Raw genomic sequence first — 42,170 nt, forward strand, 5'->3', positions numbered from 1 at the left:
TGTAACGCCTGCCAATCGATTAGGCAATAAAATAAGTTAAAAATTAGACAAGTTAAAAAATGAGGAGTGTTAAATGAGCTTTATTTATAAGATTATCTTGGGTCTTATCGTTGGTGTTATCGCCCGTGCTATCAAGCCAGGTGCCGACGCAATGGGTTGGATTCTTACTATTGTACTGGGTATCATTGGTGCATTAGTAGGCGGCTTCTTAGCAGGTATGCTAGGTATGAATGCCAATGGTGGTTTTACCGGTTTAATCTTTTCAGTCATTGGTGCCATTATTGTGCTATTCGTTTATGAGCTAGCCACTGGTAAACGCCGTATTGGTTAATACTGTATTAGTTAACTATGCAATCAATTTAGAATATCAATTAAAAGAAGGCATTTAATTTAAATGCCTTTTTTATTGGCTAAAATTTTCTGAACGCATAGTATCTAACGCTTGGCATTTTGGCTTTAAATTTTTCAGTTTGAATTTTTTTGCCGTCATTGTCTCACTAAGTTTAGAATCTCAGCTTAGAATAATGCTATATTGTTGACTTGGTTTCTAGTACCAAATATCTACTAGACACTGATAAGATACTAAGGTAAACACTTTCATGGAACAACTTGTCAATTTTCAAACGCAAAATGGCGTTTTAGAAATCCAGTTTAATCGTGCTGATAAAAAAAATGCCCTAACCAATGCCATGTACCAAGCCGTACAAACCGCGATGGAACAGGCAAAAAGTGACGATAATATTCAAGTGATTTTATTTACATCAACGGGGGATTTTTTTACCGCAGGTAATGATCTTGTCGATTTTTTAAACAAAGCTGAAAACGACGATGCTGAGCTTAATGCGTTAGATTTTGTGCAGTTTTTGGGCGATTATCCTAAACCCATCGTGGCAGCGGTGACAGGCTCAGGCGTTGGCATTGGCTTGACGCTACTACTTCATTGTGATTTGGTGTATATCGTAGAAAACGCTAAATTATTAGCCCCGTTTGTGGATTTATCTTTGGTGCCAGAAGCAGGTTCGACCCTTTTACTGACGCAAAAAATTGGTTATCAGCGTGCCTTCGAGGTGTTTGTGATGGGTGAAAAAATCACAGGCATACAGGCAGTTGAATTGGGCTTAGCCAACCAAGCTTTTGCTACTAGCGATGAGGTATTAAGCACGGCGCGCCAAAAAGCAGAAATACTTGCCAAAAAATCGGTGCCATCGGTACGACAAACCAAAGACTTGATGCGTAATGCCACAGAAATCCTAGCGCGTATCCAACAAGAAAATATTCACTTTAGTAACCGTCTACAGACGGATGAAGTCAAAGCGATACTGCGCAAATTTGTTCATAAATAGTAAGGCAAAAAAGAACAATAATGCAAAAAAGCCTTTTAATTAGTAAATTAAAAGGCTTTTATTTGAGTCAATTTATTAGCCAATTTATTAGATAGGCATTATTTGGCTACCACAAACTGTTCAATTTGCGCACGCACCAAATTTGCATCATTATCAAGCACAGTCACATACTGCGCCAAGCTTTCGATATTATCGGTATGCTTGGGGCGGGGAATGTCAAGTTGACCGACAGCTTCGGTGATGGTCTCGGCAAATTTGGCTGGCAAGGCGGTTTCGGCGCAGACAATGACTTCACCTTCTTTGCGTACTTCACGTGCCACTTTTATTCCATCAGCGGTATGCGGGTCAATGAGCTGGTTGTCTTCGGCATACACTTGTTTGATTGTGGCGATACGGTCGGCATGGGTTGATTTTCCCGATGCAAAACCATATTTGCCATTGATGTTTGCCATCAAATCCGACATATCAAAGCCTTTCCCTGCGTTGACATCCTGCCAAAGCGTATTAATTTTTTCGCCATTTTTCTCAGCGAGCAAGTACACAAAACGCTCAAAATTCGACGCTTTTGAAATATCCATCGATGGGCTTGAGGTCACATAAGTCTTGTCGGCGGTACGCGGGCTATATTTGCCAGTAGTAAAAAAGTCGTGCAGAACGTCGTTTTCGTTGGTGGCAACGATTAAACGCTCGATGGGTAATCCCATTTCACGGGCAATATGTCCCGCGCAGATATTACCAAAGTTACCCGATGGCACGCAGAAACTGACCTTTTCGCTATTGTCGGTGGTGCTGGCAAAGTAACCTTTAAAATAGTAGACGATTTGCGCGAGGATACGACCCCAGTTAATAGAGTTGACAGTCCCAAGGCTGTATTTGGCTTTAAACTCAGCATCTTGCTGCAAGGCTTTTACGATATCCTGGCAGTCATCGAACATACCTTTGATGGCGATGTTATGGATATTTTTGTCATCGAGGCTATACATTTGTGCGCGCTGGAACTCACTCATTTTGCCATGTGGCGACATCATAAACACTTCGATATTGTCTTTGCCACGCAGCGCATATTCAGCAGCCGAGCCTGTATCGCCTGATGTCGCACCGATGATAGTCAGACGCTCATTTTTTTTCTTTAACACATATTCAAAAGCATTGCCCAAAAACTGCATGGCGATGTCTTTAAATGCCAGTGTTGGACCATTTGATAACTCGATGATTTTGATGCCATTTTTGAGTGTACGAACAGGGGTAATATCAGGATTGCCAAATGCTTGTACGGTGTAAGTTTTCTCAATCAGTGTTTTTAAATCATGTTTTGGAATATCGGTGACGAATAATTGCATGATTTCAAAGGCAAGCTCAGGGTAGCTTAAAGTGCGCCATTGGGTGAGGGTTGCTTCATCAATCTGTGGGTATTCTTCAGGTAGCATTAAGCCGCCATCTGGGGCAAGCCCCATCAGTAATACATCACTAAATTGCATAGGGGCTGTTTTGCCACGGGTGCTGATATAGTTCATCTTTCCATCCATTTAATCAATTTGATGCAGTTTAGCATAAACCTAGCATTGCGATGAATGCCAATTTTTTAGCCACGTTTCTGCAGTAAGGCATAATAAAAGCCATCGCCATCGTTTTGATGAAGCGGCAAGCATTGATAACCGATGTCCCGTTTGATTTGGTTGGATAAATTAAGGCTAAAATCCACGATTTGCGCCTCTTTGTGTGTGGCTAAAAATGCTTGTAATTGATTTTCATTCTCTGCTTTTAACATCGAGCAAGTGATATAGAGTAGATAGCCGTTACTCGCTAAATTATGCCAACAGTTGGCTAAAATATGGGCTTGTAATGCGGCAGTTTGCCCCACATCTTCTTCAGTACGTAGCAATGCGATATCAGGATGACGGCGAATCACACCCGTTGCGGTACAAGGTGCATCAAGCACTATCACATCAAATTGGGTATCTGCTTGAAACGTTGTGGCATCATCACATACCAATTGTACATTTTCTTGCTTTAACTGCAAACGCTCAAGGTTTTGGCTTACCCGTTGTAAACGTTTTTCATCGTTGTCCAAAGCGATTACATGCGCGATATTTTGATGTTTCACGTGAAACGTCTTTGACTGATCAATCTCCAATAAATGCGCCAGTTTACCCCCAGGCGCAGTACAAGCATCTAGTACCGTCAAAGATTTATCCAAGGCGAGGCTTGCCAAAATATGCGCTGATAACTGGGCATGTTTGTCTTGCACACTGACCCATCCTTCGGAAAATTTAGGCAAATCGGTGATTCTTATAGCGTCAGTGAGTTGAATAGTTTGCACTTTCTCAATGCCAATTGATACTAGGGCAAACCCGATGCCTTGTTGGGTTAATATATCGGCATAATCCTCTACACTACAAAATTTGCGATTGACACGTAAGAATATGGGCGCAGGTTGGCGAAGCGCTTGTCCAAGCTCGGCATAGTATTCACCCCAATCCTGTTTGAGCTGCTTGGCAAGCCAATTGGGTAGACTGTGGTTTTTCTCAATTTTTTTGGCAAATTTGGCAGGGTTTTTTTGCACCTTTCGCAGTATGGCATTGATAAGTCCAGCACCGTAACCTTTATCCAGTTGTTTGACTGCTTCGACCGTTTCACCAATCGCCGCGTAATCTGGCGTGTCCATATACAGCAGTTGGTACAGTCCGATATTGAGTGCTGCCCATACGCCTTTATCAGTGACTTCATGCTCAATCAAGCTTTCACCAATACGAGCGAGTGCCCACCATTGACGCAGCGTGCCAAGCAATAATTCATGGGCAAAGCCTTTGTCTTTTTCGCTCACTTGGTTGAGTAGTGGGTCAAGAAGGCTAGCTAATGACTCACCTTGTTGGATACGCTCGAGGGTGGCGACAACTTTGGCGCGAGTGTTAAGCTGAGAATGTAATTGGGTCATGATGTGCCTAATTGGTTATGAGTGAAAAATATCACCATCGTTGAGTTTATCTCCATTGGCAATTTGCTCAGCGGTTAACGGCTTACCACCTGGCCACTGCATTTGGGTAATATTAATCAGATGTTGTGCACCCTGATGTTGGTTATTGGTCACGTTTTTGCCACAGGCGACTAAAATTGCATTGCGACCCACACTGACGATTTTACCTGCAGGTTCATGGGTTTGTTGGTCGAGTTTAATGGGCGCTGCTTCTATTATTTTGATACGACTGTTGGGGTCTTTATGTTCATCAAGATAGGTAAAGGCATTTAACGCACGGATTTGGCGTTGAATATTGATAGCATCATTTTGCCAGTTAATTTCACCCTCTGCTGTGGTGATTTTCTCAGCATAATTAGCCAAAGCGTCGTCTTGTTTTTCGGCTCTTTGTTGATAGTTTTCTAAATCAGACAACACTGTGACAATGGCTTCACCGCCTAATTTGGCTAATTTATCATGCAATAGTTGGGTGGTATCTGTGTCAGTGATTGGGCATTCTATTTTATACAGCATATCGCCTGTATCGAGTCCCTGCGCCATTTGCATAATGGTAATGCCTGTAGTGTCATCACCTGCTAAAATCGCACGTTGAATGGGCGCTGCACCGCGCCAGCGTGGCAATAATGAGCCATGAATATTGATACAGCCAAATTTTGGGATATGTAGCACGCCAAGTGGTAAAATCAATCCATAAGCCGCCACTATCATCACGTCGGGTCGATATTTTTTGAGTGTTTCACGTGAAACATTGCCATCGGCTGATTTTAAGCTAAAACTTTCGGGTTGTTCCACCGCAATGTTATTTGCTAAAGCAAGGGCTTTAACGGGCGATGCGCTAATTTTTTGCCCACGACCAGATTTGCGGTCAGGTTGTGTATAGACTGCTACAATGTCAATATTAAGGGCTTTTTGGTGACCGATGAGTGCTTGTAAGGCGACTTTAGCAAATTCGGGCGTACCAGCAAATACGACCCTAAGCGGGGTTTGAGACATGATAAATTTCGTCTTAAATACAATAAATTTCTGCTATTATAATATGAATTGGCACAATACTTAAATCTAGCATTGTGATGATGGGTTTTTTTCTTTTACCTTCATTGACCGTTTTCTCTATTGGGTATATCGCGCTGTGTCAAACCAGTTTTCTCTCTACAATCGCCCGGCAGCTCGGCGACTCATCGTAACCTTAGTGGCTATCGAACTGATACTGATAGTGGCAGGTTATGGGTTGCTAGGTTTTTATGCGTTGCAGCAGCAACAGCAGCTCGGTGAAAGTTGCCTCGTTGAGCTGGTTGATAAACTCAATCATAAAATTAGCCATCATGAGTACGATTGGAGCCAAGTCACTTTAGATCACCATGCGGCGATTAAAAATTATCAGTTGATTATCGTTGAGCCGACGGGTGCTACTACCGTTGTCAAAAACAACCATGACGATTTTTCTGTCCCCTTACCCAATTGGACGCTATCTAACAAACAAAGCAATAAAATGTTTTATGATATTCATGGCTTTGAAGTTTGGCAGAATCTGGCAGAGGGTTACCGCTTATACGTTAAAGTACAATATTTGCCACTTTGGCGTAATTTTGCCAACCCTATCTATTTGCTGCCGCTGCTATTGGGGTTTTGCCTATTTTTATATATGATGATTCAGCTGCGAAAAGTTTATGATGTTTGGGATAAATTTCTCGATAATGCCCAAAATTTGCAATTGCAAATTAGTCAAGGTTATCAGCCTGCCAAGCTTCATGAGTTTCGTGACCACCCTGAATTACGCTATTTATCTCAGCTGTTTAATCGTCATGCTTATAAGATGGGGCAATATTATGATAAGGTTCGCGAGTTAACCTATCGACAAAATATTTTGATTGATACTTCACCAATTTTGCTATTTATCATGAGCAGAAATGGTCGGATTGTGTACTTTAACCATAAATTTTCGCAAGTGTTTAATACCCCGTTTCAACCGGGGTCGATGTATATTCTTAGTGACTTTATCACCGGTGCCAATAAAACCACGCAGCAGCTACTAAGTTCGCTCGAGAATATTCAGACTTATGCAACTTTACCCGTGACCAATCTACAGCGAAATCTGTATTTTGATTTACGCATTACCCCGTATTATAACCGTTTTGGTCAACTACAAGGTTATAGCTGTGGCTTAGAGGATACCACCGATTATCACGATAAACTGCAAAAAGCGTGGGTCGAAGATAAATTTACTGCCGATAAATTAACCAGTTTTAATAAAATGTGGGCGGTAGTGGGGCATGAATTGCGTACCCCACTCAGTGGTCTAGTCGGCATGATAGATTTACTTGCTGAAGATAAAGCGCAGTTTAATAGCGAGCAACAAGAAACCATCGCAACCTTGCAGCAATCTAGCCAGACCATGATTCAACTGCTCAATGATATGCTGGATGTCGCTAAATTAGACGCAGGCAAGCTACAAACCAATGTCACGTCTATTGATCTCTTGAAGTTACTACGCCAGACCACTGAACTAATGCTTGGTAATGCCCGACGTCAAAAAATTAGTCTGTATATTTTTGTAGATCCCCTTACCCCACGTTTTATTGATTGTGATGAAGGTAAATTACGCCAAATTATTTTAAACTTATTGACCAATGCGGTGAAATTCACCCGAGAGGGCTACGTGGCTATCACGGTTGATAAAACCGATAGCAATCACCCATTAATCAAGGCTAAAACCAGCCAAAATACCACTGTCAGCAAAGCTTGGTTAAAAATATCAGTAAAAGATACCGGCTTAGGCATTACAGAAAAAGACCAACGAAAGTTATTTTCCTATTTTGAACAAGCCAATGATTCTATTAGTCGGCAATTTGGCGGTACGGGGCTTGGTTTAGCTATTTCCAATAGTTTTTCACATTTATTGGGCGGGTTTATTCATTTAGAAAGTCAATTTGGCCAAGGCAGTGAATTCCAACTATTTTTACCGATTCCAAAGTTTAGTCTGCAGTCTGCTTACCAATATAAAACTGGTAATTTAAGGGTAACACTAATTATTATCTCGCCATTTTCTATCTTTGAGCGAGTGAATAAAGTGCTAAATTATGTGGAATTATCCCACCATATCTTCACATCTATGGATGAAGCCGTTATCGATACGATTAATAACCTTGATTTGCAAGGCTTGATGCCGGTCTTTGTTATTGATGATGTAGCACTCAAAGCCAATAACCATTTATTAGATCATATTCATTTTTATGCTGATGCGATTAAAATTATTTTAAGCATGGAATCCCCCAAAACTTTGCCACCCGAACTGCAATTGCAATTTGATGGGTATTTGCAAAAACCTACGTCTTTAAGCCACTTGATTGCGGAGGTAAATCATCTATATGAGTTAAAAATCAGAAAAGAAAAAACCAACACCCATCTTCCCGTACAACTGGCGTTTAAGCAATTTTTGCAGCAGTACCCTAATCTCTCTCATTCTAGCGTTAGCGTAGCATCCGCACCACCACCCGTTAATAACTATAATGTATTATTGGATACACCAATGCAATTGTTTGATAATGAGCAAACAAGTGTTGATAGCACAACCGATGCGCATCACTCTGGTCAAAAATTGATACTAATAGCAGAAGACAACCCCGTTAATCAAAAAATTGCTAAAAAACATTTGGAAGCCTTGGGTTATCGCTATCTTGTAGCCGATGATGGCGAGCAAGCGGTTAAGTTACTCAGTGAAAATCGTCAGCGAATCGGACTTGTGTTGATGGACTGTCGTATGCCAATCTTAGATGGTATTGAAGCGACACGCATTATTCGTCTCAATAAAGATAGTGTGCCGATTGTTGCCTTAACCGCCAACGATTCTGATGATGATAGAAATATCTGTTTAGAAGCGGGCATGGACAGTTTTTTGACCAAACCTATCAATAAGCAAAAACTCATCGAAGCCATCAATCATTACATGGTTTAGACAATAAAAAAAGACCAAGTTAACCTGGTCTTTTTTTGCTTGAAGTCAAATATTATTAGAGTCGAGTTTTAAAAGTAAATTGGTTGGTGGTTTTTTGTCCATCATTATAAACCAAAATTTAACAATTTTTTTCAGCTAAAGGTTTAGTAGGGATATTATCGGTGTTATTTGCTAAATCCATTTTGTTGTAGGAAACTTAATGTAATGCCTTCATGGTTAGAATTTGACATGTTGTCTGGTGTTGACACAAGAAGCTTTTCTAAATATCTGGCTACCACATCCACCTCGATGTTAACTTTTGTTGCCACTTTCCAATGCCTGCCTATATTGGTGACCTGCGCCGTATGCGGGATGATATTTAAACTAATCACATTACCTTCCACCAAATTACTGGTCAGGCTAATACCATCGACCGTTACAGAACCCTTGGTAGCGACATATTTGGTAAACTCGCTTGGAATCTCAATCTCTATATAAATCGAGCGCGAATCATTTTTTATCAGTTTAACCGTACCCGTGGTATCAACATGACCGGTGACAATGTGGCCGCCAAATCGTGTGGTAGGCAACATGGCTTTTTCAAGGTTTACTACATCGCCAACTTGCCATTGTTGCATCGCTGTTTTATTGAGTGTTTCACGTGAAACATCAACGGCGTACCAGTCTTTACCTTGCTCTACAACAGTGAGACAAATCCCGTTACTTGCAATCGAGTCGCCCAATTTGACATCAGCAAAGTCCAAATAGTCAGATTGAACTTTTAAGCGTATATCACCCTGTGTTGGCGTAATGGCAACAATTTTTCCAGTCGCTTCAATAATACCTGTGAACATTGTTTATCCTAATTTTTTATCATAACAATGCATTTTAATGTACTTTTACAACTATCACAAACATAAAATATTATTTAGAATAGTTAAATTATAATCAAAAATCAGCTGTAATTTAAATTGGGCATCAAGCGTTCAAAAAATTAAAATGATAGAGCTAGCTTTTAGTGGATAATTTAACCTCACAGACTACTTATGACCTTATTTATCTACTTATCCACTGGTCATAATTGTGATAGGTAACGGGTATTTTGTCGGATGTTTCATGTGAAACACCGCTTATACTCTAGCATTACAGTAAAATCCGACTCTAATCATTGTTTCATGTGAAACACTTATCCACAAAAGAAATGCTGGTTTTAACGCTTTCATTAAATTTAGCTAACAATGTGGATAAGTTTTAAAAAGCAAACAATATAACAGTTTAACCAATTTTTTTAGCAAGATTTAACTAGCAGATTGTGTGGATTTACTTATCAAAGCGATAGATTAGTTTGATATCATTGCCCATTGTTTCATGTGAAACCAGTGAAGCGACCATTTGTTGGTACATATGCTGTGCCGTAAAGTTAATCATGGGCTTAGCATTGTTACCCAAAATGCATGGCGCTTGATACACGACTAATTCATCTACCAAACCTTGTTGTAAAAAACTAGCAGCGACCGTCGCACCCGCTTCAACCAACACATCATTGATTTGGTAATTATCTTTTAAAATAGTGAGTAGTTGGGTTAAGCTCATAGTTGCGTCTTGGATAAGCAAAACGGGACGCTTGTTGATTTGACTTTGGTACCATGCATCCGTCATTTGGATGCGTTGACGACGGTCAAGCACTACCAATAGCGGCTGGGGTATGTCGTCTAAATTTACCCCTAATTGCTGACTACGGATATTTAGCGCAGGATGGTCTTGTAGGATGGTTTCGCTCCCCGTAATAATCGCCCCTGCCTGCGCTCGTAAACGCTGTACATCCTCGCGTGATTGGTCGCTGGTTATCCATTTTGACTCGCCATTTGCCATCGCGGTGCGTCCATCCAAACTTGTCGCTATCTTTAAGCGCACAAAAGGCAAGCCGCCACGCATGACTTTAAAAAAGCCTTCATTTAATTGATAAGCCGCTTGCTCACAAATACCGGTAATGACTTCGATACCTGCCTGATGCAGTTTGGCAATACCACCACCATCGACTTTAGGATTAGGATCGACAACAGCAATCACAACACGGCTGATACCCGCTTTGATTAGCGCATCAGCACAGGGCGGAGTACGTCCATGATGGCTACAAGGTTCAAGCGTGACATACGCTGTTGCACCTTGCAATTGCTTGGCATCATGCTCATACGCTTGGCGAAGGGCAAATACTTCGGCGTGGGGTTGTCCTGCTTGATAGTGAAAACCTTCGCCAATGACTTGATTATCTTTGACAATGACGCAGCCGACATTAGGATTGGGACGGGTGGTGAAACGTCCTTTTTTAGCCAGCTCAATGGCGCGTGACATGTAGTATTGGTGCTGATAGCGCTCAGCGGACGATAAAGTTGCCGTCATAAAAAACTTAGGATTGTAGATGTTTGAGCTTGTGTGGGTGAGTCAAATCTTCGATACGTTGATTGATTTCTTGTTTATTGGCATCAGTGGTGAGGTTTGACACCATGTGTTTAAACGCTTCAATATCTTGAAAATCACGATAGACGCTAGCAAATCGAACGTAGGCGACATCGTCAATTTGGCTTAGCTCTTTCATGACGATTTCACCTAAAATTTTACTGGGCACCTCACGCTCGCCGAGCTGCCTGAGCTGTTTTTCAATACGGCTAATCATGGCTTCAATGTTGTCGGTCGATATTGGACGTTTTTGTAACGGTAGCTGCACTGAGCGACGCAGTTTTTGTCCATCATACGGCTCAATACGACCATTGGATTTGATGATACGGGGCATTACTGCCTCAATGATTTCAAAGGTAGTAAATCGCTCTTGGCACGCGGTACACTGACGACGACGGCGTACCTGCGCCCCTTCTGCCGCGAGTCTTGAATCAATGACTTTGGTATCTTCAGCATTACAAAATGGACAGTGCATGCGATTTCCTAGCTAAGTTTAAAGCTTTTAATTTATTTGCCAATACAAAAACTGCCAAAAATCTTACCCAATAAATCATCGGCGGTAAATTCACCGGTGATTTCGTTGAGGCTAATCTGCGCTTGGCGTAGGCTTTCCGCCACCAATTCACCGGCATGAAACAAATGCAGTTGTTCATCGGCTTCTCGTAGCGCCATTTGGGTACGGCGCAGCGCATCAAGATGGCGGGTTCGTGCAATTAAGCTATTTTCAGGGGGATGAAAACCGACTTTATCACAGATTTGATTGACCAATTCTTCAAGCCCTGTACCATATTTACAAGACACATAGACGGGGTGGTAAATCTGCGCTTGTGATGAAAGTTGCTTGGGCAAATTTTGATGATTGTCGGATAAATCAATTTTGTTGGCAATCATTAATATCGAATTGGCATTGGGTAGGCTACCAAATAATTCGCTCGCCAATCGTAACGGCTCATGCTCACGGTGCGCATCATACACCATAAGCAGTAAATCAGCTTGGGTGATGGCTTGTCGTGCTCGCTCAATGCCTGCCTGTTCGACAATATCATCGGTTTGACGTAGCCCAGCGGTATCGGTCAAATTTAGCGTTAGCCCGTTTAACACAATGGTTTCTTGTAGGATATCACGGGTTGTCCCGGCAATATCGGTCACAATGGCACGCTCTTGTCCTGCTAAGCGATTGAGCAAGCTAGATTTTCCCGCATTGGGTCGCCCTGCAATCACAACTGAGACACCATCTCGCAGTAATTGCCCTTGTTTGGCAGTGGCTAACACATTGTTTAATTGCTCACAAACTTGGCGCAATTGCTTGGCGATGTGTTCATCTGCCAAAAAATCAACCCCTTCTTCATCTGGGAAATCAATAGCGGCTTCAACATACAGTCGTAGCTGAATTAACTGCTCAAGCAGCGCATTAATTTTTTGTGAAAACTCACCGGTCAATGAACGCATGGCACTTTTTGCGGCAGCCACACTTGTGGCATCAATGGCATCAGCAATGGCTTCTGCTTGTACCAAATCAAGCTTATCATTATCAAAAGCCCGCGCCGAAAACTCACCCGCTACCGCCTGATTTGCACCCAATTCAAACACACGGGTCAAAAGCTGCTGCTGCAAAATCATACCACCGTGACCTTGCAACTCAATCACATCTTCACCTGTAAAAGAATGGGGGGCAGGGAAATATAACACCAATCCCTCATCAATCACCGTATCATCACTATCATAAAATCGGCAAAAATAGGCAAATCGCGGTTTGAAAGCTTGACGACCTGTCAACGCCAAGGCAATTTGGTAACTGTTTGAACCTGATAGGCGTATCACACCAACTCCACCACGACCCATTGGAGTTGCAATGGCGGCAATGGTTGAAGTAAGCGCTGTCTGAGAGTTATTTAACATAATTTTTTACAATCTAACATTTCGGGTAGTCAGCATTGACTTAATACTGATATTTTAACATCCACTCACTGATTACAACATGATTATTTTTTGCCAATAAAAAACCCTTTAAACAACGGTTTAAAGGGTGGATAACTTACTGATTGATGGATTTACACCACGTTACGTGCTGCCTCTTTTGCTGCTTGCTCACGCTCAACTTTTTTATTGATAAAGTATTGCTGCGCCATACTAAACAAGTTGTTGACCGTCCAATACAGCACTAGACCCGCTGGGAAGAATAGCATAAACACGGTGAAAATAATCGGCATAAATTTCATCACACGGGCTTGCATAGGATCTTGCGGCTGTGGGTTTAGCATCTGCTGGAAAAACATCGCCGCGCCCATAATGAGTGGCAAGATAAACAATGGATCCATGGATGATAAGTCACGAATCCAACCAATCCAAGGGGCATGGCGTAATTGGACCGATTCGACCAGTACCCAATACAACGCCAAGAAAATCGGCATTTGCAGCAATACAGGTAAACAACCTGCCATCGGATTGACTTTTTCTTCTTTGTAGATGCGCATCATCTCTTGTGACATACGCATACGGTCATCACCATATTCTTCTTTTAGGGCTTGTAATCGTGGTGCCACTGCGCGCATTTTTGCCATCGAGTGATAGCTTTTATTGGCGATAGGCATTAACGCGATTTTTACCAATAAAGTGAGTGCAATAATTGACCAACCCCAGTTACCCAAGACTTTATGTACATTATCCAAAATCCAAAATAGGACTTTTGAAATCGGCCATAAGATACCGTAATCAACAGTTTTATCTAACCCCTCTGCCAAAGGTTTTAAGTTGGTTTGAATTTTTGGACCTGCATACAGGGCAGACGTTAACGTCACTTGTTTGTTGGGAGCGACTGACACAGGGTTACTGGTGAACCCGATAATGTGATCTTTGCCAGCTTCACGGCTATAAAAATTTGCTGTGTAATCCTTTGGCATCCAAGCGGTGACAAAATAATGCTGTACCATGCCAATCCAGCCTTTATCACTGCTGGCTTTTAAACCCTCATTAAAATTACCAAACTTGAGTTTGTTGTAAGGCTGATCTGGTGTACCCCATGCGCCACCTAGGTAAGTCGATAGGCTAATTGCGCCTTTGTCACCTTTACCTGGGTCTTCGCTATTATCACGTTTTAACTGCGCATACATTTGTCCTTGCCAAGGCTGCGTACCGTTATTGGTGATGTTATAGCTGACGTTGATAGGATATTGACCTTTGGTAAACTTATAGGATTTGATGACGGTTACGCCATCTTTTTGATAAGTTAAAGGCACGACCAATTCGGCTTGGTTAGGCTGCATGACAAATTGGTTACTAGGCGCGGTAAAAGTAGCACGGCCATTGCTATTATCAATACCATTGGCACCAATTAACCCTGACTGAGCCACATATACGCGATTACTATTTTCTTCAAGAAGTACAAACGGCTGTTTACTATCTAATGTCTGGGTATGCTCTCGAAGCGCCGCGTATACCACATCGCCACCGACTGGATTAATACGAAGATCATATTTGTCCGTCATCACGCTAATGAGCTGTGCGCCCGTTTGCTGGGTAGTGGGAGCGGCGGTTGATGTGGTTGCTGTTGCCGTGGGAATATCGCCCGTTGGCGTACCTGAAGCCCCCGCCACTGGCACATCATTGCTACTGACGGCTGTGGTTGTTGGGGTTATCGCAACGGGTTTATTTACATTGGTATAATCATCCCGCCATGCCAGAATCAGCAAATAACCCGTAATTAACATTGCGATAATAATCAATGTCCGTAAAATTTTTTGCATATATAGCTACCCTATCTAATGATATTGCTTGAAATCACTAGTTGCTAATAAAGGAAAAACAATTAAAAAATAGAAGACATTCTACTAAAAAAAAGTTAAAAAAGATATTCTATAAATAGTTGACTCGATTACGCTATTTGAGACTGGCGACAAATTTTTATAATTTAATTATCTACATCAATTAATGATAGTGGTAAGCATATACAAAAAAGTAAGACGGGCGTGTGTTAATATAATGATAGCGGTAGCGATATAATGGCTTAGGGACAAAATCAATCCCATGCCCACCCCAAGGATGGCAGCGCGCGATACGCTTGACTGTCAATATCCCACCCCGGTACCCCCCATGCAATCTTACCGCCTCTAAACCATAACTAGAACACGTTGGATAAAACCGGCAACGAGGTGCCAACCATGGGCTAATCAAACGCTGATAAAATATAATCATACCCAGCAAAAATTTTGCTAATAATTTATCCATGGATTAAACCCAGATTTTTTATCACCTTCATTTGAGTAAAGATATTACGAACTGCCCAAAAAATTAACTCCGTTTCAACTTTCTAATCTTATCGTTGATTAAGTTAAAGCCCATCGCTAATTGCTGCGCAATTGCTTCATTTGGCATGTCATCGGAAAACTGCTTGATAGTTAACAAAATATCAACTTGACCATTTAGCTGGTGCTGATGCAACCGAAAATGCTCTCGCGTTAATCGCTTAATACGATTACGCTCATGGGCACGTTTGACTTTCTTTTTAGTGATCGCAAGACCCAACCGATTTACTGCAGCTTGTCTTTGGGTATCGGCTAAAACCACTTTGACAAAGAACAATAAGTTAGGCTGATGAATTTTAAACATCACAACAGGCTGTGACTGATTTTCACCAGTTTTGGTATGGCGACCCGACATCGCTTTAAAATCTTTAGGCGTTAGCAGCCGCTGTGATTTATCAAATTTAAAAGGTTTGTCTGCCGTCATGAGGATAAGTCCAAATCAATACCAAAGCACCATTAAAATAAAAGCCAAAGCTATAAATATTTTATAGATAGGGTAAAAACAGGCTGAAATAATAGAGTAGGGGAGTATGCTAATCCTTAGTTACGAACGGACTTCTAGCATAACGATTAGTACAACAATAAAAAAAGCGATATAAGAAGTATATCGCTTTTTACTATAACCTGTTTTAATATCAACATTAAATCAAGTTAACAAAATAGACATTACACCGTTAAACGATGACGGCCTTTAGCACGACGACGAGCTAAAACTTGACGGCCATTTTTAGTAGCCATACGAGCACGGAAACCGTGAGTACGTTTACGTTTGATTACGCTTGGTTGGAAAGTGCGTTTCATGCGATTCACCTTGGCTAAATTTACGTGACATTTAACCGATAGCGGTTAAAATACAAAATTTCAAAACAGTTAATCTCGTATTATCCTTAATTTTAACCAATAGGTCAAGGATAACTAAGCTTACCGATTAATTTCTTTCTTAAAATTACTGGTACAACCAATTATTTTGCTTATCTAAAATAAAATTTTTGTATAACAAATACAACTTAGTAAAAAGTTATCCACAAAAAATTTTTTTATTATTATATATTAAATAAGTATTATTTATTATTATTAAGCACATCTATTTCAGTGGATATTTAACTAAAAATCATAAAAAAACAATTATTTATAATGTTGATAAGCCTGTATATAAATAGTTGATAGTTTGTTATTAACTTCCATTTTTAACTTATCAACAATTATATCCACATTATTATCCACAATAATTTTATTTGTAAAATAGCGGTTTTATGATACATTACACCAATTTTGAAGATGCTTGAATTAGGAAAGTGAAGTTATGGCGGATGCATTATGGCTTAAGTGCGTTGACGAATTAAAATATCAAGTACCTGATAATATTTTTACCATGTGGATTCGCCCATTATCCGCCTCAATGCATGACAACACGATGGTCGTTAATGTACCTAATCAATACTTTGCCAGCTATGTTGAAAAAAATCATTTAAGTCAAATTCAAACGATTTTACACCAGCTTGAGCCAACCCTACCAATTCATGTGCAGATTCAAATTGATAAAGGTAACGCAATCACTGACGCTGTCGGTACACAAGAGCTTGGTGAGCAAAAAGTGACGCTGGTAAAAAATGAGCAGCAACGCTCTTTTCAGTATATCGATCCGCATTTTACGTTTGACCAATTTGTAACCGCAAAATCCAATCAAATCGCTTATAGTATTTGCCGAGAGACTGCCAACAATTTGGGTCAATCAAAAAATAATCCGCTGTTTATTTATGGCGCGACAGGTTTGGGAAAAACCCATTTGATGCAAGCAATTGCCCACGAGATTTTAAAACAAGGCAAAAGTTTTTATTACTTCACGTCCGATAAGTTTGTTAACCAGCTGGTGAATTCATTAAGAAAACAAAAAATCGATGAGTTCAAAGATAAAATTAAAAAAGCCGATTTATTGATTATTGATGATATTCATGTGATTGCGGGAAAGCAAAAAAGTAGCGAGCAGTTTTTGCTATTGCTCAATGATTTTATGAGCAAAAATAAACAAGTGATTTTGGCATCTGATAAACACCCGAGCGCACTGACTGATTTTGACGAGCGCTTAAAGTCACGTCTGGCTTGGGGAGTAGCAGTAGCGCTAGAGCCGCCAGAGCTAGAAACCCGTATTCAAATTTTGCAAAAAAAATCCAAAGCGCAAGAGGTGAATTTGCCAAAAGAGTGCGCTATTTTTATTGCTCAGCATATCATCGCCAATGTGCGAGAGTTAGAAGGTGCGCTGAACAAAGTTTTAGCCATTTCCCGTCTGCTCAATCAGCCTATCCATTTAGAACTGGTACAAATGGCGTTAAAAGATTTGATTGCTATTCGTGTACAAGCGGTCAGTATGGATAATATTCGTAAAGTCGTTGCTGAGTTTTATGATATATCGGTCAAAGACCTGATGGGTAAAAAGCGTTTACGTCATATCGCTCGTCCGCGTCAGGTGGCTATGAGTTTAGCTCGTGAACTAACCAATAACAGCTTTACAGAAATTGGGCAGTCATTTGGTGGTCGCGACCATACTACGGTCATGCACGCCTGTGAGAAAGTACAAGAACTTTGTGTCAGCGATTTGATGTTTGACAAGGATTATCGCTCATTAAAATTAATGTTACAGACTTAGTATTTTGTTAACTCGATTAAAAAGATTTTTAGTCAATTACCCCGTATAATAAGTCTTAATTTTTCCATTTGTTACAACCATTCATTTTGATTTGAGGCGGTGCCATGCAATTAGTAATCTCTCGCGATTTGTTACTACAAGCGATTAATTTAATTTCAAAAGCCGCTGACAAACGCCATAACATGGTAATTCTGGGGAATATGAAATTGGCGTTAACCGACTCTCAATTGGTCATGGTAGCGTCAGATTTGGAGCTTGAATTACAAGCCACCCTCAATTTGCCAGCATCGGCGTGCAAACAACCAGGTGAGATCACCGTTCCTGCCAACAAATTCAAAGATATCGTAAAATTATTACCCGACGGTTTACCCGTATCTATCAGTGTAGGTAACGACAATCAGTGTTTAATTGTGTGCGGTAGTAGTCGTTTTAAACTCAGCACTTTACCTGCCCAAGACTTTCCCCTATTGGGTGAGCCAGAGCAAGTCACGCCTATCCAATTGGGCCGTGAAGACCTAGTCGATTTGCTCGATAAAACGCATTTTGCGATGGCCGTGCAAGACGTGCGGTATTATCTCACCGGTATGCTGTTTGAAGTCAAAGAGCGTCAATTGGCGACGGTATCAACCGATGGTCATCGCTTGGCATTGGCTCGTACAGTGATAGCGTGTGATGATAGCGTGGCACTGGCTGCAATTTTACCAAGAAAAGCCGTACTTGAATTACAACGTTTGTTAGCAGAGCTTAAACGCATGCTACCGAATCAAGATAATAAAATCACCCTCAATGTCGGTCGTGAATTTTTACAAGTGTTACTCCCTTTTGGGGAAGTCGATAGCACAGGTCAGCTAAAAAATGCCATCATGGTGGCTTTTACCGCGCGTTTGATTGATGGTAAGTTCCCCGATTATCGCCGCGTTATGCCATCATTAACCAACAAAATTGCCCGTATCAGCCAAGAGCAGCTGGCGAACGTGCTTCGCCGCGTGGCTATTTTGAGTAACGAGAAATCGCGTGGCGTGATTTTTGATTTTTCAGGCGATAACAATTTGATGGTACGTGCTAGCAACGCTGAGCAAGATGAAGCCAGTGAGCAGCTTGAGGTTAAGTATCAAGGTGAGCCCTTAGAGATATCATTCAATGTGGCTTATTTGCTAGATGTGCTGAATGTACTGCAAGGCGAAATTGACTTTAATATGAGCCAAGCCAATGCTTCGGTATTGGTACAACAAGTCAATGACAGCAAACACGAATTTGTGGTTATGCCAATGCGTATTTAGTTAGCGGGCATATTTTTTTCAATCCAGTGATGAGTAGTTAATTAGATAAATCATGCAAATTATTCAATTAGCTATTCATCATTTTCGCAATCTTCACACGATTGAATTACAACCTAGCAGTTGTAATGTGTTCTTGGGTCAAAATGGCAGCGGAAAAACGTCGCTATTAGAAAGCATCTATTTATTATCGCGCGGCAAAAGTTTTCGCCATCATCAACCGAGGCATTATATTGAGCATGGTTTTAGCGATACGACAGTTTTTGCTAGGCTCAATCATGGGCAAACGGTTGCTATTGCCAAATCCCAAGATGCTACCACGCAATTGCGACTTAATGGTCAATCGCTTGTGACCCAAAGCCCACTTGCACAGCTGCTACCGACCCTATTGCTCGAGCCTGTGAGCCTTGCACAGCTAGAGGATGGTAGTCAAGCAAGGCGTGAAATGTTAGATTGGCTAGGGTTTCACGTGGAACAATCATTTCATCCCAATTGGCTCGCTTATCAGCGTCTACTAAAACAACGCAATAGCTTATTAAAGCAAAATGTTGGCAACGTCTCATTAACCAGCCTGCAACAGCACGAACTCTCCGCTTGGGATTACCAGCTAAGCCAACATGCAGAAAAAATTCACCAAGCAAGGGCTGATATCATTGAACAATGGCAGCCCCATTTTTTGGCGCAAGTGCAAAAATTTTTACCCCAGTATGCCGAAAAATTACGATTGCGTTATACACCGGGATTTGATACTGAAGCTGGGTTAGCCATTACCTTAGCCAATCGTTTAGCGTCTGACATTGAGCTTGGCTATACACGTATGGGATGTCATCGGTCTGATATCAATGTTGTGCTAGATTTAGTGCATACCGATGCAGCAGGGCATAAACACAAGCAGACGTTGCTTGCCACCGATATGCTGTCAAGGGGTGAAAAAAAATTATTGGTCATGGCGCTTCGCTTATCGCAGTTGCCGTTACTCAATCAGGTCGATAAAGTACCTTTGGTATTGGTAGACGATATCACAGCAGAATTGGACAATGACGCGCTTATGCTGTTATTAACTGGCTTAAAACAAGTTAATTCACAGCTGTTTATCACCAGTCTCACCCAAGATATCGTTGAAAGCATTCAGAAGATTTGGCAAGATAATATAAAACTGTTTCACGTGGAACAGGGAAGCGTTAGACAATTAACGCTTGAAACACAACCTATTCAAAATGACCTATAAAAACCAATAATATTTTTAGGTGACTAACGTTAGATGATTAAGTATTTTTTCAAACTGATGTAACTTAAACTCTCTCTTTTTAGCTGAGCTAAATCACTATTTTACCTCTCATAAGCAGGGATATTCAGTGACTTTTCCCCTAAAATTTGCTACAATAAACCCTTTATTTTTCGCCAAAAAACTAAGAAAAAAATCAACGATTTTGACCATAAAATCGAGTATGTTCTGACGTTTTTGCCATGCAAAACTTATGGAGTCATCATGACTGATACATCTGCGAATGTAGCCGATCAGACACAACAATCTATTACCCAATCAAGTCAACAAGAAAGTAAAGCCTATGGTTCTGATAGTATCCGCGTACTTCGTGGCTTAGAAGCCGTGCGTGTACGCCCTGGTATGTACATTGGCGATACCGACGATGGCACAGGTTTGCATCATATGGTGTTTGAAGTGGTGGATAACGCCATTGATGAAGCCTTGGCGGGTCACTGTGATCAAATTGACATCATCATCCACGAAGATGAATCGGTCAGCGTCAAAGACAATGGACGCGGTATTCCTGTCGATATTCACCCAGAAGAAGGGGTGTCAGCCGCGCAGGTTATCATGACAGTACTGCATGCGGGCGGTAAATTTGACGACAACAGTTATAAAGTCTCAGGTGGTTTGCACGGTGTTGGTGTGTCAGTGGTTAATGCGTTATCAAAAAAACTGGTGCTCGATATCTGGCGTGATGGCTACCACTATAGCCAAACGTATGCTGATGGTGAGCCTGTAGCGCCTATCGAGCAGCTTGAAACCACCCAGCAAACAGGCACACAAGTGCGTTTTTATCCAAGCGATGATATTTTTACAGGCACGATTTTTGATTTTGAAATTCTCGCCAAGCGTTTACGCGAATTGTCGTTTTTAAACTCGGGTGTACGCATCGTATTGACGGATGAGCGCGATGACAAACGCCATGAGTTTGAACACGTTGGCGGTCTATCTGAGTTCGTCCATTACATCAATGCGGGCAAAACTGGATTAAATGAGGTGTTTCATTTTACCAGCGAAGAAAATGACGGTATCAGCGTCGAAGTAGCATTGCAATGGACAGATAGCTACAACGAAAAAGTATTATGCTTTACCAACAATATCCCGCAAAAAGATGGTGGTACCCACCTTTCTGGTTTTCGTTCGGCATTAACACGCTGCCTAAATAGCTATATGGATAGCGAAAACTTGATGAAAAAAGAAAAAGTTGCGGTAACAGGTGACGATGCGCGGGAAGGTCTAACGGCGATTATTTCTGTCAAAGTACCTGACCCAAAATTCTCAAGCCAAACCAAAGACAAACTGGTATCGAGTGAAGTCAAACCCGCGGTTGAATCAGCCATGCACGATAAGTTTAGCGCTTACTTGCTTGAAAATCCCAATGCGGCCAAAGGGATTGCTGGTAAAATCATCGATGCCGCCCGTGCTCGAGAAGCTGCGCGTAAAGCTCGTGAAATGACTCGCCGTAAAACGACACTTGATATCGCAGGTCTGCCCGGCAAACTTGCTGATTGCCAAGAAAAAGACCCTGCGATGTCAGAGCTGTACATTGTGGAAGGGGACTCGGCAGGCGGTTCTGCGAAACAAGGGCGTAACCGTAAGATGCAGGCGATTTTACCGCTGAAAGGTAAAATTCTAAACGTAGAACGTGCGCGTTTTGATAAGATGCTATCGTCGCAAGAAGTGGGTACCTTGATTACCGCATTGGGTACAGGCATCGGGCCTGATGAGTACAATCCTGACAAATTACGCTATCACAAAATTATCATCATGACCGATGCGGACGTGGATGGTTCACATATTCGCACCTTGCTCCTGACGTTCTTTTTCCGTCAAACCCCAGAGCTATTAGAACGTGGTCATATTTATATTGCGCAGCCACCGCTGTATAAAGTGAAAAAAGGTCGCCAAGAATTGTATGTCAAAGATGATGAAGTGTTAAAGGCCTATTTATTGTCGTCAACCATTGATGATACCCAGTTGCATTTGAGTGAAGGTACGCCTGCGGTCACAGGTCAAGCGCTAGAAACCTTGCTCAATGATTATAACCAAACTCAGACCATCAAAAACCGTTTGCAAATCAAATATCCAAGCGCCGTATTGGATGCGTTGGCAATCACCAGCAAACTTAGCATACCGATGATTGAAGATGAAGCGCAAATGCGAAATTGGGTAGAAGCGTTAGCGCAGAATCTAGCAGTGACGGCAGACGGATTAGACCCACAAATTGAATTAGAGTCCTTTAGCAAACAAGAAGGCGATCATCAAAAAACCTATTATCTACCGCGCGTGACGATTTTTATCCATCAGTTGCCACACGCGTACTTATTAGATACCGCATTTATTGGTTCAGGTGAGTATAGCCGTTTGCATCGCTTAACCAGCCAATGGAAAGACATGTTATCAGATACCGCTTATGTCGCTAAAGGCGATAAAAAACTGCCGATCAAAGACATGGGTTATCTATGGCAATTTATTATGAGTGATGCGCGCCGTGGTTTAGCGATTCAGCGTTATAAAGGGTTGGGCGAGATGAACGCTGATCAATTATGGGAAACCACGATGGATCCAGAAAATCGCCATATGCTAAAAGTCACCATTGAAGATGCGATTGCTGCTGATCATTTGTTCTCGTGTCTGATGGGGGATGATGTAGAACCGCGTCGTGCCTTTATTGAGGAGAATGCGTTAACAGTGACCAACTTGGATATTTAACCCAATTTTAGGGTCGTGTTTTAATACAATGGAAACCACCTTATGTTGTAATAAGGTGGTTTTATTTCAGCTTGAATTTTTAGAAGAGATATCACATGATTGCCTTATTACTGCTAGCGATAGCCTTATCGATGGATGCCTTTGCTGTAGCGATTGGACTCGGTGCCAAACACCGCCAAGATACGACCAAAATTGCACTTATGGCAGGCGTATATTTTGGCGTCTTTCAAGGTTTGATGCCTTTGATTGGTTATCTCGGTGGACGTTCAATCTTAGGATTTATCGCAAATTGGGCGCCTTGGATAGCGTGCATTATTTTGGTGGGGCTTGGTGGAAAAATGCTGTATGAAGCCTTATCTGGCGATGATGAAGATGCGACATCACAAGATTCCACCCCGCACAATATTGCTTTAGATATCGCCAATGATGCCAATGTTGTCATCACCCATAAAACCATGACTACTTTAGCGATTGCAACCAGTATTGATGCAATGGCAGCCGGATTTACCTTAAATTTAATCCCAGTCAATCCTTATGTATCCTGTGCGGTAATTGCCGTGGTAACAGGTATTTTTAGTTTTATCGGCGTATTTATGGGCAAGCAATCAGGCACGTGGCTAGAGAGTAAAGCTGAAATTTTTGGTGGGCTAGTATTAATCGGTATTGGCATCAAAATGGTAATTTAATAGACCAGCTTTTTTGTCTTTGATTTTAATGGTTCAAATAAAAAAGACTTTCATTAATTTGAAAGTCTTTTTTTATTTTAAGCTAACTTAATCGAAAGATTAACGCTTAATACGATACCAGGCATCACGTGCTGCTAGGCGAGCTTGGTCCCAAGTCAAACGTGAGCTACCTTTGAATTGTTCCCAATCATTGCGTAAGTCATTTTCAACACTTTCAAACTCATTAGCGGTATTAAAATGATGACGTGCACGGTAACCATAATCATACGCTGAGCGATAGTCAGTATCGTAATCATAGCCTTGGCTATAGTAGGTCGTTGTATTATAGTTATTGCGCCAGTAGGTATCTTCTTCTGTATTACCTTCAAGCGTATTTGCTACGGCATTACCTGTGGCTGCACCTGCTACAGCACCAATGGCACCGCCAACCAATGAACCTACTGGACCACCTACCGCACCAATCGCTGCGCCTGTAGCAGCACCGGCTGCCATACCTGTACCACTGGCGACAGGGTTAGCTTCTTTACGTTGTTCACCTGCTTCAGTTGGGTTAACTGCTTCACCAACTTCATGACCGGCTGCGCCACCGGCTACAGCGCCAATCGCGCCACCCACTAAGGTACCAACAGGACCTGCTACTGAACCAATGGCTGCACCGGCTGCGGCACCGCCTAGTGCACCAGAACCACTGGCAACTGGATGAGGTTTTTCGTAAGCATCTTCAGCAGTGGTAGGGTTGACTGCTTCACCGACTTCATGACCTGCCGCGCTACCTGCCACGGCGCCAATCGCACCACCAATCAATGTGCCAACGGGACCCGCTACTGACCCAACGGCTGCACCAGCTGCGGCACCACCTAATGCGCCTGTACCAGTAGCAACAGGATGACCTTTTTCTTCACCTTCTGCATAGCCATCCACTGTACGTAAACGTGGTGAATATTCTTGACCAGCAATACGAGCATCTGTTTTATTCCAACCATCACGAATGGCTTCTTTGGCATCTTCCCATGCAAGACGTGAATTACCTTTTACTTCATGCCAGCTACGTTCAAGATCAGATTCTACACTGTCAAACGTTGTGCCAGCTGGGTATTTTGCACGATTGGCATAGCCGACGGCATAAGCTGGTTGATAGTCAGTGGTATAATCATAACCATCTCTATAGTAGGTTGTTTGTGAATAGGTATCATTCCAATAAGTATCTTCAATCGTTGGATCAATCGCTTCACCTGCGGCGTGACCTGCAGCACCACCAGCGATTGCACCAATTGCACCGCCGATTAACATACCTAATGGACCACCAATAGCACCGATAGCTGCACCTGCAGCCGCACCACCCATACCGCCTACTGCGGTACCGATTGGATGTGAGCCTGGTTCACCAGTGATAGGGTCGCGGTTTAAGTCTGAATTATTAATATTATCTACCATGATTGTATCCTCATTTGAAGTTTTTTTATCCAAGCCATACTAGCGTTTAGAAAAAATTTTTAATATGGCTGTTATTTTTATTGTCGAAAAACAATTAAACGTGACGTTAACTTAAAATGCATAAATTAAAATCAATTTTTTCGTAAAACCGTTTTCGGTTATTACCGTTTCATAATAATAAATTTTTGCGTCTACTCTGTAGCAATATCAGCAATTTTTTCGTAGAGTTTGGTAAACCTAAAGCCTCTTAGATGAGGTTTGTGTAACAAAGATAATCAATTGGTGAAAGCGATACAAAAAAACCCAAGTAAAGACCGTTTATGAGAGAAATTTTTTAGGGAAAATTTTTACTCAAAACATTCATGTAGCCATTTTTCACTCTATAAAAATCAGCAAATAAAGCCGTTAATTGGTACAATACCCATAAATTTTTGAAACCTGTTAGCATCGGTTCAGTTAAGCTATTTACCTAAATTTAAAGAGGCTTGTATGTCAACATCCAACAACTCAATCAAACAAGACCGTATCTTGGTATTGGATTATGGTTCACAGTACAGTCAACTAATTGCGCGCCGCGTGCGTGAAGCAGGGGTATTCTGTGAAATGTACCCATACGATATCGAAGCACGGCGCATTCACGACTTTGGTGCAAAAGGGGTTATTTTATCGGGCGGTCCAGAGAGCGTGTATGCAGAAAATAGCCCAAAAATTAACGACGCCGTATTTGATATCAATGTGCCGGTACTAGGCATTTGCTATGGTATGCAAGCGATGGCAGATCAGTTTGGTGGCAAAATTGAAGCCAGTAGTCACCAAGAGTTTGGCGCTGCTATCATTGAAAAAACCGCTCAAGATAGCTTTTTTAAAGGCATTGAAGATGAGCCCAACAAATTACACGTTTGGATGAGTCATGGCGATAAAGTTGTTGAGTTACCTGCAGGCTTTGAAGTAACTGCGATAACCCCAAGCTGTCCAATTGCTGCGATGGCAAATGAAAGCAAGCATTATTACGGAGTGCAGTTTCATCCAGAAGTGACCCATACGCTGCAAGGTGAAGCATTGATTAGCCGATTTGTGCACCAAATCTGTGGCTGTGCCAATGCGTGGACACCGGATAACATCATTGAGATGCGTGTGGCGCAGTTAAAAGAACAAATTGGTGATGAGCAAGTGTTGTTGGGACTTTCGGGCGGCGTAGATAGCTCGGTGGTAGCCGCACTGCTTCACAAAGCGATTGGCGAGCAGCTAACTTGTGTGTTTGTTGATAATGGTTTGTTACGGCTCCATGAAGGCGACCAAGTGATGCAAATCTTTGCTGAAAACATGGGCGTTAAAGTCATTCGCGTGGATGCTGAGGAACGTTTTTTGACCGCATTAGCCGGCGTTAGCGATCCAGAAGCCAAACGTAAAATCATTGGTAAAACCTTTATCGATGTGTTTGCAGATACCGCACGTGAACTGTCGGGTGAGGGCAAAGGCATTCAATTCTTGGCACAAGGTACCATTTACCCCGATGTCATTGAATCGGCAAAAAGTCACCAAGGCAAAGCACATGTGATCAAGTCGCACCACAATGTCGGTGGCTTGCCAGACGATTTGCAGTTCAAACTTATTGAACCCTTACGTGATTTGTTTAAAGATGAAGTGCGTAAGCTCGGTGTGACATTAGGGCTACCTGAAAAAATGATTTATCGTCATCCTTTCCCAGGTCCAGGTCTAGGCGTGCGTATCTTGGGTGAAGTGAAAAAAGAATATGCCGATATTTTGCGTCAAGCCGATGCCATCTTTATGCAAGAGTTGGAAAAATCTGGTTGGTATGAGAAAACCGCACAAGCGTTTGCGGTGTTCCAACCGGTAAAATCAGTGGGCGTGGTCGGTGATGGTCGCCGCTATGCGTGGGTGATTGCGTTACGGGCGGTTGAAACCATCGACTTTATGACAGCGCGTTTTGCCCATTTGCCGTATGATTTGATTGAAACAGTGTCTAATCGCATCATGAATGAAATCAAAGAAGTATCACGTGTGACCTACGATATCTCAAGTAAGCCACCAGCGACCATTGAATGGGAATAAAGCGACTAAAAAAAGCTAATAAAAAAAGGCGATTGATTATCGCCTTTTTTATGGTTTTAGACCACGACCGATAGTGTTATCGAGTATTGCTTTTACGGATCGCCAAAATAATCATTATCAATAAAATGCTAAAAAACCCCAGTGATAATTCTGGGATACTAAAGCCTAAAAACGTCCAGTCAATCACCGCACACTCGCCAGAACCTTTAAATACTTCTTTCAACACTTGAGCAATCGGCAGCGTATCCATCCAATAGTCCAGCCCAGGACCACATGAGGGGACTTGGTCAGGTGGCAGGTGTTGAATCCATACATGGCGAATCGCCACAGCAATTGACCACAAAATGCCGAGCAGCGCGCCAAACATCAACAAAATCTTTGCCCAAGCTTGTTTTGGATTGAGTAAAAAGGCGATAAATGCAAAAATCCCCATCACAATTAAACCCACTCGCTGAAAGATACACAGCGGACACGGGTCTAATTTTACCACCCCTTGCAAATAAAAATAGGCGAAACTCATGCCAATAATACTGGCTAACGTCAATAGTCCTGCCAGTCCCCGATAACTTAACAAGCTGTGGGTCAATGAAGCATCACGCATAAAAAAACCATCAAACAATTTAGTGAAAAAGAATAAGCCAAACCATAGCGCTTAGAATTTTAGAAATTTAACCCTAAAAAATAATCAGTCCAACAATATCTGATTACTAGCACCTGCTAACTAGCGAAATTGACCCACATAGGCATAAAAATCTTGTGTGTCATTCTGCTCGATATCGGCTTGCTCACGCACAGAGTTTTTGGCAAGCTGCTCAAAGTAAGTCATTTGCTCAGGGACCAATCCTTGATGTCTTAAGCGATTGGCATGCATTTGCGCCAGTGACTTACCAAACTGCCAGCTACTATCAAAGCGTTCGGTATCGACTAATACTTGCGCTGACAGGGTATTGTCTGGATTTTGCGCTTTTGCCATCATCGATTGCCACGCATTGCGGTAATCATTGCTACCATAGGTGACATCCATGAGTTCTGATAGCTTACGCATACCTAGCAGATGCTGTAGTAGCCAGTCTTTAAATGCGACTTGCCCAGCTACTGTATCAATCATTAAGTTTGGCTCGCGCCCTTGATTGACGATTTTTTCTTGGTTTTGAGCAAGTAGGGCATCTTCATCGGGCAATAAGTCAGGACTATCTAGCAATAGACAGTACAATGCCAAAATTTCCATAAAACAGGCGGTATTTAAGCTGATACCGATTTCGCTGTACGGATCTAAGTCAATCGCTCGGAGTTCCACATAAGCGATACCGCGCTTGGCTAAGGCATCACTGGGGTTTTCGCCAGGTTGGGTAATTTGTTTGGGTCGAATCGGGCTGTAGTACTCGTTTTCAATCTGCAAAATATGGTCATTGATTTGAATGGGATAGCCGTTGTCGTCATCGAGTCCCAACGCGCTAAAATTAGGATGCGGCGTGTGGATGGCATTACGCAAACCTGCGACATATTCATCGAGACTGTTGTAGCGGATATCTAAATCATCTTGTACACTATTTTGATAACCCAGTTTGCCCATGCGCAGAGAGGTAGCATTGGGTAAATAGTAAGTTGATGCGTTCATTGGCTGTAGCGGATGCTCGCGACCCTTTAAAAAACACGCGCACACGGCAGGACTTGCACCAACCAAGTACAGCACCATACCACTTAGACGTTTGAAGTTACGAATCAGACCCAAGTATTTTTCATTTTTAAATTCAGTTAATGGCTGGGTATCACCTAACTGCTGTTGCCAAGCGGTGAATAAATTATCACCAAATGATAAATTATAATGCAATCCAGCAATGGTCTGCATACGGCGACCATAGCGGATGCCTAGACCGTGACGATAGAGGTTTTTTAGTCTACCTGAGTTTGAGGTGCCATAGTCGGCCAGCAAAATATCTTCATCGCCCGAAATCATACAAGGCATCGACATCGACCAAAATAGCTCATCATCGGTCAAAGCATTTTGTACCACAATATGCAAATCACGCAGCATATCAAGCGCTTCTTTTACCGTGGGTTTTGGCTCAGTAATGAGCTCTAACAAGCTTTCGGCGTAGTCAGTAGTGATAAAAGGGTGAGTGAGTTTTGAGCCAAGCTTTGCTGGATGTGGGGTAGTGGCGATATATCCCTCAGGGCTCATACGTAAGCCTTCTTTTTCGATACCCCGTAGCATGCCATGAATGTTTTCAGCGGTCAGCCAAGTAGGTAGCTGCAAAGAAGTACAAGTTTGAGGCGCTTGGGTCATAATTATCCTAGAATTATTTTTAATTGTGTGAAATTATGCCACCAAATTTATACAAACACTATCAAAATATCGTGATGACGAAATTACCAATTGCAATAATCGCCAAACGTAAAAAACCCACAGTAAATACCGTGGGTATGATAAAAACTATCCCATTATTTGATTAAGTGATAATTTTTACCTGAAACTTTTAATCAAAAAAGCATTAAGAGAAATCTAATTCAGTCTCAAACCCTTTTAATTCATGACGCGCCATAGCTAGGTTTGATTTTTGGCGATCAAGTACTAGGTACAAAAATAGGTTTTCATTACGGACTAGCGGACGGATTAAGTGATATTGTTTACTTAATGTGATTAGGATATCTTCGATCTTGTCGTTAAGACCTAATGCTTTAGCAGTTTTACGTTTTGCACGTACCACTTCAGTGTTACCCGCTGCTGCAACTTCAAGGTCGATACCATTACCGGTTGAGGCAAGTGCTAGACCTGATTCGCTGTCAACCAATGCAGCTGCAATGAAACCGTCGATGTTATTGAGTGAGTCTAAAGATAATTTAGCCATGATAAGCTCCTTGGTATTATTAAATGAATAATAAAGATTGCTTATTAATAATTGCTTAGCTAACAAACTTAAATCATTAACACATTTAACATTAAGTAATTAACAACAATAAATTAATATCAACCTATATTAGGGTACTTGATGATAACACGGTTAAGTGTCATCACGCTGTTGATAAAATCATTATTACGGATAAAGGCTAACGACACAAATCAAATCTGATAAACGCTGAAAAAATGTAGATGATTTTGTTCAAAGGTAACAAATACAGGATGAATGAAAATTAAAAGGCTAAACTTAACAGTTGCTGGCTATATTTAAGCTAAAGCCTTTTAATTATGCAAATGAACTAGGTAAAGAATCCCAGTAAAATTAGCCAGTAAAGCTAGATAGAAAATGACGAACCACAACCACAAGTCGTGGTGGCGTTTGGATTGTTGACGGTAAAACGCGAGCCTTCTAATCCTTCCACATAATCAATGGTTGAGCCATGTAGGTATTGGTAGCTCAAACTATCAACAACCAATGCTACATCATCGTTACTAAAGGTAGCATCATCATCGCCCAAGTTTTCTTCAAAATTAAAACCATACGAAAAACCCGAACAGCCACCACCCGTCACATATACTCGCAGCATCAAGTCGTTATTGCCTTCTGAATCACGTAGGTTACGCACTTTTTTAGCAGCATTATCGGTTAAAGTCATGCCATCAACCATACTATCAGTTACGGTATCGCTCATCGGGGGTATTCCTTATAAAAACTTTTTTATTATTATGGGGTGCTTGCTTTATACTATCAAGAATTTTTCCCATTTAATTTTAGTCAAATTTTTTGAGTTTTGAGCCGATTATGATAGAACTAAAAGATGCCAGTATTCGCCGTGATGGGCGGGTATTATTTAAAGATGTTAATTTGCAAATCCATCCAGGTTGGAAAATCGGGTTAACAGGCAACAATGGCACAGGTAAATCCAGTTTTTTTGCGACGCTATTGACCCAAAAAGGCGAAGGCGAATTGGCACTCGACACAGGCAGTCTATCGGTTCCAAACAGTTGGCAAATCGGTCATATGGCGCAAGAGATTGAAACCACTGACCAATCGGCGATAGATTTTGTGTTGAGTGGCGACAAAGAATACTTTGAGCTGCAAGATAAGATTAACCATCCAGATACCTTGTCAGAAGATGAGCTTGCCCATGTGCACGCGCGCTTTGATGATATCCATGGTTATAGTACCCCTGCAAAAGCCTCCCAAATCATGACAGGACTTGGGTTTAATGTTGCTCAAGAAAGCCAACCTGTGAGTAGTTTTTCAGGGGGCTGGCGTATGCGCCTAAACCTTGCCAAAACCTTAATGAGCCGTGCGGATTTATTGTTGCTTGATGAGCCGACCAATCACTTGGATTTGGATGCCATTTTGTGGCTTGAAGAATGGCTCAAAGCCTATGACGGCACGTTACTCATGATTTCGCATGACCAAGCGTTTTTGGATAATGTAGTGAGCAATATCTTGCACATTGAAAACCAACAAATGACCCTTTATACAGGCAATTACAGCACCTTTGTGCGTACCCGTAGTGAACGCCTAGCCCAGCAGCAGCAACAATTTGAAAAACAGCAAGAAACCCGTGCCCACCTTGAAGATTTTATTCGCCGTTTTAAAGCCAAAGCTTCTAAAGCCAAACAAGCGCAAGCCCGTGTCAAACAGCTGGAGCGGATGACCGAGCTAGCGCCTATCATGGCGGACAACCCGTTTCAGTTTCGGTTCAAATCCCCTGTGCAATTAACATCGCCATTATTGGTGCTAGACAATGCCAGTGTGGGTTACAACGGTGTACCACTTATCGAGAATATTCGCCTACAAATTACCCCTGACAGCCGCATCGGTCTGCTAGGGATGAATGGCGCAGGCAAATCAACGGTCATTAAAGGCTTGGTGGGTGAGTTGCCTATCTTGGCTGGGACGCGTAAAGCTGCAGATAGTTTGGTACTGGGGTATTTTAACCAACACCAAATGGATAGCCTCGATGGAGAAGCATCACCTATATTGATGCTGCAGCGTCTCGCAGGCAAAACTTCAGACGCTGATTTACGGGCGTTTTTAGGGAGTTTTGACTTTCGCGGTGACCGCATTGATACCAAAAGCAAGTTGTTCTCTGGCGGTGAGCGGGCAAGACTCACCCTTGCGCTCATCGTATGGCAGCGTCCCAATGTGTTGGTATTAGACGAGCCGACCAACCACCTAGATTTGGAGATGCGGCAAGCATTGAGCATGGCCTTGCAAGAATTTGAAGGGGCGGTCATTCTGGTATCACACGACCGAGAAATGATAGCCAATGTTTGCGATGAGCTATATTTGGTGCATGACGGGCAATGTAACATCTTTGACAATGACATCGCTTATTATAGTCAGTGGTTATCACAGACCCGTAAACAGCAAGCCAAACAAGCGAGCGACAATAAAAAACTCGAAGACAAAAAATTAGCCCACCAAAAAACAGATGTTTCACGTGAAACGTCTAACGTACCCAATGCGTTATCCAAAGAAGAACAACGCAAAAAATCCGCTGAACAGCGTAAACTTACCGCGCCCATCCGTAAAAAAATCGAAAACGAAGAAAAACAACTAGAAAAATTCATGGCGCAGCTAGGTGAGATTGAAGAAAAGCTAGGTGATGCAGGTCTGTATGAGGATAGCCATAAAGCCACCTTACTGAAGCTACTCGATGAACAAACCACGCTAAAAGGACAAATTGAAGCATTCGAAGAAAATGTGATGACTTTGATGATGACACTTGAAGAGATGGAAAATAATTTTAACTAGACAATAAAAAAGACAGCCTAGACTGTCTTTTTTTATTTAATCAAACATTATTTTGCATCAGCAAAATATTTTTGTAAGTCATCATTACCACCGATGTGTTTGCCACCGATAAACACCTGTGGGGTAGTTTCACGACCAGTAATGGCTCGCACTGAGGTAATACTCGCATCTTTACCAAGTACAATTTCTTCAAACTGAAAGCCCTTTTGAGTTAACGTTTCTTTGGCTTTGGCACAATGTGGGCAACCAGGCTTGGTAAAAATTGAGACAGAGGGTTTGTCTTGCCAGTTTGGGTCGATATATTTAATCATAGTATCAGCATCTGATACTTCGTATGGGTCATCACTGCCGCTGTCTTGGGGTTCGTCAAAGATTTTGACAATTTTACCATCATCGACCAGCATCGAATAACGCCATGAACGTTTGCCAAACCCAATTGCTGAGTCATCAATTAAGCGTCCCATCGCTTCAGCAAACTCACCGTTACCATCTGGAATCACGGTCACATTGCTACAGTCTTGGTCTTTGGCCCAAGCATTCATAACAAAGGTATCGTTGACTGAGACACACACGATGTCATCAACGCCTAGTTTGGCAAATTCAGTTGCCAATTCATTGTAGCGCGGTAAATGCAGTGATGAACACGTTGGCGTAAATGCCCCGGGTAAGGCGAATAATACTACTTTTTTGCCTTTAAATAATTCATCCGTGCTAACATCTACCCATTTGCCTTGCTGTTGGGTATGAAAAGTCACGCTTGGCACTTGTTTGCCAATCATATCGCTAAACGCCATATCCTACTCCTTATTATCGTAAATTGTTATACTACATTTTTTAGTAAATGAGCTATTTGCTTACTCATTATACAAACAAATAAGGTAAAAAACTGTAATCAGCGTTATTAAAAAGTTAATTATTTTAATAAGTATTTTAAATCATTACATATTTTATGATTTATTTTACATAATTATCTTTGATGCTAATAGCTAGTCAATTAGCTAGTCAATTGTTAAAAATTGACAAAATCAGTTATGATAGGGCAGATTTTTTAGATTTTATTCAACAAATTTGATAAGGAAAACCTCATGCCATCATTTGACGTGGTTTCAGAATTACAGTTATTTGAAGTTAAACATGCCGTGCAAAACACCGAGAAAGAAATCGCCACCCGTTTTGACTTTAAGGGCAGTGATATTAAAGTAGAACTCAATGAGAAAGACAAAAAAATCACCATCACCGCAGACAATGAGTTGCAGATGGAAAACGTGTATGCCATGCTTGAGAAAAACATGATAAAACGCGGGGTAGATTTGCAGTCACTCGACCCACAGGATAATCAAGGCTCGGGCAAACAAATGAAAAAGGTGGTCAATCTCAAAGATGGACTTGATGGCGATACCGCCAAAAAAATCAGCAAGGCATTAAAAGAGTCGGATTTGAAAGTATCGGCGGCGATTCAAGGCGATAAAGTACGAGTCAATGATAAGAAAAAAGACACGCTACAGCAAGCGATGGCGTTTTTGAAAGAAAAACAATTTGGTGTGCCACTGCAATTTAATAATTTTAAAGACTAGCACGCAAAAATTAGTACAAAACAACTATCATAAAAAAAGCCCTTGTCTTAAACAGGGCTTTTATTTTTACAGGTTACTATTAGAGACTTTCTTTTGTACTCGGCAATCTATTGAGTGCGCGTTCATCATATTCCACCGCCATACGCAGCGCACGAGCAAAGGCTTTAAAGGTACTTTCAATTTGGTGATGGCTGTTTTTGCCTTTCAAGTTATCCAAATGAATAGTTATCATGGCATGATTGACAAAGCCATAGAAAAATTCACTGAACAAATCTACATCAAACCCACCAATCATCGCACGGGTAAACGGGATATCCATGTGCAGTCCAGGGCGACCTGAAATATCCACTACCGCACGGCTAAGGCTTTCATCGAGTGGGGCATAAAAATGTCCATAACGCACGATGCCTTTTTTGTCACCAATCGCTTGTTTGAAGGCTTGACCTAGCGTAATACCAACATCTTCGACACTATGATGGTCGTCAATGTGGGTGTCACCGTTACAGGTAATATCCATGTCAATTAAGCCATGTCGTTTGATTTGGTCAAGCATATGGTCCAGAAATGGCACACCCGTGTCAATGGCGCCTTGACCAGTACCGTCAAGGTTGATAGATACGGTGATTTGGGTTTCGGCGGTATTTCGTGTGACAGTAGCGATACGCGATGGGCGAGTGGTCATGGTTTTCCCTTACAGTTAAAAATCACAGTCTTTTATGTTCAGCATCTTTTTCACGCTGTTTGACAACTTTACGCACTTTATCACGCGCACGGTCTTGTTTAAGCTTGGATAAATAATCCACAAAAACTTTACCATTTAAGTGGTCAATTTCATGTTGGATACATACGGCAAGTAAGCCTTGTGCTTCTTCAACAAACGGGTTGCCCTGCGCGTCGACAGCCTCAATTCTGACATGTTTGGGTCTATCGACTTTGTCATAATACTCTGGCACAGACAAACACCCTTCTTCATAGCTATATAATTCATCGGCTAATGGGGTGATAACAGGGTTGATAAACACCCGAGGCTGGCTGCCATCTTCAGATAAGTCCATCACTACCAATTGAATGTGCTCATCCACTTGTGTCGCCGCCAAACCAATACCTTTGGCGGCATACATGGTTTCAAACATATCATCAATCAAGGTTTTTAGGTCATCACCAAAGTGGGTGACAGGCTTGGCAAGGGTACGAAGTCTCGGATCTGGGTAATTTAAAATGGTACGTAAAGTCATAATCGGTCAACTGTTAATAAGGCAAATAATAAGGCAAAAATTATCTAAAAAAATTGGCATAGGGTAACGCAAACGCTAAAGTTTGGCTACTATAACTTATATATAGGTGCAAACCAATCGCTTCACAATAGCAAATAATCAATGATAATGATTGAGTGATTAAAATCTACCAAAACCAAATCATTTAAAAAAACGATTTAAAGAGAAAATTTATGAAGCCCCAATTATTTTATGCTATGCTAACCAAAATTTACATAGCGCAAATTATGAGTGATTTTGCGACACATAACACAACATTTGGCTATGATGTTTATAAGTAATGGTAAAGCGTATGCCATTTAAAGCGTTAAGCGGTTAATCTTGAGTATTGGGCTATGAAGAACTATAACACCACGACAATGAAAAAATTATCCTTCGCTTTGTTGGCAACCCTAGGTATGACAGTGACTTCGCTAGCCGCTGCTAACAACCCGCCGCCTCGCATCAAAGCCGATGCTCCCAACCGTTATGTGGTAAAAAAAGGTGATACGCTTTGGGATATCTCCGGTAAATTTTTAGAAAGTCCGTGGCGCTGGAAAGAAATTTGGGCGACCAATAAGCAGATTCGTAATCCGCATCTGATTTATCCAAAAGATGTGATTATCTTATGTGTGATTAAAGGGCAAAAATTGGTCGGTGTAGATACGGGTGAAGGCTGTGCAGGCATTGAAAAAGCCATGAACGCGCCAGTCACCACAACCACCGTGGTGAGTGCCGCAGGTAGTATCACTGCGATTCCTTTGACTGCCATTGAAACATGGCTTGAGCGCAATATTATCGTATCGCCTGATGACTTTAAAACTACCCCCTATGTGCTTGCTTCAAAAGATAAAAACATTATCACAGGTGTCGGTAACAAAATCTATGCCAAAGGCGTGCCACTCATTGTGGGACAACGCTATGGTGTGTATCGTGAGGGCGAACCGTATGTTGACCCAACCACCCGTAAAGTCATCGGTCTTGAAGTCACCCAAGTTGCCGCAGGTATCGTCACTAGCGTAGCATCAAACGGTGTTTCTAGTATCGAGCTTAAAAAATCGTATGGTCAAGAAGTGCGCGAAGGTGACCGTGTATTTGTCGAAGTCGGTCAGTACTTGCCGCCCGCGTTTTATCCAAAACCTGCCAGCGTTACTCGTGGCGGTCGCGTGATTCGCATTTTAAACTCAATTAGTAGTGCCGGTCGAGATGGGGTGATAGCCATTAATTTGGGCACCAGCCAAGGCGCTGAGCCAGGCGATGTGTTGACGGTTTATCAAAAAGGCGCTTTAGTCTTGGACGAATATTCACGCGTGAAAGGTGGGGCAGTACGCTTGCCAAGTGAGCAAATCGGTCATGTGATGGTATTTAAAGCATTTAACGATATTAGCTACGCTTATGTACTCGATGCCGAATCACCGATTCATGAGCAAGATTTTTTACTGCCTGCGGTCGGCAATTAACGCTTTCGCTTACCTTTGCTTACTTGCCCTTGATTGTGCTTGATGGGTAAGCGATTGTTCAAAAGCCAGTCATCTTGACTGGCTTTGCTGTCTTTAAAGTTTTTATTGTGAGAAAAATTTATAATAGCAAACATTCATAAGCCATATACATGCCTAAGGAATATACGTGATGCAGGACTATCAGCCTAACTTAAACCCGGCGCAGCAGGCTGCCTTATTGTTATGGCATTTAGTGAACTTATCGGTGCCTGTTTATAACAAGCTTGTAGCGCGTTTTGGTAGCGCTGAACAAGCGATTCAAGCCAAGCTGGCAGACTGGCAAGCACTGGGCTTGCATGATAATCACCACAAACGCTTTGCTGAGTTTATCAGCGCGAGTCGAACCAGCCAATTTTTGCATGATACGCTATTAGAACTATCACAAGGGCAGTATGGTGTGGTGTTTGATAATGACCCTTTATATCCGACTCAGTTAAAAAACATCTATGACCCACCCCCTTTGCTATTGTATCAAGGCAACTTATCTGCCTTAAGCCAACCACAATTGGCGATTGTTGGGAGTCGTAAACCTAGCCCACATGCCGAAAAAATTGCCTTTGATATGGCGCAATATTTGGCGCACGAAGGCTTATGGATCACCAGTGGCATGGCAGAAGGCATTGACAAACAAGCGCATTTAGGTGCGTTAAGTCTACAGATGACTGGCACACAAGGTGGTACTATTGCGGTACTGGGCAATGGTATTAAACATTGTTATCCAAAAAATCACGCCAGCCTTAAAGCCAATATTATTGCGTCAGGTGGCTGCGTCATTAGTGAATTATTGCCTGATATGCCAAGCAATCGTTACCATTTTCCAAGGCGCAATCGTCTCGTCGCTGGGCTAAGTTTAGCAACTCTGGTTGTAGAAGCCGCTGCCAAAAGCGGCTCGCTCATTACGGCCAGAGAAGCCAACGAGCAAGGCAAACAAGTTTTTGCTATTCCTAGTCATATTGACAACCTCAACGCCAAAGGTTGCCACCAATTGATTCGTGAGGGTGCGACCTTGGTCGATCATCCATCGCAAATTTTGGAAGATTTATCAATTTTTAAATCACCGATTGTCAAAGCCACTGAGGTTGAACCAGCGCTGATAGTTGCACAGGCAGTGAGCAATAGCCCTCAATTACCGTCCGAATCAGCGTCAAATACCCAGCCGCACCAAGCGCCATTGGCGATGGATGTGGCGCCGCATTTGCAGAAATTGCTTAATCAACTCGATTGGGTAGGGCAAGATTTAGACAGCTTGGTCGATAAGACCCACACCGATATTGCGACACTTATGGGCTGGCTGATTGAGCTTGAGCTCATGGGACTGGTGATGCAGCGCGGCGGTCTATATATGCGCTGCCGCCCTTAATTTTGATAAGCGATGAGCAAAAAAACTACCAAATAATCGAGGTATATAATGCAATTTAATGACACCCAGCTCGATGCAGTTCAGCAATTTTTACAAGCCGGCAATCTACTGGCTTATCCAACCGAAGCGGTGTGGGGAATCGGCTGTGATCCATTTAACGAAACCGCAGTGAAACAGATTTTAGCGATTAAACAGCGTCCAATCGAAAAAGGCATGATTGTTATCACAGGCGATATCGCGCATATTCAGCCATTCTTACAGCCGTTACCACAGCAAGTAGTTGATAGCATTGCGGCAAGTTGGCAGTCTAGCGATGCACAAGCCACCACTTGGTTGTTACCGATTCCTGCGACATTGCAAGGCAAAATCCCCGAATGGGTCACAGGTGGACGAGATAGCTTAGCCATACGAGTGATTAGCCATCCGATGATTGCTAAGCTTTGCAATCACATCGCCCACGCAGACCACAATAACCCGTTTGGATTTTTGGTATCCACGAGTTGTAACCTATCGGGTTTGACACCTGCTACTGATTTCGCGGCTGCTTATCAATACTTTGGTGATGCCATCGGTTATTTACTCGGCGACACCCTTGGATTTGTTCGACCTAGCCAAATTTTTGATGCCCTAACCCAACAACAAGTACGCGCTTAACACCTTATTTTTAGCAAATTTTATCTTCTCATGTCATAAATACGCAAATTTAGTGTGGATTTCATAGGAAAAACGCCATTTTGACCCGCAAATAATGCGACTCACTCTTGAAATCAAAGGGATTCACCATTATCAAAGCCAATAACTTTAACCGTTTTAACGTGTAACTGTTACCTTGGTGACGGTTACCTTGATAATAGGAGTGATGATTGATGAATTCAGCTGATAATAACCAAAATACGCAACCGCATAACCAAACTGACGCCGTCTCAACGGAGTTAAAAGATGCCATGGAACAGTTTGAGCCAAGTAACGAGCAAAAAACCATTCCTAGCGACATCAATTTGAGCACCTACGAGCAGCGTATTGCCGAGCTTGAAGGTCAAGTCAAAGAAGCCAAAGAAGCTCATGCCCGTGCCAATGCTGAAGCCTACAATGCGCGCAACCGCATGGAGCAAGAAACCGAAAAAACCAAAAAATTTGCTTTAGAAAAATTTGCCAAAGACCTATTAGACACTGTCGATAACCTTGAACGTGCGATTGAAAATAGCCAATCCGACAATGATCCTGTGCTTGAAGGCGTCAAACTTACCCACAAATCGCTGATTGCGGTGCTAGAAAAATATGGCGTTAAAGTGGTTAATCCACAGGGCGAAACATTTAATGCCGACCTGCATGAAGCCGTGGGCATTGACCCAGAGGCGAGCGCCAACCAAGTAGGTCAAGTACTACAAAAAGGTTATACGCTACATGAGCGTTTATTGCGTCCAGCCATGGTTCGCGTAGGTAGCTAGTAAGCAAGCAGTAAACAACGGATTGACCGATTGGTAACAAGTGTAGCAAAAAACTTTTGCTAACTGCTTGAAAAAAACCCTCGGTAAACCGATATAAAAATACAAGACAATGTGGTGCTCATCACCACTTACCATCAAAATAAAAATTGGAGAATTTAATTATGGCTAAAATTATTGGTATTGACTTAGGTACAACCAACTCATGTGTTGCAGTGATGGAAGGTGACAAAGTTAAAGTCATCGACAATGCTGAAGGCGCACGTACCACCCCATCAATCGTTGCTTATAAAGATGACGGCGAAATCTTAGTGGGTCAATCAGCCAAACGCCAAGCGGTAACTAACCCACAAAATACCTTATTTGCTATCAAGCGTTTGATTGGTCGCAAGTTTGAAGACAAAGTCGTGCAAAAAGACATCGGCATGGTGCCATATAAAATTGTCAAAGCTGACAATGGCGATGCTTGGGTTGACATCAACGGTAAAAAATTAGCACCACCCCAAATCTCTGCTGAAGTTTTGAAAAAAATGAAAAAAACTGCAGAAGATTATCTGGGTGAAAGTGTCACTGAAGCGGTAGTAACGGTCCCTGCTTACTTCAACGACAGCCAACGTCAAGCTACTAAAGACGCGGGTAAAATCGCAGGTCTTGATGTCAAACGTATCATCAACGAACCTACAGCGGCAGCTTTAGCTTACGGTATGGACAAGAAAGGCGGTGCAGATCGTAAGATTGCGGTTTATGACTTAGGTGGTGGTACTTTCGATATTTCAATCATCGAAATCGCAGACGTTGATGGCGAGCAGCAATTTGAAGTGCTTTCAACCAATGGTGACACCTTCTTAGGCGGTGAAGACTTTGATTTAACCTTAATTGACTACTTGGTTGAAGAATTCAAAAAAGAAAACAGTGTGAACCTAAAAGGTGACCCACTGGCAATGCAACGCTTAAAAGAAGCGGCAGAGAAAGCAAAAATCGAACTTTCAAGCTCACAAAGCACGGATATTAACTTACCGTACATTACTGCCGATGCCACAGGTCCAAAACACTTAGTGGTGAACGTAACCCGTGCCAAGTTAGAAAGCTTAACTGAAGCGCTTGTCAACCGTACCATTGAGCCTTGTAAAATCGCATTGAGTGACGCGGGCTTAAAAGCATCTGATATTGATGATGTTATCTTGGTAGGTGGTCAAAGCCGTATGCCACTGGTGCAACAGCGTGTTCAAGAATTCTTTGGCAAAGAGCCACGTAAAGATGTGAATCCTGATGAAGCCGTAGCGATGGGTGCAGCGATTCAAGGTGCGGTACTGTCGGGTGACAAAACTGACGTACTACTGCTTGATGTGACACCGTTAACGCTAGGTATCGAAACCATGGGCGGCGTGTTGACACCAATCATTGAGAAAAACACCATGATTCCAACCAAGAAATCACAAGTGTTCTCTACAGCGGATGACAATCAACCAGCAGTAACTATTCAGGTCTACCAAGGTGAACGTAAAATTGCCGCACAAAACAAATTGCTTGGACGTTTCGATTTGACCGATATTCCACCCGCACCGCGTGGCGTACCACAAATTGAAGTTACCTTTGACATCAACGCTGATGGCATCATGAATATCTCAGCGAAAGATAAAGGGACTGGTAAAGCACAAAGTATCCAAATTAAAGCCGACTCAGGTCTATCAGACTCAGAAATCGAGCAAATGATTCGTGATGCTGAAGCCAATGCCGCTGAAGATGCCAAATTTGCTGAACTTGCGCAAGTACGTAACGAAGCAGATGGTCGTATTCATGGCGTACAAAAAGCCATGAAAGATGCCGCTGATAAAGTAACCGATAGCGATAAAACCGCAGTAGAAGACGCTATCAAAGCGCTAGAATTGGCGGTTAAAGAAGATAATCTAGATGACATCAAGTCAAAACTTGAAGCTCTAGACAATGCCTTCTTACCGGTTAGTCAAAAAATCTACGCTGACCCAGGCGCTACCGCAGAAGCGGGTGATGCACAGCCACAACAAACCCAGCAAGATGATGGGGTTGTCGATGCAGAATTCACCGAAGTAAAAGATGACAACAAATAATCAGTTCACTGATTACAGCATCATAAAAATACCGCCGCACGGCGGTATTTTTATTTTATTTGAAAATTTTAAGAAAAAGGTGTTGACACCCATTCTAATTCACGTATAATACGCCACCATTGAGCGACGAAGAGTTTACAAATAAGTAAAACAAGTTACGAAGCTTAGAAAGAAT

At 42.1% G+C, this 42,170-nt stretch carries 34 protein-coding genes and 2 pseudogenes; 16 read left to right on the forward strand and 20 right to left on the reverse strand.

Annotation, left to right across the window (positions count from 1 at the left end; all coding sequences use genetic code 11):
* Positions 1-73 precede the first annotated feature (73 nt).
* Entirely contained in the window at positions 74-331 is a 258-nt protein-coding gene (locus RTR63_RS05715) for a GlsB/YeaQ/YmgE family stress response membrane protein (protein ID WP_312523173.1), read from the forward strand.
* 268 nt (positions 332-599) lie between these two features.
* Positions 600-1,343 (forward strand): enoyl-CoA hydratase-related protein, encoded by a 744-nt coding sequence (locus RTR63_RS05720; RefSeq protein ID WP_312523174.1) that lies wholly within the window; start codon positions 600-602, stop codon positions 1,341-1,343.
* A 98-nt stretch (positions 1,344-1,441) separates the two neighbouring features.
* Here the strand turns inward: RTR63_RS05720 and thrC are convergent, their stop codons facing one another.
* The 3 genes from thrC to fmt form a co-directional block, all read right to left on the reverse strand.
* A complete protein-coding gene (gene thrC / locus RTR63_RS05725; RefSeq protein ID WP_312523175.1) occupies positions 1,442-2,857 on the reverse strand; it encodes a threonine synthase in 1,416 nt (471 codons plus the stop codon).
* A gap of 68 nt (positions 2,858-2,925) precedes the next feature.
* On the reverse strand, positions 2,926-4,278 hold the full coding sequence (gene rsmB, locus RTR63_RS05730; protein ID WP_312523176.1) for a 16S rRNA (cytosine(967)-C(5))-methyltransferase RsmB: 1,353 nt from the start codon (positions 4,276-4,278) through the stop codon (positions 2,926-2,928).
* A 15-nt stretch (positions 4,279-4,293) separates the two neighbouring features.
* The gene (fmt, locus tag RTR63_RS05735; protein ID WP_312523178.1) at positions 4,294-5,310 is read right to left on the reverse strand and encodes a methionyl-tRNA formyltransferase; all 1,017 of its coding nucleotides are present in this window, start codon (positions 5,308-5,310) and stop codon (positions 4,294-4,296) included.
* Between the two features lie 136 nt (positions 5,311-5,446).
* On the opposite strand from fmt, the gene RTR63_RS05740 reads away from it, so the two are divergent.
* A complete protein-coding gene (locus RTR63_RS05740) occupies positions 5,447-8,269 on the forward strand; it encodes a response regulator (protein ID WP_312523180.1) in 2,823 nt (940 codons plus the stop codon).
* Positions 8,270-8,433: 164 nt separating this feature from the next.
* Here RTR63_RS05740 and RTR63_RS05745 read toward each other — a convergent pair whose 3' ends face one another.
* The 8 genes from RTR63_RS05745 to rpmH form a co-directional block, all read right to left on the reverse strand.
* Positions 8,434-9,102 (reverse strand): riboflavin synthase, encoded by a 669-nt coding sequence (locus tag RTR63_RS05745; RefSeq protein ID WP_312523181.1) that lies wholly within the window; start codon positions 9,100-9,102, stop codon positions 8,434-8,436.
* Between the two features lie 466 nt (positions 9,103-9,568).
* Entirely contained in the window at positions 9,569-10,648 is a 1,080-nt protein-coding gene (gene ribD, locus RTR63_RS05750) for a bifunctional diaminohydroxyphosphoribosylaminopyrimidine deaminase/5-amino-6-(5-phosphoribosylamino)uracil reductase RibD (protein ID WP_312116071.1), read from the reverse strand.
* Positions 10,649-10,655: 7 nt separating this feature from the next.
* Entirely contained in the window at positions 10,656-11,180 is a 525-nt protein-coding gene (gene nrdR, locus RTR63_RS05755; RefSeq protein WP_036601355.1) for a transcriptional regulator NrdR, read from the reverse strand.
* A gap of 32 nt (positions 11,181-11,212) precedes the next feature.
* Positions 11,213-12,604, reverse strand: coding sequence for a tRNA uridine-5-carboxymethylaminomethyl(34) synthesis GTPase MnmE (gene mnmE, locus RTR63_RS05760; protein WP_312523182.1), 1,392 nt, complete (start codon positions 12,602-12,604; stop codon positions 11,213-11,215).
* A 152-nt stretch (positions 12,605-12,756) separates the two neighbouring features.
* Positions 12,757-14,448 carry a membrane protein insertase YidC gene (gene yidC / locus RTR63_RS05765; RefSeq protein WP_312523183.1) on the reverse strand — a complete coding sequence of 564 codons (1,692 nt, stop codon included), beginning with the start codon at positions 14,446-14,448 and terminating at the stop codon, positions 12,757-12,759.
* A 181-nt stretch (positions 14,449-14,629) separates the two neighbouring features.
* Positions 14,630-14,929: a membrane protein insertion efficiency factor YidD gene (gene yidD, locus RTR63_RS05770; protein ID WP_076776917.1), complete on the reverse strand. Its 300-nt coding sequence runs from the start codon at positions 14,927-14,929 to the stop codon at positions 14,630-14,632.
* Between the two features lie 63 nt (positions 14,930-14,992).
* Positions 14,993-15,430, reverse strand: coding sequence for a ribonuclease P protein component (gene rnpA / locus RTR63_RS05775; protein ID WP_095356243.1), 438 nt, complete (start codon positions 15,428-15,430; stop codon positions 14,993-14,995).
* A 242-nt stretch (positions 15,431-15,672) separates the two neighbouring features.
* Positions 15,673-15,807: a 50S ribosomal protein L34 gene (gene rpmH, locus RTR63_RS05780; protein WP_050326012.1), complete on the reverse strand. Its 135-nt coding sequence runs from the start codon at positions 15,805-15,807 to the stop codon at positions 15,673-15,675.
* 502 nt (positions 15,808-16,309) lie between these two features.
* Between rpmH and dnaA the strand changes: the two genes are divergently transcribed.
* The 5 genes from dnaA to RTR63_RS05805 all read left to right on the forward strand — a co-directional run bounded on the left by dnaA (position 16,310) and on the right by RTR63_RS05805 (position 23,595).
* Positions 16,310-17,650, forward strand: coding sequence for a chromosomal replication initiator protein DnaA (gene dnaA / locus RTR63_RS05785; protein ID WP_312523185.1), 1,341 nt, complete (start codon positions 16,310-16,312; stop codon positions 17,648-17,650).
* 104 nt (positions 17,651-17,754) lie between these two features.
* Positions 17,755-18,930, forward strand: coding sequence for a DNA polymerase III subunit beta (gene dnaN / locus RTR63_RS05790; RefSeq protein WP_062333068.1), 1,176 nt, complete (start codon positions 17,755-17,757; stop codon positions 18,928-18,930).
* Between the two features lie 52 nt (positions 18,931-18,982).
* Entirely contained in the window at positions 18,983-20,155 is a 1,173-nt protein-coding gene (recF, locus tag RTR63_RS05795) for a DNA replication/repair protein RecF (RefSeq protein ID WP_312523186.1), read from the forward strand.
* Between the two features lie 261 nt (positions 20,156-20,416).
* On the forward strand, positions 20,417-22,909 hold the full coding sequence (gene gyrB / locus RTR63_RS05800) for a DNA topoisomerase (ATP-hydrolyzing) subunit B (protein WP_312523187.1): 2,493 nt from the start codon (positions 20,417-20,419) through the stop codon (positions 22,907-22,909).
* A gap of 95 nt (positions 22,910-23,004) precedes the next feature.
* Entirely contained in the window at positions 23,005-23,595 is a 591-nt protein-coding gene (locus tag RTR63_RS05805; RefSeq protein WP_095356241.1) for a manganese efflux pump MntP, read from the forward strand.
* 540 nt (positions 23,596-24,135) lie between these two features.
* Here the strand turns inward: RTR63_RS05805 and RTR63_RS11815 are convergent.
* Together RTR63_RS11815 and RTR63_RS11820 are read right to left on the reverse strand one after the other, a co-directional pair.
* A pseudogene (locus RTR63_RS11815) lies at positions 24,136-24,498 on the reverse strand (glycine zipper domain-containing protein); the annotation flags it as partial.
* Positions 24,499-24,564: 66 nt separating this feature from the next.
* A pseudogene (locus RTR63_RS11820) lies at positions 24,565-25,029 on the reverse strand (hypothetical protein); the annotation flags it as partial.
* Positions 25,030-25,518: 489 nt separating this feature from the next.
* On the opposite strand from RTR63_RS11820, the gene guaA reads away from it, so the two are divergent.
* A complete protein-coding gene (guaA, locus tag RTR63_RS05820) occupies positions 25,519-27,102 on the forward strand; it encodes a glutamine-hydrolyzing GMP synthase (RefSeq protein WP_203171258.1) in 1,584 nt (527 codons plus the stop codon).
* 76 nt (positions 27,103-27,178) lie between these two features.
* Here guaA and RTR63_RS05825 read toward each other — a convergent pair whose 3' ends face one another.
* The 4 genes from RTR63_RS05825 to erpA all read right to left on the reverse strand — a co-directional run bounded on the left by RTR63_RS05825 (position 27,179) and on the right by erpA (position 30,669).
* Entirely contained in the window at positions 27,179-27,703 is a 525-nt protein-coding gene (locus RTR63_RS05825; protein WP_065253951.1) for a disulfide bond formation protein B, read from the reverse strand.
* A 120-nt stretch (positions 27,704-27,823) separates the two neighbouring features.
* The gene (gshA, locus tag RTR63_RS05830; protein ID WP_312523191.1) at positions 27,824-29,389 is read right to left on the reverse strand and encodes a glutamate--cysteine ligase; all 1,566 of its coding nucleotides are present in this window, start codon (positions 29,387-29,389) and stop codon (positions 27,824-27,826) included.
* A gap of 205 nt (positions 29,390-29,594) precedes the next feature.
* A complete protein-coding gene (locus tag RTR63_RS05835) occupies positions 29,595-29,951 on the reverse strand; it encodes a roadblock/LC7 domain-containing protein (protein WP_065253953.1) in 357 nt (118 codons plus the stop codon).
* A gap of 385 nt (positions 29,952-30,336) precedes the next feature.
* Entirely contained in the window at positions 30,337-30,669 is a 333-nt protein-coding gene (gene erpA, locus RTR63_RS05840; protein WP_065253985.1) for an iron-sulfur cluster insertion protein ErpA, read from the reverse strand.
* Positions 30,670-30,803: 134 nt separating this feature from the next.
* Here erpA and RTR63_RS05845 point away from each other — a divergent pair, with 134 nt between their 5' ends.
* Positions 30,804-32,777, forward strand: a complete 1,974-nt coding sequence (locus RTR63_RS05845) for an ATP-binding cassette domain-containing protein (RefSeq protein WP_312385024.1) — start codon at positions 30,804-30,806, stop codon at positions 32,775-32,777.
* Between the two features lie 47 nt (positions 32,778-32,824).
* Here RTR63_RS05845 and RTR63_RS05850 read toward each other — a convergent pair whose 3' ends face one another.
* A complete protein-coding gene (locus RTR63_RS05850; protein WP_312385026.1) occupies positions 32,825-33,571 on the reverse strand; it encodes a glutathione peroxidase in 747 nt (248 codons plus the stop codon).
* 291 nt (positions 33,572-33,862) lie between these two features.
* Here RTR63_RS05850 and RTR63_RS05855 point away from each other — a divergent pair, with 291 nt between their 5' ends.
* Positions 33,863-34,351, forward strand: coding sequence for a YajQ family cyclic di-GMP-binding protein (locus RTR63_RS05855; protein ID WP_036591734.1), 489 nt, complete (start codon positions 33,863-33,865; stop codon positions 34,349-34,351).
* A gap of 79 nt (positions 34,352-34,430) precedes the next feature.
* Here RTR63_RS05855 and hisB read toward each other — a convergent pair whose 3' ends face one another.
* Together hisB and def are read right to left on the reverse strand one after the other, a co-directional pair.
* Positions 34,431-35,033 (reverse strand): imidazoleglycerol-phosphate dehydratase HisB, encoded by a 603-nt coding sequence (gene hisB / locus RTR63_RS05860; RefSeq protein ID WP_060994950.1) that lies wholly within the window; start codon positions 35,031-35,033, stop codon positions 34,431-34,433.
* 22 nt (positions 35,034-35,055) lie between these two features.
* On the reverse strand, positions 35,056-35,586 hold the full coding sequence (gene def, locus RTR63_RS05865) for a peptide deformylase (protein ID WP_060994951.1): 531 nt from the start codon (positions 35,584-35,586) through the stop codon (positions 35,056-35,058).
* 374 nt (positions 35,587-35,960) lie between these two features.
* Here def and RTR63_RS05870 point away from each other — a divergent pair, with 374 nt between their 5' ends.
* From RTR63_RS05870 to dnaK, 5 genes are all read left to right on the forward strand, one after another.
* Entirely contained in the window at positions 35,961-37,064 is a 1,104-nt protein-coding gene (locus RTR63_RS05870) for a LysM peptidoglycan-binding domain-containing protein (RefSeq protein WP_312523193.1), read from the forward strand.
* A 169-nt stretch (positions 37,065-37,233) separates the two neighbouring features.
* Positions 37,234-38,463: a DNA-processing protein DprA gene (gene dprA, locus RTR63_RS05875; protein ID WP_312523195.1), complete on the forward strand. Its 1,230-nt coding sequence runs from the start codon at positions 37,234-37,236 to the stop codon at positions 38,461-38,463.
* A 48-nt stretch (positions 38,464-38,511) separates the two neighbouring features.
* Positions 38,512-39,117 carry an L-threonylcarbamoyladenylate synthase gene (locus RTR63_RS05880; protein WP_219331731.1) on the forward strand — a complete coding sequence of 202 codons (606 nt, stop codon included), beginning with the start codon at positions 38,512-38,514 and terminating at the stop codon, positions 39,115-39,117.
* A gap of 212 nt (positions 39,118-39,329) precedes the next feature.
* A complete protein-coding gene (grpE, locus tag RTR63_RS05885; RefSeq protein ID WP_036591743.1) occupies positions 39,330-39,911 on the forward strand; it encodes a nucleotide exchange factor GrpE in 582 nt (193 codons plus the stop codon).
* A 161-nt stretch (positions 39,912-40,072) separates the two neighbouring features.
* Entirely contained in the window at positions 40,073-41,995 is a 1,923-nt protein-coding gene (gene dnaK, locus RTR63_RS05890) for a molecular chaperone DnaK (protein WP_309593310.1), read from the forward strand.
* Positions 41,996-42,170: the final 175 nt, after the last annotated feature.

It is taken from the genome of Moraxella sp. CTOTU47724, from assembly GCF_032014955.1.
Classification (GTDB): domain Bacteria; phylum Pseudomonadota; class Gammaproteobacteria; order Pseudomonadales; family Moraxellaceae; genus Faucicola; species Faucicola tetraodonis.

Excerpts from the sequence above, each read along its gene's own strand:
- thrC (WP_312523175.1), bottom strand. The coding sequence starts at position 2,857 with ATGAACTATATCAGCACCCGTGGCAAAACAGCCCCTATGCAATTTAGT.
- RTR63_RS05745 (WP_312523181.1), bottom strand. The coding sequence starts at position 9,102 with ATGTTCACAGGTATTATTGAAGCGACTGGAAAAATTGTTGCCATTACG.
- guaA (WP_203171258.1), top strand. The coding sequence starts at position 25,519 with ATGTCAACATCCAACAACTCAATCAAACAAGACCGTATCTTGGTATTG.
- def (WP_060994951.1), bottom strand. The coding sequence starts at position 35,586 with ATGACTTTACGTACCATTTTAAATTACCCAGATCCGAGACTTCGTACC.
- RTR63_RS05835 (WP_065253953.1), bottom strand. The coding sequence starts at position 29,951 with ATGGCTAAATTATCTTTAGACTCACTCAATAACATCGACGGTTTCATT.
- nrdR (WP_036601355.1), bottom strand. The coding sequence starts at position 11,180 with ATGCACTGTCCATTTTGTAATGCTGAAGATACCAAAGTCATTGATTCA.
- gyrB (WP_312523187.1), top strand. The coding sequence starts at position 20,417 with ATGACTGATACATCTGCGAATGTAGCCGATCAGACACAACAATCTATT.
- yidC (WP_312523183.1), bottom strand. The coding sequence starts at position 14,448 with ATGCAAAAAATTTTACGGACATTGATTATTATCGCAATGTTAATTACG.
- RTR63_RS05845 (WP_312385024.1), top strand. The coding sequence starts at position 30,804 with ATGATAGAACTAAAAGATGCCAGTATTCGCCGTGATGGGCGGGTATTA.
- RTR63_RS05715 (WP_312523173.1), top strand. The coding sequence starts at position 74 with ATGAGCTTTATTTATAAGATTATCTTGGGTCTTATCGTTGGTGTTATC.
- mnmE (WP_312523182.1), bottom strand. The coding sequence starts at position 12,604 with ATGTTAAATAACTCTCAGACAGCGCTTACTTCAACCATTGCCGCCATT.
- RTR63_RS05805 (WP_095356241.1), top strand. The coding sequence starts at position 23,005 with ATGATTGCCTTATTACTGCTAGCGATAGCCTTATCGATGGATGCCTTT.
- RTR63_RS05855 (WP_036591734.1), top strand. The coding sequence starts at position 33,863 with ATGCCATCATTTGACGTGGTTTCAGAATTACAGTTATTTGAAGTTAAA.
- dnaN (WP_062333068.1), top strand. The coding sequence starts at position 17,755 with ATGCAATTAGTAATCTCTCGCGATTTGTTACTACAAGCGATTAATTTA.
- dnaA (WP_312523185.1), top strand. The coding sequence starts at position 16,310 with ATGGCGGATGCATTATGGCTTAAGTGCGTTGACGAATTAAAATATCAA.
- RTR63_RS05825 (WP_065253951.1), bottom strand. The coding sequence starts at position 27,703 with ATGCGTGATGCTTCATTGACCCACAGCTTGTTAAGTTATCGGGGACTG.
- fmt (WP_312523178.1), bottom strand. The coding sequence starts at position 5,310 with ATGTCTCAAACCCCGCTTAGGGTCGTATTTGCTGGTACGCCCGAATTT.
- RTR63_RS05880 (WP_219331731.1), top strand. The coding sequence starts at position 38,512 with ATGCAATTTAATGACACCCAGCTCGATGCAGTTCAGCAATTTTTACAA.
- dprA (WP_312523195.1), top strand. The coding sequence starts at position 37,234 with ATGCAGGACTATCAGCCTAACTTAAACCCGGCGCAGCAGGCTGCCTTA.
- grpE (WP_036591743.1), top strand. The coding sequence starts at position 39,330 with ATGAATTCAGCTGATAATAACCAAAATACGCAACCGCATAACCAAACT.
- recF (WP_312523186.1), top strand. The coding sequence starts at position 18,983 with ATGCAAATTATTCAATTAGCTATTCATCATTTTCGCAATCTTCACACG.
- RTR63_RS05870 (WP_312523193.1), top strand. The coding sequence starts at position 35,961 with ATGAAGAACTATAACACCACGACAATGAAAAAATTATCCTTCGCTTTG.
- RTR63_RS05720 (WP_312523174.1), top strand. The coding sequence starts at position 600 with ATGGAACAACTTGTCAATTTTCAAACGCAAAATGGCGTTTTAGAAATC.
- dnaK (WP_309593310.1), top strand. The coding sequence starts at position 40,073 with ATGGCTAAAATTATTGGTATTGACTTAGGTACAACCAACTCATGTGTT.
- hisB (WP_060994950.1), bottom strand. The coding sequence starts at position 35,033 with ATGACCACTCGCCCATCGCGTATCGCTACTGTCACACGAAATACCGCC.
- gshA (WP_312523191.1), bottom strand. The coding sequence starts at position 29,389 with ATGACCCAAGCGCCTCAAACTTGTACTTCTTTGCAGCTACCTACTTGG.
- rsmB (WP_312523176.1), bottom strand. The coding sequence starts at position 4,278 with ATGACCCAATTACATTCTCAGCTTAACACTCGCGCCAAAGTTGTCGCC.
- ribD (WP_312116071.1), bottom strand. The coding sequence starts at position 10,648 with ATGACGGCAACTTTATCGTCCGCTGAGCGCTATCAGCACCAATACTAC.
- rpmH (WP_050326012.1), bottom strand. The coding sequence starts at position 15,807 with ATGAAACGCACTTTCCAACCAAGCGTAATCAAACGTAAACGTACTCAC.
- erpA (WP_065253985.1), bottom strand. The coding sequence starts at position 30,669 with ATGGTTGATGGCATGACTTTAACCGATAATGCTGCTAAAAAAGTGCGT.
- RTR63_RS05850 (WP_312385026.1), bottom strand. The coding sequence starts at position 33,571 with ATGGCGTTTAGCGATATGATTGGCAAACAAGTGCCAAGCGTGACTTTT.
- yidD (WP_076776917.1), bottom strand. The coding sequence starts at position 14,929 with ATGGATAAATTATTAGCAAAATTTTTGCTGGGTATGATTATATTTTAT.
- rnpA (WP_095356243.1), bottom strand. The coding sequence starts at position 15,430 with ATGACGGCAGACAAACCTTTTAAATTTGATAAATCACAGCGGCTGCTA.